Below are 57,267 nucleotides of genomic sequence, written 5' to 3'. Positions count from 1 at the left end.
GCCGGCGGCGGCGAGGAACTCGGCGGCATCCGCAGCCTCCAGCACTACATGCAGCGCACCGCCTTGCAGGGCTCGCCTCGCATGCTGAGCGGCGTCACCGGCCGCTGGTTCAAGGGCAGCCCGCTGCTCGAGGGCGACCTGCACCCGTTCCGCTATCACTACAACGATCTCGAGATCGGGCGCACGCTGGTCTCGAAGTCGCGGCAGATCACGCTCGACGACATCGAGCATTTCGCGCATTTCACCGGCGACACTTTCTACGCCCATATGGACGAGGAAGCGACCAAGGGGCATCCGTTCTTCCCGGGCCGCGTCGCGCATGGCTATTTGCTGCTGTCGTTCGCGGCCGGCCTGTTCGTCGATCCCGACTACGGACCGGTGCTGGCGAACTACGGCCTCGATAGCCTGCGCTTCGTGAAACCGGTCCAGCCGGGAGAATCAATCCAGGTGCGGCTGACCGCGAAGGAGAAGACACCGCGCAACAAGCAGTATGGCGAAGTGCGCTGGGACGTCGAGATCACGACCGGCACGGGCGAGACCGCGGCGACCTACGAGCTGCTGACGATGAACGCGATGCGAGCTTAGCGAATCTCATCAGAGCAGCGCGGCCTGCCGGCCTCGGCCGGCGGGCTTTGCCTTGCTGCGCGGCCGGGCGGCGGCAGCCTGGTGCGCGCCGGCCAACACCAGCTGCGCGACGAAGTCGGCATATTCGGCGCGGGTCATCGGCCCGCCCTCGCGAAACCACATATAATGCCAGTTCAGCATGCCGAAGACGCTCATCGTCAGCGGCTTGAGAACGCGCTTCTGTTTCGCAGCCGGCACCGCCGCGGCGAGCGCATCCGACATGATCCCGACGAGGATCCGCTCGCTCGCAAGCAACGGCTGCTGCTTGTCCTTCGGCAACAGCTTGAGGCTTGAGATCTGGACCTGATGCTCGGCGTCGGCGTGCCGGTATAGCTCGAGCAGGGCCGCAACGATCGTCCTGAAGCGCTCAACCGGATCGCCGGCCTGTGCGCTCGCCTTGCGAACCGCTGCCACCAGCTTTTCGAGATGCGACGCCAAGATATCGAAGAGGAGCGCCTCCTTGTCGGGATAGTAGTGATACAGCAACGCCTTCGAGACCCCGCACGCGTCGGCAATGGCGTTCATCGACGTGCCGACATATCCCGATGCAGCAAACAGCTCGGCCGCGCGATGCAGCATCGAGAGGCGCTTGTCGTCATAGTCCTTGGCGCGCGATCGGGCCATGTCTTTCCGTTTCCACCAGCCGGCCGAGAAAGTTCTGGAACCACCGCCCTGCCGACGGGCCGCGTCCGAACCGCCATTTATTGACCATCCGGTCGAACAATTCCATGGCTGAGTTGGAATGGCGCCTCTGTCGCCAAGTCGCGCCAGGACGAACGAAGGCCCCCAATGCCAAGCGCATTGAGGGCCGCGTCCCCCGCCTCACATGCCTTTAGCTGTTAAAGCCCGCCGGGATGAACGCCGGCAGCTTCTCCTCGATGAAGTGCTTAACCTCCGGCGAGTTGAAGACCTGGATGAAGGCCTTCAGGCGCGGATCATCCTTCTTGTCCGGCCGCGCGGTGAGGCGCAGCACGAGGCCGTCATCGACCGTGCGGTCGATCAACAACGCCGACTTCGGATCGCCGCCGGCCGGGATCAGATAGGTGATGTTGACGAGGGCAAGCGTGACGTCGTCGAGCGACCGGTAGGTCTGCGCGGGATCGAGCTCGACGATCTTCAAGTTCTTGGGATTGTCGATGACGTCGAACCGGCTGACCGCGAAGCCCTTGCCCGGCGCCAGCTTGATCAGCCCGGCGCGTTCGAGCAGGATCAATCCACGCGCGCCGTTGAGCGGTTCATTCGGGATCGCCACGCTGTCGCCGGATTTGATCTCGTCGAGCGACTTGATCTTTTTCGAGAACAGCCCGACCGGCGCGATCACGCCGACCTTGTCGACCTGGATCAGGTTGAAGCCGCGCTGCTTGTTCTGGATCGCGAGATAGGTGCCGTGCTGGAACAGATTGGCGTCGACGTCGCCGCTGTTGACCACCTCGTTCAACGCGACCCAGTCCGATAGCTCGACGATCTTGACGTCCTGGCCCTTGTCCTTGGCGAGCTTGGCGGCAAACGCCGCCAGCTGACCGACCGGTCCGGCGCTGGTCGCGATCTTGAGAGGTTCGTCCGCGACGGCGGCCGCTGTCATCGCAAGCAGCACACCGGCTGCCTGTGCCAGGCGCAATAATGTCTTCATGGTCTCGGTTCCAACTCCGTCTTTCGGTGATCGATCAGGCGGCCTTGCGGCCGCTACCTCTTGCCTCGGCCTGGGCCAATGCCTGGGTGAGGTCGGCGAGGATGTCATCGGGATGCTCGATGCCGACCGAGAGCCGCACATAGCCCGGCGTCACGCCTGCCGCGAGCTGCTCCGCGGAGCTCAGCTGCTGATGGGTGGTCGATGCCGGGTGGATGGCCAGCGACCGCGCATCGCCGATATTGGCGACGTGATAGAACAGTTTCAGCGCATCGATGAAGCGACGGCCGGCCTCGACGCCGCCCTTCAGCTCGAAACCGACCAGCGCGCCATAGCCACCGTTGAGATAGAGATCGGCACGGCGCCGGTTCTCACCGCTTTGCAATCCGGGGAAGATCACATGCGAGACGGCGGGATGCCGTGCCAGGAAATTCGCGACCTTGATCGCGTTCTCATTGTGCTGGCGCAGCCGCAGCGGCAGCGTCTCCAGCCCCTGGATGAACTGGAATGCGTTCTGCGGCGCGATCGCGGCACCGAGATCGCGCAGCAGCTTGACACGCGCGCGCAGGATGTAAGCGATCGGACCGAGCGGCTTGGCGGCCTCGGTCCAGATCGCGCCGTGATAGGCATCGTCCGGCTGCGTCAGCAGCGGGAAACGCTCGGCATGCGCGGCCCAGTCAAAATTGCCGCCGTCGATGATCGCACCGCCGATCGAGGTGCCGTGGCCGCCGATATATTTCGTGGCGGAATAGACGACGATCGCCGCACTGTGGTCGAACGGACGCGCGACGAGCGGGACGGCCGTGTTGTCGAGAATGAGCGGCACGCCGAGTGAACGCCCGATATCCGCGACCTCCCGGATCGGGAACACGTTGAGCTTGGGGTTCGGCAAGGTCTCGGCAAAGTAGGCCCGGGTCTTGGCGTCGGTCGCACGGCGGAAATTCTCCGGATCGGCCGGATCGACAAAGCGAACCTCGATGCCGAATTGCTTCAGCGTCTGCGACAGCAGTGTCCAGGTGCCGCCGTAGAGGTCGGTCGACGAGACGATGTTGTCGCCGGCTTGCGCGATGTTGAAGATCGCATAGGCCGTCGCCGATTGGCCCGACGCCACGGCCAGCGCAGCAACGCCACCCTCGAGTGCAGCCAAGCGCTCCTCGAATGCGTCAGCCGTCGGGTTCTTGATCCTGGTGTAGATCTGCCCGATCGCTTCCAGGGCGAACAGCCGCGATGCGTGATCGGTGCTCTCGAGCTGGTAGGACGTCGTCTGATAGATCGGAACCGCCACGGCACCGGTCGCCGGGTCGGACCGGTACGAACCGCCATGCAAGGCGAGCGTCTCGACATTCTTGCTTTCGATCGGCATTTCCAAATCTCCTGAAATCCGTGGACAAGCATCAAAGGCAACGAATGATGCGCAGCAGCGTCCGCGGCTGTCGAGACATCGGAGAAAATAGCGATGAGCGTGCTGGCGGTGCATCTGATGGCGTCGCTAATTTTTCAGCCCATGCACCGATCGCGTAGCATTTGTTTCGCTGCCCCAGCGCGTGGCGGATCAGCGGCACGACCAGCCTCCGGCCGATCGATTTCGCAAATCGCCGCACGATGCCGGATACAAAGGTCATTCCCAACAGTGCGAGGACGTCGAACGAACCGATCTCTGCTGCGCCGGAACAGAGTCGGAGCACGATTTTGATCTTGCCTCGCCGAATAGAAAATAAAGCCGCGCAGGCGACGTGATAAATCACCTTGCAGTCCTCCACTGCCGGAATTGCGCGATGACCAGACCGAAGGAACTTCGCTTCAATGCGTTCAACATGATGGCGCCGAGCCACAACTGGGCCGGCCTGTGGTCGCATCCGCGCGACACGTCACTGAACTACAACACGCTCGACTACTGGGTGGACTACGCCAGGACGGCCGAACGCGGTCTGCTCGACGGCATTTTCCTGGCCGACGTCTTCGGCGTCTATGACGTCTTCGGCGATAGCCCCGAGACGGCGCTGCGCCATGCAGTTCAGCTGCCGAATGCCGAACCAACTCTGCTCGTCTCCGCCATGGCACACGTGACGAAACATCTCGGCTTCGGCATCACCTCCAACCTCACCTATGAACATCCCTACCAACTCGCCCGCCGCTTCTCGACGCTTGACCATCTTGCTGGCGGCCGGATCGGTTGGAACATCGTCACCGGCTATCTCGACAGCGGCGCCCGCGGCATGGGCCTTGCGGCCAACCGCGCGCATGACGACCGCTATGAGGCGGCCGAGGAGTTTCTCACGGCGAGCTACAAGCTGTGGGAAGGCAGCTGGGAGGACGGCGCGATCCGCCGCGACCGGGCCGCGCGCATCTTCACGGATCCGGCAAAGATCCATCCGGTGCGGCATCAGGGACGCCACTACCAGGTCGACGGCATCCACCTAGCCGAGCCGTCACCACAGCGCACACCGCTGTTGTATCAGGCAGGAACCTCAAAGCGCGGACGTGCCTTCGCGGCCAGGCACGCCGAGGCAATCTTCCTCAACGGCCAGACCAAGCCGATCCTGGCCCGCGCCGTGCGCGAGATCCGGGAGGCCGCCCGGGAATTCGGACGCGATCCCTACGACATCCGTCTGTTCGCCGGCGCGACCGTGATCGTTGCGCCGACGCGCGCCGAAGCCAACGACCTGCTCGAGGAGTACGCGGCGCATGTCGATCAGGCCGGCCAGCTTGCCCTGCTGTCGGGATGGACGGGCATCGACTTCTCGAACTATCGCCCCGACCAGGCGGTGCAATATGTCGAGAGCAACGCGATCCAGTCGATGGTCGAGAATTTCACGGTACGCAGCGACCGGCCGGTCAGGGTCGGCGACCTCGCCACCCTGAGCCGGGTTGGCGCACGCTCGCCGTTCGTGGTCGGCTCGCCCCAGGATGTGGCCGATGAGCTGATCGCCTGGGTCGATGAAACCGACGTGGACGGTTTTAACCTGTTCCGCCTGGTCGCGCCGGAATCGCTGACCTCATTCGTCGACCTGGTCGTCCCGGAACTGCAATCACGCGGCGTCTACAAGACGGCCTATCGCGAAGGCACGCTGCGTGAAAAGCTGTTTCCCGGCCGCGGCCCCTATCTTGACGCCACGCATCCCGGCGCCGGCTTCCGCCGCGCCCCGTCAACAGCGCGTGCTGAGGCCGCCGAATAGTCTGACTTGCGGACCCCATCGGTGATGGACGATCAGCCCGTCACCAGGTCGCGATATAGGTACCCTTGAAGCGCTTCTCGAGGAACGCTTTCACCTCGTCGGAACGATAAGCGTCGGCCAGCTGCTTGACCCAGGGCTTGTCCTTGTCCTCTTCACGCACGGCAAGGATGTTGACCCAGGGACCATCGGCCGCCTCACGCGCGATTGCATCGGTGGCGGGATTGAGCCCGGCCTGAACCGCATAGTTGTTGTTGATCGAGACCAGGTCGACGTCCTGCAATGACCGCGGCAGCTGCGCGGCATCGAGCTCGACGAAACGCAACTTCTTTGGATTGTCGGTGATGTCGGCGATCGTCGAAGCGACGTTATTCGGGTCCCTCAATTTGATCACGCCGTGCAGTGCCAGGATCATCAGGCCGCGCGCCCCGTTGGACGGATCGTTGGCGATCGCCACCCGTGCGCCATCCGGAAGATCGGCCAGCTTCTTGTACTTCAAGGTGTAGACGCCCTGCGGCGAGGCAATCGTGCTGGCGACCTTGACGATCTTCCAGCCGGTCTTGGAGAGCTGGTTCTTCAGGTAGGGCTCGTGCTGGAACGAATTAGCCTCGAGATCCCCGAGCGCGAGCGCCTGGTTCGGGATCACATAGTCGGTGAATTCGACCACCTTGATGTCGAGCCCGCGGCCGGCGGCCACCTTCTTCACGACATCAAGGATTTCGGCATGGGGTCCAGCCGTGACGCCGACGCGGACGGTCTCGGCCCTGGCCGCTCCGGTCAAAAGCACGACGACGGCAAGCGCGGTCATCAGGATACGCATCAATCTTTCCTCGGCATTTGAATCGGTGATTACCAGCTCGGCAACACCGCGCCCTTGAACTTGGTCAGGACGAATTCCTTGATCTCGGGCGAGTGGTAACTATCGACCAGGATCTTGACCCAAGGCTTGTCCTTGTCGGCGGAGCGAACCGCGATCAGATTGACATATGGCCCCTTCGGATCCTCGCGCAGGATCGGATCCTTGACCGGATCAAGGCCGGCCTGCGTCGCATAGTTCGTGTTGATGACCGCAGCATCGACGTCGTCGAGCGCGCGGGGCGCCTGGGCGGCATCGACCTCGATGAATTTCAGCTTCTTGGGATTGTCAGTGATGTCGATAACAGTCGGCTTGAATCCGACGTCGCTCTTCAGCTTGATTGCGCCCTTGTCGCGCAGCAGGAGCAGCGCGCGGCCGCCGTTGGTGGGATCGTTCGGGATCGAGACCTTGGCTCCGTCAGGGAGGTCCGTCCAGCTCTTGTGCTTGCGTGAATAGATGCCGATCGGGAAATTGACCGTCAGTCCCACCTGCTCGATCTTGTAGCCGCGATCGGCTTTCTGGTTGTCCAGATAAGGCTGGTTCTGAAAGGAATTGGCCTGGATGTCGCCGGCGTCGAGTGCGGCGTTGGGTACGACATAATCCGAGAACTCGATCAGCTGGAGATCAAGCCCGCTCTTGGCCGCGATCGGCTTCACCGCCTCGAGGATTTGCGCATGCGGCCCGGGCGTAACCCCGATCTTGATCGTTTCAGCCGCAACTCCGGTCGACCAGATCGCACCAATGCTCGTTAGCGCGAGAAAGGATCGAAACAACATCTTGGTCTCCGTGGAATAAGAATGACTATGGGATCAGCGATTGCGCAGGCGGCGATTGACGCGGCGCGCCAGATAGTCGCCGGCGGTCTGCACGGTCTGCACCAGCGCGATCAGGACGACGACGACCGCCAGCATCATTTCCGGCATGAAGCGCTGATAGCCGTAGCGAATGCCGAGATCGCCGAGACCTCCGCCGCCGACCGCCCCGACCATCGCAGAGTAGCCGAGCAGGCTGACCACCGCGAGCGTCAAGGCGAGCACCAGGCCCGGCAATGCCTCCGGGATCAGGACCTTGAACACGATCTGCAGCGGGCTCGCACCGAACGAGGATGCCGTCTCGATCAGGCCGGCGTCGACCTCGCGGATCGCCGCCTCCACCAGGCGGGCGATGAACGGCGTCGCCGCGATAGTGAGCGGCACGATTGCCGCACCCGAGCCGATCGAGGTGCCGGCGATCAGGCGCGTGAACGGAATGATCGCGACGACCAGGATGATGAACGGCGTCGAGCGCGCAGCATTGACGATCACGCCGAGAATGCCGTTGGCCGGCGGTGCGGCGAACAACTCGCCCTTGCGGCTGGTGGCCAGGAATATCCCGAGCGGCAGGCCCAACACGGTCGCAACCAGGGCTGCGACCGTGACCATGAACAGGCTCTCGCCGGTGGCCTGAACGATCAGGTTGATGAGTTCACGCGACATAGCCGAGACGCTCCACCGGGATTTCATGCTGAGAAAGATAGACCAGGGCTTGCCCGGCTGCGGCTTCGCCGCCGGGAATGCCCAGGATCACCGAGCCGACATGCTGGCCGCCGATCTCATCGATGCGGGCCGACAGCAGCGCCACGTCATGGGACAATTCCCGGGAGAGGCGCGCCACTACCGTGTCGCCGGCCTCAGTGCCGCGCACCTGCACGCGCAGAACCGCCTTGCCGCCGGCAACCGGCTGCGGCGAAATGCGGCTCGTCAGCGAGACCGGAACGCTGTCCCCGATCGCCTCCGACAGGAACGCCTGCGTGACCGGATGCCGGGGATGCGTGAAGATGTCGGCGACATGGCCGCGTTCGACGACATGGCCGCCGTCGATCACCGCGACCTCCTTGGCGAGTTGGCGGACAACCGACATTTCGTGGGTGATCAGCACGATGGTGACACCGAGCTCGCGATTAATGTTGGCCAGCAGGTCCAGAATCGCCCGTGTCGTCTGCGGATCGAGCGCCGAGGTCGCCTCGTCGGACAACAGCACGTTCGGCCGCGTCGCCAGCGCGCGCGCGATGCCGATGCGCTGCTTCTGGCCGCCGGACAGTTCGGAGGGATAACGGTCGTGTTTGTCGGCGATGCCGACAAGCGCAAGGAGTTCTTCCACCCGGACGGCAATGTCAGCCCTGGACCAGCCGGCGATTTCGAGCGGCAGCGCGATATTGTCTGCCGCCGTTCGCGACGACAGCAGGTTGAAATGCTGGAAGATCATGCCGATCGACCGCTGCGTCAGGCGCAGCTCACGGCCGGCGAGCGCGGAAATCTCACGGCCATCGACGACAACGCGACCGCTCGACGGCTTCTCAAGCCCGTTGATGAGGCGTACCAGGCTCGATTTGCCGGCGCCGGAACGGCCGATCACGCCGGTGATCGAGCCGCGCGGGATCGCAAAATCGATCGCCTGCAAGGCATGCACGCTCGGCTTGTCACGATAGGCCGGATAGACCTTCGAGACGCCCTCGAAGCGGATCATGGCATCGCTTGCGCCGGATGGGAGCGAGATCGACGGCAGCGGTGCGAAAGTCTGCACCGTCGTCAGAGATTGATGCACATTCATTCAGTCGGTCCAATTGGGAAATGGCTTCGGTCGCCGGGCACAGCCCGAACTCAATGACCAAAGAGCAGATAGCTGCGGTCGATGCCGCGGAGATCGCGCGTCTCGTCGGTCCAGCCGACCGCGCGGCGGTAACTGCCCAATGCGGCGGTCTCGCGTAGCGCGACTACGTCGGTCGGGCAAGGGGCATCCGCATGGGGCGCGACGTAAAGTGCGTCCTCGGGACAATAGAGTTCGCAGAGAAAGCAGGTCTGGCAATCGCTCTGGCGGGCGATCACCGGAATTCCATCCGTCTTGTCGAATACATTGGTCGGGCAGACATTCACGCAGATGTCGCAGGACGTGCAGCGTTCGGCGTCGATCACCTCGATCATTCCGCAGCCTCTGCGTAGCTGGCGTCGGCGTGCGGCCGGACCGCGGTCCAGACCTCGTCCAATCCGCCGCTCGTCACGTAATGGCGTTGCCGGTCGTCCTGATCGGGATAGTCGTCGCGGCGATGCATGCCGCGGCTTTCGTTACGCGCCAGCGCGCTGCGATACATCCAGCGCGACGTCGCCAGCATGGCCGCGCTCTCGCGGGCGCGCAGCAGATTATCCTCGTCTGCCGCGTCAGCCGCCGATGCATCGGCCCACGCCGCATCGAGCCGCGCCAGCGCGCCGTCGAGGCGCGAGGCGTGCCGGAAGTAGTTCAGCTCATACGGATAGACCTCGTCCTGAACCGCCTCCGCCAGCGCAGCCGGCTCGAACGCACGGCTCGATCGGTTTCGGAACGCAACGGTGCCGGCGGACGCCAGACGCCGTTGACGCGCAGGGCCAAGCTGCCCGGCATAGACCGCAGCGCCCCATCCGGCCCAGGTCCCCGACGACATCGCCCAGGCGGCATTGTGGCTGCCGCCGCCGGTGAAGCCGCCGCAGATCAATTCGCGCGTCGCCGCATCGCCGGCCGCGTAGAGCCCCGGCACGCTGGTGGCGCAGCTGTCGTCGACAATGCGAAGGCCGCCGGTGCCGCGCACGGTGCCTTCGAGCCGCAAGGTGACGGGAAAGCGTTCGCTGAAGGGATCGATGCCGGTGCGATCGAACGGCAAAAAGAAATTCGGCTGCGATGCCCGCATGTCACGCTGCACGTTGTCATCCGCCTTGTCGAGACGGGCATACACCGGCCCCTGCAGCAATGCACGGGCGATCGCCGACCGCCCGCCCTTGGATGCCGCACCGGGAACGACACTGCCGTCCTCGTAGCTGAAGGTTGCCCAGCCGTAGAACAGCGTCTTGGTCACCGATCCAAACGCCGGCGAGATCGCGTAAGCGTTGGAGAACTCCATACTGCTGAACTCGGCACCGACCTCCGCGGCCATCAGATAGCCGTCTCCGGTCAGCACGTTCGAGCCCAGCGTCTTGCTCAGGAAGGCGCAGCCGCCGGTCGCGATGACGACAGCCTTGGCGCGCACGGTCCAACGATCGTGCTTCTGCCGGCGAACGCCGGTGGCGCCTGCAACCGCGCCGTCGTCGTCGACCAACAGCTCGAGCGCGGGGCTATGATCCAGAATGGTGACGCCGGCCTGCTTGGTGCGCTTGCGCATCAGGCGCATGTATTCCGGGCCTTGCAACGAATTGCGCTGCGATTTGCCGCTGTCGTCGACCGGGTAAGGGTAACCCCAGGCCGCCAATCGATTGCCGTCCTGATAGGTCTGATCGAGCACGCGCGCCATCCAGCGGCGATCCTGCAGATGTCCACCCAGCTTCTCGCGATTGGCCATGGCGGCTTCGCGCAACGCCGGATCGGGATCGACATACCAGACGCCGGTGCCGGCCGCCGCGGTGGCGCCTGACGTGCCGCAAAATCCCTTGTCGGCGAGCACGACCCGCGCGCCGCGCGCCGCGGCGCTCACCGCAGCCCACGTGCCCGCCGGCCCGCCGCCGATCACCAGGACGTCAGCGTCGAACTCAACCGAGCCGCCTGGTGCGGGTCGTTGTTCGGCGCGTCGACCGTTGGTTGTCATCGTCCAGATTCTCCAAACGGCTCCGATCGCTTGCGATGCGCCGCAGCAACATCGTTACGCGCGCGGGCGCCTTTGGCAATTTCAGATATTTGCGTGGACTTGGACGAAGCTTCCCCTGCCGCAGCCAAGGGAAGAATAATCATGCACCGGCGCGGAGGACGTTTCGTTCAACGCCGAAGCAGAACTCGAGCTTTGTCCGCGAACCGCGCAGTGGAGGCGGATATTTCTTTTTGCATGCACGCTCCGACCGTTCGTTTCCTTGTGGCGCGACAAGCGATATTTCGAAAACCAACTCATTTCACTGCGTGGCAGCCATGTCCCATCGTCAGCTTCATCTCAATGTCAATCTGCTGCACTCCGGCGTCTATGCGTCGGCCTGGCGGCTGCCCGAAAGCGATCCGCGCGCCTGTTTCGATGTCGGCCATTACGTGCGCGTTGCAGAGATCGCCGAGCGCGGCAAGCTCGATGCGATCTTTCTCGCCGATACCCCGGCGATCACCGACCGCATCGACTATCGATCATTCATGTCGATGGAACCGACGATCGTATTGGCTTCGGTCGCCGCTGCGACGAGCCATGTCGGGCTGATCGCGACTGCCTCGACCACCTATAACGAGCCCTACAACATCGCGCGCCGCTTCGCGACCCTGGATCTCGCGAGCGGCGGCCGCGTCGGCTGGAACGCGGTGACCACGGCGGACGCAGCCGCCAGCCGCAATTTCGGCCTCAACAACGTGCTCGAGCACAAGGCCCGCTACGAACGCGCCAAGGAGTTCGCCGAGGTTGTCCATGCGCTGTGGGACAGCTGGGAGGACGATGCCTTTGTCGGCGACAAGACGAGCGCCCGGTTTGTCGATACGTCGAAGGTTCATCCGATCACGCATCGCGGCGCTCATTACTCCGTGGCCGGTCCGCTCAATGTGCCCCGCTCGCCGCAGGGCCGACCGGTGACCGTTCAGGCCGGCGGCTCGAGCGACGGCCGCGACCTTGCCGCGGCGCAGGCCGAAGCCGTATTCACGCTGGCGCAGACGATCGAGGAAGGCGTCGCCTATGCGCGCGATCTGCGCGCTCGCGCCGCAGCTTACGGCCGCGCCGGCGACTCCATCGTTATCCTGCCGGGCCTTGCTACCGTCATCGGCAGCACCGAAGCCGAGGCGAAGCGACGGCAGGATGAGCTGTGGGAGCTGGTTCCGATCGAGTATAGCCTTGCCCGCCTCGCCGGCACATTGCAGGTCGATGCTGCAATCCTCGAACTCGACAAGCCGCTGCCAGATCCGCTGCCGCTGCCGGCCAACGCCAACCACACCATGTTTCAGGGCACCGTGAACCTTGCGCGCCGCGGCAACCTCACGGTCCGACAGTTGCTGCGAGCACTCGGCGGCGGGGTCGGACACCGCATCATCGTCGGTACGCCGGAGCAGATCGCCGACGATATCGAAGCCTGGTTTGCGGCTGGCGCCGCCGACGGCTTCAATCTGATGCCGGACGTGCTGCCGACGGGATTGGAGGTCTTCGTCGACAACGTGGTGCCGATCCTGCAGCAACGCGGCCTGTTCCGAACGGATTATGCCGGCACCACCTTGCGTGAGCATTTCGGATTACCGCGGCCGACGAGCCGCTATGCGCGGCGGATCGAGGCCGCGGCAACCGCGTGACGCAGTTACCGTGAGCCTGCCAGCAGCGCCGGAGCGTTACCCGCGACAGCCGGTGATGCGGCGCGAACGCGCGGGATGATCTCTTTCGCAAAGCGCTCCATCTCGGCCTCGAAGGGCTGGAATTGCAGCATGAACAATTCGATGCCGGCGGCATGGAATGCCCCGATCCGGGCCGCGACCTCGTCATAGCTGCCGACCAGCCCTGCAGCGGTGCCGCCGTTGCTGCCGACCCGTTCCGACTTCTGCAAGGTCTGCATCATCACGACCTTCGGATCGGTGTTCTGACGCTGGATCGCCTTCACCGGCGCATCCTTTCGCGACAACTCAAGCAACCGCTCATAGGCAGCCTGGGCCTCGTCCTGCGTCTTGCGCGCGACGACGAAGGCGGAGAGGCCAGAACGCAGCGGCACCGAGGCCCGCGGCCGCGCGGCGACATCGGCAATCAGGCCGGCCACATCCTCGAGCGGTTGCCCGTTGATGAACCAGACGTCGCCATGGTCGGCAACCAGCGCCCGCGCCGGCCCCGACTCGCCGCCGACATAGATCAACGGCCGAAGCCGATAGCGGCTCGTGGGCCGCAACAGATAGTCGCTGATGTCGAAATGCTCGCCCTTGTAGGTCAGCCGTTCGCCTTGCATCAGGCGCGAGACGATCGTGATCCACTCCCGGCCATAAGCGTAACGGGCGTCGTGCTCGGCAAGGCCGATGCCGGCCTTGTCGAGCTCGGGCCGGTTCCAGGCGTTGACCAGATTGATCGCAAAGCGTCCGCGGCTGATGTTCTCGATCCCGAGCGCAAGCTTGGCGAGAACTACCGGGTGATAGAGATACGGCTTGATGGCCGCGATGATCTCGATGCGGCTCGTTAATGCCGCAACGCCGGCCGCCGCGCTCCAGGCTTCGAGCTGATCGAAATCCTCCTGATGCGGATTGATCGTGTGCTGCGCGATCAGCGTGGAATCGTAGCCCAGCGCTTCTGCGGCAAGCACGAGATCGCGATTGCGCTCCCACGATGCGTCATACGGCTCCTCCGGATCCTGATAGGCGGCGCGCGAACCATGGACCAGCGCCCAGATGCCAAAGCGAAGCGGTCGTGCCGACATGCCGTTTCTCCGATTTCCCTGACGTTACGCCGTCATCTTTTCTGAGAAGCACGACGGCAGATCAAGCAGCCACGTATCAAAAGATTTTCCTTGCCGCCGCACGCGCGCGCATGAAGCAGAACAACTCTGGACGCAACGACAATTGGAATACCGCTCTATTTCGGTTCGGCACAAATCGTGGGACAGTTTGCGAAGCATGAACTGCGCGCTCCTTCGATCGACGATGCACCGTCGCTCGAGAGAACGAGGAACCATGTCGCGCAAGATCAATGTCACCGACCATCTTGCACGGCTCGATCAAGAACCGACCAATCAACCAACGCCATTCGGATGACATCCATGAACAAGCCTGTATCCGCCACTTCGCTGGAGTCCTCCGACCGTCTCGGCAATCACGCGCCCGATATCGACGCGCTGCTCGGCCGCATCGCCGAAGGGGCCAGCGACCGCGAACGCGAGCGCGTGCTGCCGTTCGCGGAGATCGACCTCATTCGCAAGGCCCGCCTTGGCGCTCTGCGGCTTCCGCTTGAGGTCGGCGGCGCCGGCCTGTCGATCCGCGCCCTGTTCGAGATCGTCATCCGCCTCGGCGAGGCCGACGCAAATGTCGCACATATCCTGCGCAACCATTTCAGCGTCGTCGAACGCCTGGTGCGCCGTCCGAAGGACGAGCAGCACAGACAGTGGCAGAAGGCGGTCGCCGACGGCGCGATCATCGGGCTCGCCGCCACCGAACTCGACACGCCGAAGGTCGGCAACGTCACGCCGAACACGACACTCAGCGCGGACGGCGACGACTACCTGCTCAACGGCACCAAATACTACAGCACCGGCACGCTGTATTCGGACTACGTCCTCGTCCGCACCGCTGACACAACAGCAACCAACGCCGCCGCGCTCATTCCGGTCACTCGCGAAGGCATCGAGCTGATCGACGACTGGGACGGCCTCGGGCAGCGGCTGACAGCGACCGGCACCACGCATTTCCGCAATGTGCGCGTCAAGCGCCAGGAGGTGGTGTTCGATGCACCGGATACCGGCTACGGCATTCCCTACTCCAACACGTTTGCCCAGCTGTTCCTGACCGCGATCAATGCCGGCATCGCGCGCGCCGTGCTGCGGGACGCCACCGCCGTGGTGCGGGCTCGCAAGCGGACGTTCTACTATGCGCCGAGCGAAGTTCCGGTTGACGATCCGCTGCTGCAGCAGACCGTCGGCCAGATCGCGAGCGGCGCGTTCGCCGCCGAAACGGTCGTGCTCGCGGCAGCCGAAGCGCTCGATACCGCCACCAACGCCTTCGATACTGATGACGTGAACGCCGTCGATGCCGCGCACAAGGCCGCGCTGCTGTCGGCCAAGGCGAAGATCGTTGCGGATGAATTCGCGATCCGGAGCGGCAGCCTGCTGTTCGACGTCGGCGGCGCTTCCGCCACCAAGAAGGCGACCAATTTCGATCGCCACTGGCGCAACGCGCGCACGCTGGCGTCGCACAATCCGAACACCTTCAAGACGCGCTCGATCGGACAGTACGAGATCAGCGGCACGCCGCTCCCCGCCAAGGGCTTCTTCTAGCGAGGTCCAGTCCGGCGCGGCAAGAAGGAGAACCCCGATGAACAAGCCGGATATCCACCTTGTCGATGCCGATCACGAGATCGAGCGGCAGTTTCGCCTTGTCATGCGCCGCCTCCCAGGTGGCGTTTGCATCATCACTGCAGGACAGGGCGAAGACATCACCGGCATGACGGTCACCTCGCTGACATCGCTCAGTGCGAGCCCGCCCCGGCTGCTGGTCAGCATCAACCGGCAGGCATCGGCCTTCGCACCGATCGACCGCCACCGGCAGTATGGCGTCAACATCCTCGGCTCGGACCAGCAAGCCCTGGCCGAGCGCTTCAGCAATGGCCAGCTCAGAGGCCGGGAGCGCTTCGAAGGCACCGACTGGTCGTATGGAGCCTCCGGCGTGCCGCTGCTGCGGCGGTCGCTTGCCGTCGTCGAATGCCAGGTCGAGGAGATCATCGAGCGGCATTCCCATGGCATCATCGTCGGCCGCCTCTCCAGCATGGAGGTCTCGCATCGGCTGTCCGGGCTCACCTACTGGAACGGACGGTATGTCCAGATCGATCACGAAGCCGATCTCGATTTGTTGGCCGAAGTCAGCATTCCCTTGGCGCATGTCCGCTGAGACAGGGAAGGGCACACAGCATGAAGCGCGAAACGCCACCACCCTCGCCTACGGCGTTGGCCGGCGCGGTCGGCAGACGGCCGGGCCGCTGGCAGCTGGACCGCATCGTCGCTGAGTTGCGCACGTCCCGTGAGGAGACCCACAGCATCCGGCGCGACAGTGAGCCTCGCCGTGCGCCCTCGCGCGACGCGCTCGAGGTGATCCTCGACGGCCTCACCGAGGCGCTGTTTCCGCGTCACTACGGCCAATCTGACCTCGACGGCGAGAACATCGACTATTTCGTCGGCAACACGCTGAGCACGGCGCTGGATTCGCTCAGCGCGCAGATTCACCGCGGCGCATTGTTCGTCGGCGACGAGCTGGAGCCGGGCTTTGTCCACGAGGAGGCGATCGAACTGACCCGCGGCTTCGCCACCCAGCTGCCACAGGTCCGCGGGCTCCTGATCAACGATCTGCGGGCGGCGTTCGTTGGCGACCCGGCGGCGCGGAATTTTCCGGAGATCTTGATCGGCTATCCCGGAATGACTGCCATCATCCACCATCACCTTGCTCACCTGCTCTACCAGATCGGCGCTCGGCTGGTGGCCCGCCTGATGTCAGAGATCGCCCACACCAGGACCGGCATCGATATTCATCCCGGCGCCCGGATCGGCTCCGGTTTCTTCATCGATCACGGCACCGGCGTCGTGATTGGCGAGACCGCCATCATCGGCAATAACGTCCGGGTCTATCAGGCGGTCACGCTGGGCGCGCGGCACTTCCCGACCGACGACGAGGGCCTTGTGATCAAGGGCGACGCGCGTCACCCGATCGTCGAGGACGACGTCGTGATCTATGCCGGCGCAACCATTCTTGGCCGGATCACGATCGGCCGTGGATCGACCATCGGCGGCAATGTCTGGCTGACCAAGGACGTGCCGCCGAACAGCATTGTAACGCAGGCCACCGCACGAAACAGTTCGAGCGGCGGCTGAACCACCGTCCCACAAATAGCAAGTAGCAGAACCTGCGAGCCCGACATGAGCAAGCGACAGCTTTCCCTCAACCTCTTCATCTATCCCGGCGGCCATCACGAGGCGGCATGGCGCTACAAGGGGTCCGCCGCGGATCGAATCCTCGACGTGACCTACTATCAAGAGCTGGCGCAGCGCGCCGAGGCGCAGAAGTTCGACGCGATCTTCTTCGCCGACGGACCCGCGCTCGCCGACAACGTTCGCTATGCGCAGCGTTTCCGTTTCGAGCCGATCACTTGGCTGGCCGCGATTGCCGTCGCCACCAAACGCATCGGCCTGATCGCAACCGCATCGACCACCTACACCGAACCCTACAATCTTGCCCGCCTGTTCGCCTCACTCGATCATCTCAGCGGCGGCCGCGCCGGCTGGAACATCGTGACCACGAGCAACGCGCTGGCGGCGCAGAATTTTGGGCTGCCCGAACACCCGCCCCATCACGAACGTTACGAGCGGGCGCGGGAATATCTCGATGTCATCACGCGGCTGTGGGACAGCTGGGAAGACGACGCCGTGGTGAACGACCCCACGTCCGGCATCTTCGCCGACACCGGAAAGATTCATGCGATCGATCATGTCGGAAAGCATTTCCGGGTGCGCGGCCCGCTCAACATCTCGCGGACGCCGCAAGGACGGCCGGTCTACGTCCAGGCGGGCTCGTCCGATGACGGACGCGCCTTTGCCGCGCGCTTTGCCGAGGCGATCTTCACGGCGCATCAGACGCTCGCGAGTGCCCAGGAGTTCTATGCCGACATCAAGCGGCAGGCGCGAGCCTTCGACCGCAGTCCCGATCAGGTCAAGATCCTGCCCGGTATCAGTCCCTTCATCGCCAGCACGCAGGCCGAGGCCGACCGGCTGCAGGACGAATTCAACGAGCTGATCCAACCGGAATACTCGTTGACCCAGCTTCGCCAGATGATCGGGCTCGACCTCTCCGGCTTCGACCTCGACGGCCCCTTCCCGCGCCATCTGATCGACACCGGCAGCGCCCGCGGAGTGGCGAGCCGCTTCAAGCTCGTGGTCGACATCGTCGATCGCGAGAAGCCGACCATTCGCCAGCTCGTGCAGCGGCTGGCCGGTGCGCGCGGCCACTGGGTGATCGCCGGGCCGCCGGAGAAGATCGCCGACAACATCCAGACCTGGTTCGAGAACGGTGCCGCCGACGGCTTCAACGTGATGCCGCCCTGGCTACCCGGCGGCTTCGATATCTTCGCCGAGCAGGTGGTGCCGATCCTGCGCAAGCGCGGCCTGTTCCGCGAAGAGTACACCGGCGCGACGCTGCGCGATCATTACGGCCTGAGCAGGCCGGAGAGCCTGTTCTCGGGATCGATCAAAGCGATCGCGTGATCGCCTGACGATGCGAGGTGCGGCCGGCTCATGTCGGCCGCAATCGATGCTTGCTCCAGCACTCAAGGATTTGACGATTGCAATGAAGACGATGCGTTCCCTGTTCCGTTCGGTCGTTCTGCTTTTCGGCGCCCTCACCAGCGGCGCCCTGCACGCGGAGACACCAGCCAAAGCCGATCTGAAAGTCGGCTTCGTGCCGGGTCCCTACATCGATGAGTTCAAGGTTGGCGTCGCGCCGGAGCTGGAGAAGAAGGGGTACCGTATCCGCTATCTCGAGTTCTCGACCGGGTTGGAAGCCAACAATGCCGTGTTCAAGGGCGAGATCGACGCCAATGTCATGCAGCACACCATCTTCCTGAACTCGTACAATGAGCGGCAGCAGACCGACCTCGTGGGTATTGTCCACGTGCCGACGCCACCGATGGGGCTCTATTCGAAGAGGCACGTGGCGGGCTCGCCGATCAAGCCCGGCTCGACCGTGGCCGTGCCCAACGATCCCGTCAATCTGCAGCGCGCGCTCTGGATCCTGCGCGATCTCGGGCTCGTCGAGATTCGCGACTCCAAGCCGGTCGATGTCAGCGAACTCGACGTGATCAAGAACCCGGGCGGCATCAAGATCGTGCCACTGGAGGCGGCCCAAGCACCGCGTGCGCTCGACGATGTTGACTTCGCCGCCATCCAGGGCAATTTCGCGATCTACAGCGGACTGAAACTGACCAATGCGTTCGCCCTGGAGAAAATGACGACGCCGTACATCAATGTGGTCGCAGTGAAAAAGGCCAACGCGGATACTCCGTGGGCACGGGACATCGTTGCCGGCTACAAATCGCAGACCTTCAAGTCCGCGATCCTGTCGGATCGGTTATATGACGGATTTACCCTGCCGGATTACCTGAAATGACAACCTGACGGTAGTCCCGCCTGCGAGCGTTAGACCCAGCCGCCATCGACGATGTAGTTCTGGTTGGTGCAGGCGCCGCTGTCGTCGGCGGCAAAGAACAGCACGACGCGGGCGATGTCGTCAGGCACGAGCTTGCGCTTGAGGCATTGCCGCTGCATCAGCTCGGCCACGCCTTCGGGCGTCAACCAGTTGTCCTGCTGCCGTTGGGTCATGATCCATCCGGGCAGAATGGAATTGACCCGCACGTTGCTCGGACCGAGATCGCGGGCGAGCGCGCGGGTGAGACCCTGAACCGCCGACTTCGCTGTCGTGTAGCAGGGCATGTTGCCCTGGCCGATCACCCAGCTCACCGAGCCGATATTGACGATCGAACCGCCGCCTGCCTGTTTCATATCGGGTGCAACGGCCTGGGCGCTGAAGAACTGATGTTTCAGATTGGTGGCGAACCGCTCATCCCAATATTCCGGCGTGACATCCTCGATCGCGTGCCGGTCGTCGCGGGCCGCATTGTTGACCAGAATGGTGATCGGCCCGAGCGCTTCGCGGATGCCGGCGACTGCGCGTCGCAGGGCGGCGATGTCGCGCAGATCGGCGTGCTCGAAATGTACGCGGGACTGCGCCGGCAGGCTGGCAAGCAGTTGCTTTGATGCCGCCTCGTCGATGTCGATGAATCCGACCCGCGCGCCCTGGCTGGTAAACTGGCGGACAATGGCCTCGCCGATGCCGGAGCCGCCACCGGTTACCAGGACGGTCCGGTCCTTGAGGCTTGGATAGATGGCACCCTGCATTGGCATTCTCTCGATTTGGCGCCTGAAGGGCGTCGGTTGCGTTGCTGCGGCTCAATCAAGGGCCGCAGCTCCCGAGATTCACTCGGTCGTCTCCATGTGGTTTCGATCAACGACCCGCAGCGTCCGCCGCACCATGCCGTCGACAATCGTCGCCGACTCGCTTGGACGCACGTATATCGCCGTGGACTTGAGCAGCCACGGCAACACCGCCTGCTCGAGCCGTTCCTCATAGGCACTGCGCATCATGTCGAACGCCTCCAGGCCGGGACCTGCGAGGATGACATGGTGCGGGCGCAGCACCGATATCGTCGTGGCGACCGCCTCGGCAAGCGCGTGGCCCGCCTGCCGGAATAATTGCTCGAGACGGGGATCGCCGGCACGTGCCCGCGCGCGCAACAGAGCCATCTGCGCCTCGGACGGCTGCTGCGACACCGCCGGCGGCAGGTCGAGAAAGGTGCGTGCGTCGCGATAGAGCGCATAGTCGGCGAGATGAGCCTCGATGCAGCCGCGCTGACCGCAGCGACATTGCGGACCGTTCGACCCCAACTTCACGTGGCCGATCTCGCTGCCCGCCCCAGCCCCCCAGCGCGCTTCACCGTCGACGACGATGCCCATGCCGATGCCGTGCCCGACCATGAGCGTCGCGGTGAGGCCCTGCGCCAGAGCCGGCTCGGCCGCCACGAGGGAGAGCGCGACCGCGACCGCATCGTTCGCCATCACAACCTCGACGCCGAACGCCTCGCGGATCGGCTTTGCCAGATCGACGTCGGTGATCGACAGCGCCGGGCTCCACAGGTGCCGGCCGGTGTCGGCGTCAACGATGCCCTGTAGCGCCATCCCGATTCCGAGCAGCCGATGTCGCGGCGTGGCGGTCGCGTCAAGCATGGCTTCGATCTGCGCGATCACGAGCTCGCACAACGCAGCTGCATCGAGCGCGCGCGTCGTGAGTTCAAGCCGCGATTGCGCCAGGGCAGAGCCGCTGTAATCCGCGATCAATGTCTCGATCAGATTCATGCGGAGCGAGACCGCAACGATGCGGCCGAACTCGGGGTTCAGGGTCAGCAAGACCGCCGGCCGGCCGCGGCGACGGCCGTTCAGGCCATCCGCATCCTCTTCGTCGGCATCGTCCGGCCACAACGTCGCCGCTTCTGTCTCGGCTTCGCAGAGCAGCTCTTCCGCCATCAGTTTCGACGTGATGGCCGAAATGGCCGGAAAGCTCAGCCCGGTGCTGCGTGCGAGCTCGACGCGCGGCAATGGCCCCTGACGTCGCAAGACTTCGACGAGCCGGCCGCGGTTCGATCCGCGCGCCAAGCTTGAAGCTCGTCTGAGCGGCTCGGACTGTTCATTCATATCGGCTTTTTTAATTCGCTTGCTGAAATTATTCAACTTGGACAACTCAGATATAGGTCAAAAGGCGGCTATAGTGGCAGCAAAACATCACTATCATACTATTCTCGCGTGAAGATGCGAGTGTGAACATCCTTGACTGGACATTCTGTCGCGCTAATTTATTAGTTACGTGAATAAAATAAGGCGTCAAAAGCGCCGGACGTGAAATCCCCTCACCGGGGGTATCGACAGGGAGGTGCATATGTATGTCTCAACGAAACGATTGATCGTGCCAGTATTGGCGGGCGCAGCCGTGTTCGCAATGGCAATGGGGACGGCGCAGGCCCAGCAGAAGAAGACCATCGCGCTGGTGACCAATGTCGCGGCCGACTTCTGGACCATCGCAGGCCGCGGGCTTGAGAAGGCGCAGAAAGAACACCCGGAATACAATATCGAACTGATCGTCACCAATGAGGGGACGGCGGCCGGCCAGCGCCGCGAGTTGGACGACCTGCTGGTGCGCGGCGTCGCCGGCATCTCGATTTCGGTCGACGATGCGCCGCATGCAACCGAAGAACTCAACAAGGTTGCGGCCAAGACCGTGCTGATCACGACGGATAGCGACGCACCGCAGAGCAATCGCCTCGCCTATATCGGCACCGACAACGTCGCAGCCGGGCGTCAGGCCGGCGAGGAGATCAAGAAAGCGCTGCCGAACGGCGGCAAGATCGCGCTGTTCGTCGGAACGATGGACGCCGACAACGCCCGCGAGCGCGTGCAGGGCATCAAGGAAGCAATCGCGGGCACCAAGGTCGAGCTGGTCGACGTGTTCACCGATCAGGTCGACTTCGCCAAGGCCAAGGCGAACATGGAGAACGTGCTCGTCAAATACCCCGACATCGCCCTGCTGTCCGGCCTCTGGAGCTATGAGACCCCGCTGATCTATGACGCGGTGAAGGCCGCGGGAAAAGCCGGCAAGGTGAAGATCGTCGGCTTCGACGAGGACCAGCGCACGCTGCGCGGCATTTCCGACGGAACGATCGAATCGACGGTCGTGCAGCAGCCCTACGAGTTCGGCTATCTCTCCGCCACCAACATCATCAAGACGCTGAACGGCGACAAGTCCTGGATTCCGAAGGACAGCAAGCTGATCGTACCGACCAAGGTGATCAGCAAGACCAACGTCGCCGAGTTCGCCGGACAGATGAAGGAACTGCTGAAGAAGTAACTTCAGTCGGCGTCACCGCCCGGCCGCTACAGGCGGCCGGGCGGTGTGCAGGAGGACATGCCGAATGGCGGAAACGCTGCTCGAACTCAGCGGAATCAGCAAGACCTATCCCGGCGTGCGGGCGCTCGACGACGTCAATCTGCGCGTCTGCCGTGGCGAGGTGCTTGGCCTGATCGGCGAGAACGGCGCCGGCAAATCGACGCTGATGCGCGTGCTCGCCGGCGTGATCGAACCGAGCGCGGGTGTGATCCGGATCGGTGGCAACGAGCACGCCCGGATGACGGTGACGGAGGCCACGCAATGCGGCATCGCCTTCGTACACCAGGAACTGAATTTGTTCGAGAATCTCGACGTCGCCGCGAATGTCTTCATCGGACGCGAGAAGCTGGCCGGCGGCCCGTTGAAGCTGGTGGACAATGCGGAGATGCGCGCCCGTGTGATGCCGCTGCTGGAACGGCTGGGTGCCGATTTCACGCCGACCACGCTGGTCGACAATCTGTCGATCGCGGAACGTCAGATGGTCGAGATCGCCAAGGCGCTCTCGATCGACGCCCGCGTGATCATCATGGACGAGCCGACCTCCAGCCTGACGATTTCGGAGACGGAACGGCTGCTGGAGGTGATTGCCGACCTGAAGGCGCACGGCATCTCGGTGATCTACATCTCTCACCGGCTCGGCGAGATCATGAGCTGCGCTGATCGCGTTGTGGTGTTGCGCGACGGGCGCACGGTGGGCGAGTTGGCGCGGGACGAGCTAAGCCATGCGGCCATGATCCGGCTGATGATCGGCCGCGACCTGAAGGCGCTGTATACGCCGCCGATGCGCGCGCCGGAGCCGGGCGGCTGCGATATTACCGGCGTTGTCACGTCGGCCTTTCCCGACCGGCAGATCAACCTGTCCGTACGGCGCGGCGAGATCCTTGGTCTCGCCGGGCTCGTCGGCGCCGGCCGCACCTCCCTTGCCCGCGCGGTGTTCGGCGTTGACCCGCTGCTCGGTGGCGAGATCAGGATCGACAACACGCCGGTCGGCGTCGCCTCGCCACGGGACGCGATCAGGCAAGGGATCTACCTGGTGCCGGAGGACCGCAAGAAATCCGGGCTGGTGCTGGAACTGCCGATCCGGGAGAACGTGACGCTGGCGAGCCTGCTGGATCACGCGCGGATGTGGCTGGTCAACAGCGCCGCCGAGCGCAAGATCGCGAAAGACCAGGCCAGGCGCCTGTCCATCAAGGCGCCGAGCGTCGACATCGAAGCGGTGACGCTCTCCGGCGGCAACCAGCAAAAGGTGGTGCTGGGCAAGTGGCTCTCGATGCAGCCGCGCGTGATGTTCTTCGACGAGCCGACCCGGGGCATCGACGTCGGCGCCAAGAGCGAGATCTACGCGCTGATGCGCAGCCTCGCCGACCAGGGCGTCGCGATCGTGATGATCTCCTCGGATATGGAGGAAGTGATCGGCGTCTCCGACCGGGTGGCGGTGATGCACGAAGGCAGCGTCAGCGGCGTGCTCGAGCGCGACCAGTTCAGCGAATACAATGTGTTGAGGCTGGCGGTCGGCCACGCGCTCGAAACCATGGAGACCGCCGCGCCATGATGAAGAAGGAACTCGGACTGTTCTTGCTGCTCGCAGTGATCTCCGCCATCACGGGCGCGATCAATCCTGCCTTCCTGTCGTTCGTGAACCTGCTGAACATGGCCAATCTGATCGGCTTGTTCGGGGTGTTCGCGCTGGGAGAAGGACTGGTCATCATCACCGGAGGCATCGATCTCTCGCTCGGCTCGATGTTCGCGCTACTTGGCGTCGTCTTCATCGATCTGTTGACGACGTATCAGGTCCCCTGGCCACTCGCGCTGTTGCTGGTGCTGATGGGCGGCCTTGCGCTCGGCGGCATCCAGGGCTTCCTGATCACGCGGCTGAAGATGCAGCCCTTCATCGTGACGCTGTGCGGGTTGCTGATCTATCGCGGCGCCGCGCGCTACTACACCAGCGATTCGACGCGCGGCTTCGGCTACGGTGACGAGGCCAGCACGCTGAGCAACATCGCATCCGGCAATATCGGCGGCATTCCGAACACCTTCATCTTCCTGATCATCCTTGCGCTGGTCCTCGGCGTGCTGCTGCATCGCTCGGTCTACGGGCGCTGGCTCTACGCCGTGGGCAAGAACGAGGAAGCGGCGCGCTTTTCCGGCATCAACACCAATCTCGTGATCGCAACCGCCTATGTCATCAGCGGCGGCCTTGCCGGCGTTTCGACCGTGATGTTCGTCTTCTATACCAACTCGGTCTCTCCGAGTTCTTTCGGCAACTTCTACGAACTCTACGCAATTGCGGCGGCCGTCCTCGGCGGCTGCAGCCTGCGCGGCGGCGAAGGCTCCATTCTCGGCATCGTCTTGGGGACAGCGTTGCTGCAGGTACTGCAGAATCTCGTGAACATCCTGGGCATTCCCAATTCGCTGAACTTCGCGGTGATGGGGACCGTGATCCTGATCGGCGTGCTGGCGGATCAGCAATTGCAGGCCCGGCGGCGGCGCAAGGCGGCGCTGGCCAGCCTGGCCCGCACGGCGCCAAAATCGAAGGACAGCACAATTCTGCAAAGCGCGGCGCTGCCGACGCGCGCGGGCGATCAGGCATGACAACGCGATAAGGAACGGCGCAACCGGGAATATGGTCGCGGCCAGCCGGGTAGAGGAGCAAGGGGAGAAACTCAGATGCGCAAGATGGATGAAGCATACGCTGCGCACGCGTTTTCTATCTCAAGTTGACGGATCGGTTCACTGAAAGGGGCACGTTCCAGGCTGAAGGGCTTTGGGCGGGACGTGACAGAAAATGGGACAAAGCCGGGGACGCTGGGAGTGCAGAAGATGTTGCATAGGTCTTTAAACACCGCGCGGGCATGCGGCGTGGGGATCGCTTTGTTATCGCTGTTCGGCAGCGGCGCGCATGCGGCCGATCTGCTAACAAAAGCTCCGCCTGTACCTTATACGGAGACCGATGATTTCTGGACGAGACCGTATCTGTTCGGCGATCTCGGCAGGACGCAGCTGAAGGAGCGGGGCATCTCGCTGGCCCTGACGCTGGGCGACGAAGCCGTCACCAATTTGTCGGGCGGCAACAGGAACACCGGCGCCAACGCCGGGCAGTTGTTCTTTCAAGCCAAGTTCGACATGGCGAAGCTTGCCGGCATCCAAGGCGGTACGGTTGGCCTCACGCTGGTCGACCGCTTTGGCCGCAACCTGAATGACGAGGCAGGCATCCCGGCCCTGCAGTTGACCAACGAAGTGTTCGGCCGCGGCAATATTCTGCGCCTGACCGAACTCTACTACTCACAGAAGCTGTTCGATGATCGCCTCGAACTCAAGGGCGGCCGTCTTCCAGTCGGCTCCGACTTCTTCTTCGGCCTGTGCGAGTTCATCAACCTGACCTTCTGCGGCGGCCAGCCCGGCAACATCCAGGGTGGCTACATCTATAACTGGCCGGTGAGCCAGTGGGCTGGTGTCGCACACTACAACTTCACCAAGGAATGGCAGCTGTCGGTCGGCGTCTACGACGCCAACCCGAACTATCTGACGACCTCGGACTCCGCGACTTACTTCCTGCCGGGCGTCCCGGGCTCGAGCCGCGCTTCCGGCGTACTGGTGCCGGTCGAGGTAGTCTGGGCGCCGAGCGGTCCTTTGAACGGGACCTGGAGGTTTGGCGGCTGGTATGACAGCGCGTCGACGATCGACGGCGGCCTTCCGGGTATCATCGCAATCGCCCCCGGCATCGGCGGCGTCTCGGACCAGAATCTGGGCGATCAACGCGGCCGCTATGGCGTCTATGAGTCGATCCTGCAGCGGCTGACCGTTGAGGGTGCAAAGGCACAGGGTTGGTACATGTTCCTCAATACGACCGTCGCCGATCACCGGACGTCGTATCAGGACTATCAGGTCGCCCTGGGCTTCAGGCACACCGGAACGTTCTCCTGGCGCCCCGAAGACGAAGTCGGTTTCGCGGTGGGTACGACCCACGTGAACTCGGCCGCGCTCACCCTGAATGCGGGCGGAAACGAAGTTCCGATCGAAGCCTGGTACGGATGGCAGGCGACCGGCTGGATGAACCTCAAGTTCGACGCCCAGTACGTGATCAATCCCGGCGGGCGCGGCTACAATGCCGCCGGCATCAAGACCGAGAATGCCTGGGTCCTTGGTCTGCGCACGCTGGTGCACTTCTGAGCCGGAGGGGGTTGCCAGCATGCCTGAGCGAGGCCAGCCATGGTAACCCCTCACGATGCCGGGCTGGCGGTCCTGGAGTTGAAGGGCATTGGCAAGGAGTTCGGCGCCATTCGCGCGTTGCATGGCGTCGACCTGCGCATTTCTCCCGGCGAGGTGGTCGGCCTGATGGGAGACAACGGCGCCGGCAAGTCCACGCTCGTCAAGATCATCGCCGGCAACTTCCCGCCAAGTCACGGCGAGATCCGCTTTGACGGCAAGCCGGTTCATTTCGGCCGTCCGATCGATGCCCGCGCGGTCGGCATAGAGGTGGTCTATCAGGATCTCGCGCTCGCCGACAATCTCACGGCAGCGGCCAATGTCTTCCTCGGCCGTGAACTCAAGCGCAAGCTTGGACCGTTCGCCTTGCTCGATCACAAGGCAATGGCGGCGCGCGCGCTGGAGCTGTTCGGCGAGTTGCGCTCGGAAACCCGGCCGCACGATCTCGTCAAGCAGATGTCGGGCGGCCAACGTCAGGCGGTCGCGATCGCACGGACGCGGCTCTCCAACGCCAAGCTCGTGATGATGGACGAGCCGACGGCCGCGATCTCGGTCCGCCAGGTCGAGCAGGTCCTGAGCCTGATCCATCGCCTGAAGGAACAGGGCGTCGCGGTCATGCTGATCTCGCACCGCATGCCGGACGTGTTCGCGGTCTGCGACCGCGTCGTCGTCATGCGTCGCGGCGAGAAGCGTGCCGACAAGGCGATCGGCGACACCAGCCCCGAGGAAGTCACCTCCCTCATCACGGGAGCGAAGGAGGCTGCGTGATGGCCACGCCCTTGGACTCTCCTCTCACCTTCTCCAATGTCGGCAGGGACAAATGGTGGCGGAGCGGCTTCTTTGCCTCGCAGACCGGCTACGTCCTGCTGGCGCTGGTGGCGCTGTTCGTGGTGATGAACTTCGCCAGCCCCTACTTCCTGACCGAAGGCAATATGCAGAATGTGGCGAAGAACTTTTCCTTCATCGCCATTGCCACGCTCGGCGTGACCTTCGTCATTATCACCGGCGGCATCGATCTTTCGGTCGGCTCGGTGATGTGCTTTTCCGCGATGATCACCTCGATGGTCATGACGCACATTTCGACACCTGGCATGCCTGGAGCGGACTGGTTTGTGCATTTGGCCCCTGACGACAAGACCGTGATCGCCAATATGCCCGGCTTGATCCTGCTCGTCTCGGTCCTGGCCGGGCTCGGTGTTGCGCTGGTGGTTGGCCTCGTCAACGGCTTCTGCATCGCGGTGCTTGGATTATCACCTTTCGTCACCACGCTCGGCATGCTCTCGATCGTGCGCGGCCTCGGCTACGTCGTCTCCAACGGCCGCGGCAGCTTTCCCAGCGGCCCCGAAGCCAATTATCTCTACACGCTGACATCGGGCGTTGTGTTCGGCATGCCGGCACCGTTCATCTACCTCGTGGTTCTCGCGGTCGTGATGGCGGTCGTGCTGCATCACACCGGCTTCGGCCGCCACGTCTTTGCCGTCGGCGGCAATGAGAAGGCGGCTGCCCTGACCGGCATTCCGGTCGTACGGGTGAAGATCGAGATCTATGTGATCTGCGCGCTCGCGGCAGGTCTGCAGGGCATCATCATCTCCGGCTGGTTGGGATCGGCGCCGGCAAACATGGCGACGTCCTACGAGCTCAACGTGATTGCAGCCGCCGTGATCGGCGGCGCCAATCTCGCCGGCGGCGCCGGCGGTCCGCTCGGAGCCATCGTCGGCTGCGTGCTGCTCGAGGTTATCCGCAACGGCCTCGTGCTCGCGCAGGTCAACTCCTATTGGCAGCAGACCCTGGTGGGCGTGATCATCATCGCGGCAGTGCTGGTCGATCGCCTCCGCTCGCGCATGGCCTGAAGAGTTCGCTCCGGAGGATCATGAACATCCGCCTGTCCGCCTCCGGGAGCCGCTGATTTCAACGGATGGGCACAAGAAAATGTGGAGGGAAGCAATGAGGAAGACACTTCTTGCCGCCGCGGTCTTCGCCATGATGGCGACGCCCGGCTTTGCCCAGAGCTATAAATTCGTGATCGTACCCAAGGCGATGAACAATCCGTTCTTCGACTTTGCGCGCGACGGCTGTCAGAAGCGTGCCAAGGAGCTCGGCAACATCGAATGCATCTACAAGGGCCCCGTCGAGCACGAGCCGGCGACGCAAGCCCAGATCATCCAGGATTTCATCACCCAGAAGGTGGACGGCCTCGCCATCTCGGTCGCCGATGTCGCGGCGATGACCAAGTCGATCGAGGCCGCCACGGCTGCCGGCATTCCTGTCATCACGTTCGACTCGGACGCGCCTGGTTCGAAGCGGATCGGCTATATCGGCACCGACAACAAGGAGTTCGGCGTCGCGCTCGGCAAGCAATTGCTGAAACTCCGGCCCGATGGCGGCAAATACGCGATGATCTCCGGCGGGCCGGGTGCCGAGAACCTGGCCGAGCGCGTCGATGGCGTCCGTGAAGCACTGAAGGGCTCCAAGTGGACCGAAGTCGGGGGATCGCCGACATTCTGCAACGACGACCCCGCGCTGGGCGTCCAGCAGATGACCGATCTGCGCACCGCGATCCCCGATCTTGCGGCGATCATTCCGGTCGGCGGCTGGCCGATGTTTGCCCCGGAAGGCTTCAAAGCGTTCGCCAGCAAAAGCAAGAAGGACATCGACGCCGGCAAGTTCACGCTCGTCGTCGCCGACACCCTCAAGATGCAGCTCGAGCTTCTGAAGGAGGGTTACGCCAATGCGCTGATCGGCCAGCGGCCGTTCGAAATGGGCGAGAAAGCGATGGATACGCTGCTTGCCATCAAGAAAGGTCAGAAGGTGCCGGAGATCATCCACACCGGCCTCGACGTTGTGACAAAGGACAACGTCGCGGCGATGTTGAGGTAGGTACGCGGCATGCTCGACTACGGCCGCATCTGACGACGGCGATCGGCGATGAGCTGCTTGGCTTCGTCGATCGTCATCTCCCCGGCCCCGAGCACCTGATAGGCGCTGTCAGGATTTTGGCTGCGCTGATCGCGCTCGTCGCGCTTCTGATCGCGTTCCGGAGCAGGCGTCGAAGACCCTTCTCCGCCGCCATAGCCGAGAACCTCGACGATCACGATCGAGGGCTGGCCGCTGCCTTGCTGCGGCGGCGGAGCTGCCTGCTGTGTCGCGGCCGCAGTGTTCGATGCTGCAGTCAGCGCGCCGACCGGCGGCCCTTGCACGGTCGGAATTCCGCTCGACGTGCCCTGGACCTGAATGTTCGCGGCGTTGACGACTTGCAGCGCTGCCAGGTTGACGTTGCCCGAGACGCGAATGCCGGCTTCGCCCGCATCGATAGTGCCGAGCGGCGCGATCAGATCGACATTGCCGGGCGGCACCTCCGGGATCGGATTGAGCGTTGCGATACCGGCGCCGGTCGTGGGGACGCTGGGCGACAAGGTGACCCGTCCGTAATTGTCATAGACGCGCTTCGGCGGCGTATAGACTTGCGTCGTCTTGGAGCCGCGGCCGGCGTTGATGTCGCCCTCCGCCGACCAGGCAACGATGTTGCCGCCGAAGGTGGTCATGATGCGCGAGAGTCCGAGCAACAGGCTGCCTTTCGAGTAAGTCTCGATATCGCCCGCACCCTGCGTGATCAGGCCCGACGATGCTGGCGGCACCGCGCCCTCGACACCGAGCAGGATCCGGCCGCCGGGCGCGAGCAACTGAATATCGCCACCGGCGATCGTGCGGACACCCGCACCGCCGAACATCGTGATATCGCCCTGATAGGCGATGGGCGCCCCGGATGGATCATGGCCCGGGAACAATGCGGCGATCGCCTGACGGCCGCGCAGGTAGGAGTGGGCACGCGGACCGTTGGCATCGTTATATTCGCGGCCGCTCGCGCGCAGCTCGTCATAGTAGACTTGCCGCAGGAACACGGCCTGCTGCTCGGGCGGCAGCGACGCAAACCGTTCGCGCGCTTCCGTATCGGTGCCGCTGAAGCCGTAATGCGTCGAGAGCCAGTCGGCCAACTCCTTCTCGTAGGTCTTCACCACCTTGCCGGGCTGGTCGGCGAGCGGCACGCCTGTCTTCGCAAGATTGGCCGGGTCGATGTAAGGCAGCAGCGCATTGTAATTTGCCGCGTCCGCACCGGCCATCATCAGCACCGACGCACCGTGGCGGTTGTCGCCCGGGACGACTGCGCCGAGACTCGTCACCGCACCTTGATCTGCCTGGTAGATGTTGCGGGCCGCCGTGATCAGCAGCGTGCCTGGACCTGCGATCTGCTGGTTGGCGTAGATGATGTCGCGCCCTGCGGACACCACCGAGATATCGTTGTCGCCGGTGTGCAAGATCAGGTTGCTGGTCAGCGTCCCGTTGTATGGCAGATCCGGCGTGCCGATCGGGGTGCCGAGGCTGACGATGTCGCGCCCTGCCATCACCTGCGTCGGCTTTGCCGCGATGTACCAGGTGCCCGCCGGTTGCGGCGACCCGCCTGTGCCAGTGAAGACCTCGCCGCTCTTGAAGCCGACGATGTCGCCGGTCGCGGCATAGATCAGGATCGGGTCCGGATCGGCGGCATGCAGATTGCTCGCCGTGTTCGGGCCGAACGCGAACAGCTCCACTCCACCTGGACTCAAAAAGCCGAATTGCGGGAAGACCGTCCCGGTGCCATTGACGTTGGTCGTCGTGATGTCGTTGCGCTGCCATCCCTTGAATGCGGGCTGGAACGGCGTCGTCAGCCCGCTCAGATCTGCGCCCGAGACATCGATGGCATAGCCATTGGCATAGATCGAACGGCCAGCCAGCAGCTCGAGCTGTCCAATCGGTGACGGCGCCAGCGTGAGCTGCGGCGGGATGATGGCCGGCTGCGTGTCGTAGGCGCCATAGTAGATGCTGCCGCTGGCCGCGAGCGCTGTCAGCGTCGGCGGATAGAGGAACGTTCGATCGGTGGGGCCGTCGATGGTGTTGTTGCCTGAGAGATTGTTCTGGGTGGTGGGAACGAGATTGCCGCCGGCCGAGGCCAGATTGATCGCCGTCTCGTTGCGCCACAGCGTGAACCAGGTGGTGCCGCCGCCCACATGCGGCACGCCTCCGACCGTGTAGCTCGTGGTGTTTTGCAGTGTTACCCGGCCTGCATCCGCCGCGCCGGCCAGCACCAGGTCGCCGCGCGCCGACAAATCCACCACCGCATCGCCCGGGATCACCAGCAGGCCGCCGAAGCCGAGGCCCTTGTTGGCGGTCGACGGATCCGGCCAGCGCGGATCGACGGCGAGGTTCGCACCGTAGGTCAGGTTGATCCCGCCGATCGTTCCGGCCTGCACGTCGATCAAGCCGCGCAAATTGGTCAGCACGCCGCTGGAATCGCTCTGCACCTTCGCGATGTTCAGTGTCGGTTGCAGCGGGTTGAGCTGGCCGCCGATCTTGACCTGCATGTCGCCGCCGCCGGTCAGGATCAGCTGCCCGTTCGGCGTGATGCGCCCGGTCGAGCCAACCGTGATGTTCAGCGCCGTCGAGCTGGTCACGAGGTTGCCGGCATTTTGCGTCGCCAGCACGCCGGCATCGCCGCCCGCCAGAACGGTGACGTTGCCGCCACCGAGCGTGCCGAAGCCGGTGAAGCCGACCCACGCCACAGGCGTCGCATCAGGATCGCGCGGCTGCGGCAGCGCGACGGCGCCGAAATTGATCCACCAGGCGGTCTGCTGTCCGGTGATGTTGCCGCCCTGACGCCAGAGCCAATTGCCCGGGTTGCCGTCCTGCACCCCCATCGGGTTGTTTGAGATACCCGTCAGGTTGCCCTGCGCGGACACCAGCAAATTGCCGCCGCCTTCGGGATACCAGGCGTGATAGACGCTGCTGGCACCGCCGTTGACCAGTCCCTCATACGACGCGCCGTTGTTTCCGAGGACAGGAGCGTTCATCGGTCGACCGCGCGGCAAGTCATAAGGATTAGAGCCGTCCGCCGCCAGGATGGCGGACGACGGAGTGCCAGCGGTGTAGATGCCGAACGATGTGCGGACCTTGAGGTCGGAGCTGCTCAGCAGCTCGAGATCACCGGTCCCCGTTCGCACCACGCTCGGCACCGGGAATTGCGTCTGAGCGGTGAGGCCGCCGGCATTCCACACGCAGTAATCGGGCAGGATGGAGCAGATGTCGGGATCGCCCGGCTGCCCCGGCGTTCCAAAGGGATTGGTGCCATCACCCATATCCAACCAGACCCAGCCTGGTGGCTGGTTCGAGATGACAGCCATCACCGAAGAATCGGCGAGCACGAGGCTACCCGCATGGGCGCTCCGCGGGCGTAGCGCGCGGCTGTCGGCGGCGGTCACGTCGGCGCCGGCCACGAGACGCAACGACCATGATTGCGATCCCTGCGGCAGCATGGGCGCCGCGGCCCAGATCCCGCTCGGCGTCGGATCGTCGCGCAGTTTCACGAAGCTTGCGTCGTCGGGCAGCTTGACGACCGTCGCAGCCGGAATCAAGGCGCCGATCGGCAGCGTCAGCTCGCCGTTCAGCGTCATGCTGCCCGGCAGCGGCACATTCTTCGGCCAGATCATCGGACCGACCGAGATGCTGGAGGCAAACCGGCTGCCAGCGCCGAGGATCGTGCCGGCGGGCAGCGCGGTATCCTGACGCAACAGCGTGCCGCGCGCATACATGACCGCGCCGGACGCATCGCGCACATCCGCGCGCAGCACCGTGCCGGCAGGCACTGTCAGCGGGCTTTGCAGCGGAGCGCTGGCGGGAAGCACCTTGTTCGCCGCCAACGTGAACGCCTGAACCGGCAGGTCGTAGTTCAACACGCTTGCGCTCGGGAACAAGGTGCCGTCGGCGATCACCACACCGGCGCGCGGAATCACCACGTCACTCGCGTTCGGCTGGGTACCCTTGACCAGAACCCGCGCAACCTCCGGCGTGTCCTGGCCGTCAACGGCCTGCGGCAGCGGCGCTGCGCCGAAACCGTCGCTGACATTGCCGAACACATTCAGATTGCCGCCGGCGCCGATCACCAGGCGACCCGGCTCGCCCGAGCCGTAGATTGCGGTCTTCGCAGTGTTCGGGTTCAGGCTGTCGTAGCGATAGCGGGACAGGTCGATATCTCCTGATATCGTCAGGTCGCCGTCCTGTGTCGCGCTGGTGATCTCGACACCGGGCCGCAGATGGAATGCGTCGGCATAGGTTCGCAGGCCGCCGAGACGGTTCTGCAAGTCACCATTCTGTAGCGCCGCTGTGATGAATGCGGTGCTGGAGACATCCACGCTGTCCAGCAAATCCTGGTTGATGATGCCGTCGGCCGGCCGGTAGGTGCGGAAGCCGTTGACCGCGACGCTGCGCGCACCCGCGATGGAGACCGGTCCCGCCGCATCGATCGCCACGTCGTTTGCGCCGTCGCCGCTGCCATTTGCGCCGCCGAGCCGCGGTGCGCTCAACTCGATCGTGCCGCGCGCGACATTGTCTGCGGAGCGCACGTCGATCCGCGCGCCGGGCGCCAGGCTGAGTCGCCCCTGCGTCGTGGTCAACTCCATCACGGCGCGGTTCGGCGCATCGATCGGCTGGCCATAGCTGTCGACGCGAAGCACGGTGCCGTGGGCATCGAGCACCGAGGCCGCGCCGAGCGACAGGCCGTCGCGCGCCGCAAGGCGGATGGTGCCGACACGCTCGCCGCTGGCATCGATCCGGCCGTTGACGGTCAGGCGGCCGCCATCGACGGACACGCTGATGCTGTTCGCCACCAGCTCGTCGCCGATGGTCAGGTCACCCTGCTTGAGCTGGAAGCTGCGCGAACCGGTGACGCCGGTGTCCGTGAGCCGTTGGTTCATCCCGGTGAAATCCTCGATCGTCTGCGCGCGCACGTCGATGCTGCCGGCTAGGAACGGCACCATCGTGCCGCCGGCGTCATAGTGCCCCGAGGCGCCGCCACGGAGCGAACCGGCCAGCACCACATGGCCGGCCGCAGCGTCGAGTGCGGTCACCGACAACGATCCGGCGTGGTTGTTCACCGCCGAGACGTCGATGACCGATCCGGCCGCCTGGGTGATGTTGCCGTCGGTGCTCTCGAGCGCCACGTCGCCGCCCCAGCTGTAGCGCACCGCATCGAGCAGGCCGACGGTTCGCCCCGCCATATCGATCCGTGCCGCGTCGCTCAGCACAATGTCGCCATTGGCAGAGATGGTCAGCTTGCCGCTCGGCAGCACGACGGCGGTCGAGATCGCGACGGTGCTGCCGGTCAGCCCGATCTCGGCGCCGAACGCCGCCGGGCTCGTTGCCGCCGCACCGCCAGTGCCGATCACACTGAGTGCGCCGCCGGCCGTGATGCGGTTGATGGAGCCGGAGTCGCCTGTGAACAGCGGCGTGATCAGATTGAGATTGCCGCCGCTGTAGCTGTATCCTGTCCCGGTCTGGTACGCGCCCTGGCTCTCGTACACCGATAGCATATTGCGGTTGTTCGCGGTGACCCGGCTGTGGGCCGTGACATTGATCGTCGAGAAACCGAGCGCGAGGCGGTCCAGCGTCACCTGGGTATCCGGCCTGGATTGGCTCGGATATCCAAATACGACTTCGTCGGCGATGATGTTGAGCGTTCCGTGGCCGGTGCCGGCACCACCCGCGATGACTGCGCCTGGCGGCAGGCTCTGCGGTCCATTTTTGCCGCCGCGAAGCACGCCGTCGTTAATGCCGTTCCAGACCAGTTGCCCTGTGGTCAGCGTGGCGGTGTCACCGGCCGTCCCGAGGCCATAGATCGCGGGCGTGTTGAGCACCAGCGAACGCAGGCTGGATTGGCCGGTCACGGGGTCGATGGTCGACAGATTCAGCGAACCGTAGAAATTGATCGACGACTGCGCCGTCAGGATCAGGCTCTCCAGCTTGGGGGCACCGATCACGGCGTTGCCGGCCAGCAGGCGGCCGAACACGTCCTGGTTCAGCACGAGACCGTCGGGCAGCACGCCGGCGCCGCGCGCTGCGACGATCGCTGCCGCGTCGCCGATATTCACGTTCGGCATGATGAGCGAAAGATAGCGCGCGCCGTAGCGCATGTTGTCGGCGAGCGACAGCGTTCCCTTCTGAACAGCGAAGGCAAGCGTGCCTTCGGTCGCGATGGTGGCGGCGCCGATCGTGATGCCGCCGCCGACGGTGCCGGCCGCAAATTGCGGCAGATCGACCCAGCCGTTCGAGACGACCATCATGTTTCCGGTGCCGCCGGCGTTATAGGCGAAGCCATCGCTTGACGGCATTACAGTCACGGCGCCGGCGCCGATCGTGTCGATGCGCGCCCCGTCCTCAATCCGAATGCCGCCGGTGCCGGCTGTGATGAACACCTCAGGCGCGCGCAGCACCGCGCCGCCGCGCACCACGACCGTGGTGGCAAAGCCGTAAGTTCCGACATAGCCGTTTTGAAGATCGAGGCTCTGGCCACCGCCGAGCGAGATCCTGGCGGCGCCGATCGCATCGAGATCGGCCGCGCGCACCGAGGCGAAGCCCGCCGTCGGCGTCGAACCGGCGCCGAGAATTTCGAGGCGCGAATTGTACGGCGCATCAACGCTGACTACGCCGCCATAGCCGCCGCTGCCCGGCGTGAACAGCGCCTGGCCGGCAAAGGAGAACGACGGGCTGCCGGACGATTGCGCGGCAAGAATGAGTTGCAGAACGGCGGCATCGGCAGGCAGGCTCGGGCGCGGCTGTCCGGTGCGCGCGGCGGTCGCGAGCATGAAGCTCGCATAGTCCTGCTCATTGTACTGGGAATAGCTGCGCACCGTCGCGCCAGGCGTGATCACGGCGAGATTGGGCTGGCTGGCAAAGATCGAGGTGTTTGCGACGCTGCCATAGGCAGTCGTCACGTAGGAGCCGTTCGGCAAGGCGACCGTTTGACTTGCTGATTGGACCGAGGCACCGAGTTCGACGCGGAACGCGCCCGGCAATAGTGCATACGAGGCCGGCATCAGCGTGTATGTTCCAGCCGCAAGGCCGGGCACGCCGCCTCCGACCGTGATGCGCTGGCCGATCGAAGGCGCTGCGCCCTGGCCGGCCGGCACGATAGGCGCATAATTTCCGCTTGCGCTCGGGACGATCGCGAAGACCTGGCTCTTCAGATTGCTGAAGCTGTTGCCCGGATTGGCAGCGGCCAGCGGATTGAGCAGCACATCGACCGAGCCGCCACGACCGCTGATGAAGCCGGCGCCGAGCAGCTGACCGCCGCCGGAGAGATCGAGCAGCGCACCGCTGGCGACCGTCACCGCGGGGCCGGACAGGCTGATGCCGCTCACCACCTCGCCGAACACGTTGACGCCGTTGAGGGCCTGCGTCACTGCGGCTCCGTTGTAATTGTAGACGATGCCGTCGACGGTGCCGCCATAAGGCATCGCAAGCCCGGCGGCACTCACCGACGTGATGCTGCCAGGCAGCAGGTCGAGCTGCTGGACGCCCGGCAGAGTCTTTCCCGAAACAGCTGGGCCGCCGAGAATGATCGTGCCGAGCGGCGCACGCACGATCCCGCCTTGCTCGATCGTGGTCCCGTAGACGGTGAGCTTGCCAAACACCGAGAACGGCAGCGCCGGTGCATCGGACGTGGTGCGGCCGAACCGCACGAGGTCACTCGCAGCCAGGAACACCTTAGTGTTGCTGACAGGATAGATCTGCGCGGCGTCGAGCTCGAGCGTCCGCGAGCCGTAGGTGTTGCCGGTGACGCGGATGTCGCCGCGGCTCACCACACGGACCTGATCGATGCCCGCGATGCTGGTCAGCACCGGTGTCGAACTATCCGCCTGCGTGATTGCCGTGTTGAGCGGCTCGAAGGAGCCGGCGAGATCGACGAGATCGGCATTCACCGTCAACTGCGCGGTGCCCGTCTTGGCCGGCTGCGTGCTCGGGGTCGTGCCGAAACCGGGTTGCCTGTCGCCGGTCGCGCTGCCCGGACGGGGCTCGATTGCCCCTCCGCTCGGCGAGAACGAGACGCTGCCGAATGAGACGTAAGGCGCGGCGAGTTCGATCCGTTCGCTGCCTCCCTTGGCGACAAGGTTGCCGAGAATCCTGAGGCTCTGCGGCAGCGCGAGCCGAACGTCGCCGTCGAATGCGATGGTCTCCGAGTAAAGGCGAAGGTTGACAAAGCCGCCGTTCGCAACCTGGTCGGCACCGATACGGCCGTGCCCGAACTGCAGTGCTGGATCACGCGCTCCCCACACCAAATCCGGCGCGAGGCCGCTCGCGCCCGCCTGCTCCGCGACCTCCAGAATGCGGAACTTGCGCACCTCGTTCGGGGCCAGCCGGTCGGGCGGATTGCTGTAGCTCGGCGTCACCAAGGCCAATGACAGCGTACCGCCCGCAGCGCCCTCGCCGCCGGCCCGTGCCGTCATGGTGCCGTCGAGATAGAAGCCGCTCAGCGCGCTGATGGCGATGCTGCCGCCCGCGCCAGCCAGCGAGACCGGGTGCACGGAGTTCGATCCGGCCTCGACCACATCGATCACCGCGCTGGCGCCCGAGGCCTCGAGACGCGCACCGGGCCGCACGATGACAAAACCGCTGCCGGCCGGCGCGACTGCGCCGGGAGCCTGGCTGTCGTCTCCGAGCGTGATGCTGCCTCCGGCATCTGCAAAGCCATAACGACGGCCGGAGCGGTCGATGGCCACGACACTCTGCCCCGCAACGTCGAGGACGGCGTTGTCGGCGAGCCAGATTGATCGTGGTCCGATGAAGGGATCACCGGGACTGCCATTCTGCAGGACATTGATCCGACCACCGGCAGCGGTCAGGCGACCATCGACATTGATCTGGCCCGGGCTTCGCAGCGTGATCGCGTGTCCCGGATCGACCGTCACGCGCGCTTGCGTGCCGATCGTCAGCGATCCCCTGGCCTGGTCGAGGTTCGATTGCAGCGTCAGGTCGACGCCGCCGCGGCGAGTGATGCGCCCCCCAACCGGATCCTCCAGGTAGAGCGGCGGCAGCCAGAGCGTCAGCGCCGACGATGGATCGCTGCCGCTTGGCACGTTCGACGCCGTCTCGGCGAAACGATAGACGGGCATCACCGCATCGAGAACCGCGTGGTTCGCCACCATCAGGCCGAGATGGCCGTTCACGTCGTAGCTCGCGAACCCGGTACTGAACAGCGCCGTATCGATTTCGGTCAGCGGCGCAACGGCATAGCTGCGCGGCGCGACCGTGCCGGCCGGGATCATGGTGCCGACGGTGAAATGCAGCGGCACCGGCGCGACATCGCCCGCACTGAAGATCACCCGCGTGCCGACCAGCGCGATCCCGTTGGGAAACACGCTGGGGTCGACCTTGAAGCCCAAGGGGAGCTTGGTCGACGGGTCGGTCATGACCAGAGTGCCGGGCGGGATCTGCATGCCAAGCCAATAGGTGTTGCCGGCGAGATCCGAAAAGTTGAGACCGCTGGGAACGGTCCAGCCGTTCGGCCCGATCAGGAGCGGCTTGGCCTGCGTGGCATTGATTCCGACGGATACCGGCGCCGTGTCGCCGGGTGCGAGATAGGTGATGGTCTCATCATAGTTGAACGGCACGGCCGCGCCGGCCGGAATGAACAATTCCTCGGCGAGCCGCAGATTGACCTGCACTTTCTCGCCAGCCCCCAGCACGCCATCGGTCGCCAGGGCCTTGCCCCCGATCACGATCGCCGGACCGCTGCCGATGACGAGCTTGCCGCCGCCGTTCGCCCCAAAGCCGTCGATCCGCCCGTCGAGGACAAGGCGTCCACCCACGGTCGGACCGCCGACCGAACGATCGTCGGCGATCAGGGTCACATCGCCGCCCTTGCCGCCTCTTGTCTTGCCGCTCTGCAGGACCGCCGCACCGGACGACACGTCGATGCTGCTGCCGCTCGCCAGCGTGACGCCCTGTGTCGAGTTGAAGGCGACGCTGCCTCCGTTGACGAAAGCGAGCCCGGAGAGATCGTCACGCGAAATGAGCGCGTTGGTCCACAATCCGCGCACATCGATGGTCGCGCCCGCGTGCAGGGTCAGCTGCGCAAGCCCGTCGGGCGTCGTCAGCACGATCGGCGACAGCGCGGCTGCATCCGGCCTGAGAATATTGCTAACGCCGACGCTGCCCGAACGCGCCGTGATGTCGGCCTTGATATCGACGACAGGCGCAATGAACTCCACCTGCGCACCGCGCGCAAAAGTCAACGGCGTCTCGGTGGCGATCGACTGTTTGGCAGCCACGCTCAGCCCGCCGAGTCCGAACGCGTTGATCGTCCCGGCGTCGAACCAACCGGTATTGAGCCGTTCGGACGGAAGCGCCGCGGCCGGATCGAGCCCCGCGGAGATCGAAGCCACGCTCCCGAACTTGACGTCCGTCGGCGACGCGTTGACGAGCCCGCGCGCATCATAGAGTCCGAGCAGCAACGCGCCGGCCAGCGGTGCGGTATTTTGCGTCAGCTTGTAGCCGTCGCTAACATTCGCGGGACGCGCGGCAATTTGCCGTTGCCCATTGGTCACGTCGGCAAGAATGGCTCCCTCGAACACCGAAGTCGGCGTCGACAGAACCAGGCGGCCGGCGTCGCGACCGACCGTGTAGCCATCCTCCCAGCGCATGTTGGATTTGCCGAACGGACTGAAATAGACCTCAACCACCTTCCAGTTCGTGTGATTGACTACAAAGCCATTCGCAACCGCCGCATAATTCAGATCCGACGGCGCGTCGTTGAGGTTGTAGGTGCGGCCATCACGGCCGAGCAGAGTGGTCTGCGGCAGGTATCCGCCCTGATACTGCACAGATCCGCCCGAAACATTGAAGATCGACCCTCGCTGGGCAACCACCTCCGGCGCGGACAATGTGATGTCGCCGCCAACCGCAGCCCACTCGCCGATCTTGTGGCCGGTGTTGTTGAGATAGCCGCCGACCTCGAGCAGGCCGCCCGCGGTGTAATAGCGATCGGACGCGTAGCCGCCGGTGCCGGCGGGAACCAAAGTGAGATTCCGGGCGTCGATCCAGACATCCTTGTTGATGAGCGCACCACCGTCGCGGTTCTGCGGCGAGTCGCGCAGTTCGTTACCCTGGATGTTGACCTTGATGGCGTTGGTCGACATCGGAAGCATGACGCCACGGGTGCCGGACACATCGATGACGGCGCCAGTCTCGGCAAAGATCCGCTTGCCCGCCGAGACCGCCACCTGACCGCCGGGACCTAGCGTCAGCGACCCCTTTTGAAAGTCGACGAGGCCGCCGCTCACGATTTCCACACGCGACCGGTCTTCACGATCCGCGAGTCGGGAAAGATTGTCGAACTGACCAAGGTTCTGTGTTGCGCGGATGGCATTTTGCGTCGCGGAGTCGGCGATCAGCGCATCACGCTGCGAGTTCAGCGCGGTCTCCGTGGATTCGAGCTCGGGCAGGACCGTGGTGAGGCTGCCTGCCATGAGCGTGACCGAGCCCCCGGTGTCCGAAGCAGAGTTCAACAAATGGATCGTGCCGCGCTGATTGACCGAGGTGGTCGACACCAGAACGCCGTTTTGGGTGACCGCACGTCCAGCAAGCGTGATGTCGCCCTGCTGGGCGAGAATCAGTCCGGTATTGCCGACCGCACCACTTGGACTTCCGGCGCGGATAATTGGCACCACTTCGTTGCCGCGGGTGGTGGATACCTGGTTGGCGTTTGTGCCGAGCCCGGGCCGCAGAATAAAGTCATCGCCCGCCGCCAGCAGCGCCTGTCCCTTCGGGGTCGTGATCGATCCGGCATTATCGACCCCGGTGCCAAGCAGCGCCACGAAGCCGCCGCCCGACGTCACCGAACTCGGCGCGCCGGTGGTAATCAACGCTCCGGCTTCCACCACGATCTTGCCGCCTGCTCCGCTGAAGCTCGGCACATAGGCCTGACCGCTCTGGGTCGAATAGATTCCTCGGGTGAGGAATTGCTGATCGGTGATGCCGGCGGTGGACGCGACCAGCGATCCGACATTGATCTGACCGGCGCCTCCGAAGATGATGCCGTTCTGATTGATGACGAGCACCTGTCCGGGTGCATTGACGCGCCCGAGGATCTGGCTCGGGCCGACATTGCCGACCACGCGGTTGAGCGCAGTCCAGCTGCTGGCCTGCTGGTTGAAGTTGACGGTGGTCTGGCTGCCGACGTTGAAGGTCTGCCAGTTCAGTATCGCCTGCTGCGCGGTTTGATTGACGGTGACGGTGGTCTGGCCACCGATCGTCGCCTGGCTCGGCAGGTTAGCGCCCCTCCACAGATTGGAGCCTGGCACCGCCCCAGGTGCGACCTGAAGCCCGCCCTGCGCAAGCCCGTTCGGCACCACCACCTGAGGCAGCGTGTTGGAGCGCTGTGCAGAAGCCGCGGCATTGCGGGCTGCGGCCTGCGCAGCCTGCAGGGCCTGGATCGCCTGCGTTGCCCGTGTCAGCGCGCCCTGGCTCTGCCTTGCAGCTTCCGTCGCCTGCTGGGCTGCGGCGGTTGCAGCATCACTGGCAATGGCCGGCGCCGACATCGTGCCGGCGCCGGTGCCGGTTCCGAACGGCCGCGCGAGCGCCCCCTCCTGCCCGGTCAACATCAGCGCGACCATGCTCGCGCCGGCCAGGAACAGACGACGCGTCGACATCTGCTGCGCCCCGCCTTGCGACACAGGATATTTGCCGGCCATCCCGGAGCGGCTGGTTTGTCGAGCTTTCGGCTTGGCGGACATGCGGACTTCTCTCATGGAGCACAGGCGGGACAGCGACCGCAGCCGTCTCGCTGACGTTGCGGTCCTCCCTGAGAGTCCTGAGACCCTTCACGACCGAAAAGAAATCTTATCCCCCGATCGCCGGATGCAGCCATCGTTCGGGCTCGCGGGGCCACGCCTGATCATCCGAGCAGGACGATTCCGCCAGGCAGATTGGTGACCGTCGCACCAAAAACCTGCTGAATCTGCCCAACGACGCCATCGACATTGGCGATCAGAAAGCGGGCATTGAACAGCCTGCGTCCCAGCGCCGCATTGGTCACGATGATCCGTCCCGGGCGGTAGCGGTTGATTTCGTCAACCGCCTCCGACAACGGTGTTGCATGGAACACCAGCACGCCGGCCTGCCACGCCGTCACCGCAGCCGGATCGATCGAGGTCACTGTGGCCATGCCTCCCGCGGCATAGATGATCTGTTGTTGGGCACGCAGCCGGACCGTGCTGCCCCCAGCCGCGACCTCCATTTCGCCGGCAATGCAGGTGGTGCAGACCGCAAGTCCCGCAAGGCGGATATTGAATGTGGCCCCTTCCGCCACGGCGCGCGCACCCGCGGCGAGCACTTCGACGCGATGCAGGTCGCGAGCCGTGACCGCGGCCTCGCCGGCCAGCAGTTCGATGCGCTCGGTTCCGCCTTCCGCGGTCCGCAAGGCAATGCTGGTTCGCGTGTTCAGGTCGATCGACGAGCCTCCGGGGAGCGCGATGTTACGCTGCTCGCCGATCGCCGTCCGGTAATCCGCAGCAAGCTCCGAGACCGATGGCCACAAGCCGAGCGGGGGACGGATGGCGAGAGAGGCTGCCGCCGCCGTCGAGGCAGCCAGCGCACCGCCGATGAAGGCACGCCGCGCCAGCTGCGGCCTTGGCGCGATACGGGCGTGATCGCGCCGAACTGCGAGCCCGGCTGCCGCAGGGCCGATCGTGTCCCAGACCCGGCACGCCCGCGCAAACGCATCTGCACGCGCCGGATCGTCGGCCGCCCACAGCTTGAACGCCTCGAGATCGGCCCCATTGGCCTTGCCCGCAGCGAAGCGAAGCACCCAGCCCTGTGCCTCGCGATCGACCGCGTCGAGCAGTGCCGCCGGATGGTCCGTGCTCCTCATCGTACCGTTGCTTCCCTGCGAATGGCCCGCAGTCGATCCATGGTCCCTCAATCCTCAGAGTCTTTCGGCGGCCTTGGACCGAATCTTTGGACGACATCGCGACCAAGCCGAAGTGCGCAATGCGCCAGCGCATGTTTCAGCTCGAGCTCAACGAGCCGCTGGGAAATCCCCAGGCGAGCGGCGATCTCGCGAAGCACGATGCCGTCCAGCCGGGACAACAGCAATATCTCGCGCCGGCGCGGCGTCAGTTCCGCCAGCGCTTGCCTGAGCGCCTCCATTTCGGACCGGGCGTTCGCCGTGCGTTCCGGATCGGGTGCCTCGTCGACGAGGCCGATCGCGGCCTTGGCGTCCGACAAGGTCACCAGGCGCTTCTCGCCTCTCCAGTGCGTCAACGCGGCATTGAACGCCATCTGGATCAGATAGCTTTTCGGGCTGCGCAGCTCGCCCGGCGGAGCCGCACGATCGAGGCGCAGCCAGGTTTCATGCAGTACGTCGTTGGCAAGCTCGACCGATCCCAGCCGCCGGGTCAGTCTGGCGCGCAGGTCATCGTAACCGAGGACGAAGAACTGCCGCAGCAGATCGCGATTGGATTGGCTCATGCGCGGCCGTCACCTCGGCCCGGTCACGGCACGGCCACACCTGGCCGGCTCGCCGGGCGCCTGCGCGAGAATCGCGATCGTGACCGGCTGTGGCATATCCGCCGGCGGCGCTCCGAGCGACAATCCACGCAGAGCGCCGGCAACATCGACGCTTCCGGGCGCGCTCGTCGAGATATCGAACAGCTGGGCGCGCTCGATCAGGCCGGACGTTGCAATCCAGACCTTGAGCAACAAATCGACGTCGCGTGGCCGGGTCTCGGCGTGACTGCACAAGACACGCGACACTTCCTTCTGAAGCCTCGCAAAATACGATTGACCGATCGCGCCGGCGACGCGAATCGATGCCGCCGAGACGAGCGTGAAGCTGCGCGTGCCGGTGCTGCGCGCAATCAGCCCGGTTCCTGCAAGAAGCTCCCGGAGGGCGACGTTTGGCGCCAACACGCCATGAACGGCGCGAGAGTGTTGCCCGGCCACGAGTGCGCCATCATAAAATACCTCCAGGCCGGTGGCGGCGCTGTAGGCATCGAGCGCGCTGGCCAATGGCTGGACTGCAATCTCGAAACGAACCGGATCGTCCTGCGCAGCATCGGCGCCATCGGCAAGAAACAACAGGCTCAGTCCGACAAACACAGACTGCCACAACAGCACGCCTGCAGTTCGCGGCAGATGAAGAGCCGCGAACATGGGCGGAATCCCAGCTTCATACAAACGTCACGCGCCAGTCACTCTAGCCAGCGTTCATTACAGTCCGTTGACATGTATCCACGCGGAAATGCGCAGAGCGCGCGATGCGCGGCCTGGTAGCCACGAAGATGGCGGGGCGCCACCATGGCGTGCAGCAAGCGGCGCACGTCGAGAGGATGCACCGCTCGATCGTGCCGGCGTCAGCTACGACCGCAGCCGTGGCCCGCCGAGGCGGCGGACCACGGTGCGGCCAAGAGCCGTCGCACAATGCCGCAACGCCAGCCTGAGGTCATTTTCGACGGTGCGAAGGCTGACCTGCAGGCGGGCCGCCACTTCGTGGGCCGTTACGCCCTCGATCGAGATGCCCTGGAGCACCCGGCGAGGCCGGTCCGGAAGCTCGGCCAACGCGCATTTGAAGGCCGCGATCTCAGACCGCGCTTCGACCACCTGTGCGGCGTCGGGCTGATCGTCGCAGACATCCAGCAGCGCATCGATCTCCGACACGCTGACGCGATAGCTTTGCGCCTTGTGGCGGTCCTTCGCGACGTTGATCGCGATGCGAAAGAGATAGTCGGCCGGGCTGCGAACCGGCTCCGCATCCGTGACCCGATCCAGCCTCAGAAATGTCTCGTGCAGGGCTTCGTGGGCGAAGTCGGAAGAGCCCAGACGGCGCGTCAGCCTGGCAATGAGGCCGTCATAGTTCTCCACCAGCTGGTCACGCAGCCTCGCCTGGTTGGTGTCAACCACGTTCAGCGCTCCAAACATTCCTCAGTGTGTCTCGAGGCTCGCTCTTTCCTCCGCGGTGAGTGCCTGCCTTTGCGTCTCCGACAGCGGACCATTGCCGACAAGCTGAAGGACACTGTTCTGGTTGTAGCTGTGCTGATCCTGCGCCCGCGGCTTCTGCTCGTCCTTCCGGAAATCCGGCGCGCCGCCGTCGCCGCCGCCATAGCCGAGCACCTCAACGATCACGATCGACGGTTGACCGCTGTTCTGTGGCGGTGGCGCGGCGGCCTGCTGGGTCGCGGCGGATGTGTTTGACGCAGCCGTCAGCGCGCCGACCGGCGGTCCCTGCACCGTCGGAATGCCGGTCGAGGTGCCCTGCACCTGGATGTTGGCGGCGTTGACCACTTGCAGTGCGGCGAGATTAACGTTGCCGGAGACACGGATGCCCGCCTCGCCGGCATCGATTGTGCCGAGCGGCGCGATCAGATCGATGTTGCCGGGCAGCACCTGCGGGATCGGGTTGAGGGTCGCGATGCCGGCGCCGGCCGAAGGTACGGTCGGAGACAGCGTGACATTGCCGAAATTATCGTAGACGCGCCGGGGCGGCGTGAAGATCGTCGTCGTCTTCGAGCCGCGGCCGGCGTTGATGTCGCCTGTTGCAGACCAAACGACGATGTTGCCGCCGAACGTGGTCATGATGCGGCTCTGGCCGAGCAGCACGCTGCCGAGCGAATAGATATCGATGTCGCCCGAGCCTTGCGTGATCAGACCCGCATCGGCCCCCGGCGATACCCCCTCCACGCCGATGATGGTCTTGCCGCCCGGATTGAGAAGCTGCACATCGCCACCGAAATCGGTGTGGATGCCGGCGTTGGCAAGGTAGGTGCCACCTGTTCCATTCGGCGCGATGCCGCTGAACATCGTGATGTCGCCGCCATAGGTGATCGGCTTGCCCTGCGCGTCGGTGCCGGGGAACAACGCGGCGATGGCGTTGCGGCCACGCAGGTAGCTGCCGAGCCGCGGACTTGCGAGCGCGCCTGTCTCCTCGCGTCCGCCGGCGGTGAGCTCCGCGAAATAGACCTGGCGGACGAAAATGCTCTGCTGCTCGCTCGACAGCCCCAGGAAGAACTTCAAGGCGTCAGTGCTCGAACCCGTGAAGCCAAACATCTTGTTCAGCCAGGCGATGAGCTGCTGATCGTAGGTCTGAACCACCTTGCCGCTGCCGGCGAGCGGCGTGCCGTCCACCGGAAGCTGGTTGGCCGGATCGAAATAGAGCCTGGCGAAACCTGCATAGTCCGGCCCCTTCGGGCCGACACCCGCGAGCACCCAGATGCTGGCCCCCTCCGACCTGGTCGATGCGTTCGCACCGAACAGCGGGCCGACGCTTTGCAGCATCCCGTAATAGCCCTGATACAGGTTGCGGCCCGCCTGCACATCCAGCAGCCCCGAACCGGCGACGGTGACCGACTGATAGATGATGTCGCGACCGGCCTTGATGAGGGAGACGTAGCCGGAATTGTCACCGGCGTTGGCGAAGGACAAGTCGGGGTTGTTGAAGATCGCATCCGGCGTCGGGCCGGTGCCGACGATATCGCGGCCGGCGATGATCTCGAACGGCTTGGCGGCAGTATACCAGGTCGTGGGCGACGGCAAGAAACCCAGATTGGTTTGGGGCGGCATCCCCTGGACCTGTCCGATGGTCAGGTCGACGATGTCGACGCCGGCATAGACCAGCGCGGGCTGATTGTCGCCGGCATGCAGATTGGTCAGCGGCGTGTCGGGGCCGAAGGCAATTGGAATGCCATCGGTCAGACGGTTTGGCGCTGTCGGACTGGCATTCGTGCTCGTTACCGAAGTGAACACGGGATGGAAGGGCGTGGCGAGCGTGCTCATATCCGCACCCGATATCGCCACCACCTGGCTCGAGCCGTAGATCGAGCCCGCGGCCAGCAGCGCGAGTTGCCCGAACGGCGAAGGTGCGAGCTCGAGCGGAGCGAACGACAGCGTCCCTCCGGGCTCCGCAAAGCGAATGTCGCCATTGGCGGAGACCGCGATCAGCGTGCCGGGATAGAAGGCGATACTGCTGATGCCGCCGCCGGCGAGATTTCCGTCCAGCGCCGCGACGTCGCCGCCCGCGGCGTACAGGCTGATCGCGGTCGCTGGCGTCCACAGCGTGAAGCGCGATTGCCCACCGCCCGTGATGAGCGAGGTCGTGCCGTCAGCGTTCCGCACCGTGTAAGGGGTTTGGTTCTGATCGACCGGATCAGCCATGCCAGCGTCGCCGGCGCCGCCCAACACGAGATCGCCACGCGTTGTGATGCTGACGGTGCCGTCGCCCGGCGTGAAGATCGGACCTGGGACCTTGATCGAACGCTTGAAGACGTTCGGATCGACGGCGCGCGGATCGTACGAAGTGAAGGTGGCGCCACCCAGGTTCGGCGCAAGCCCGCCGACGGCGCCGGCGTTGACGACGATGTCGCCACGCAGATTGGTGATCGAGCCGTAATAGTCGGGCACCTGTACCGCGAAATTGGGTACTATCGAATTGAGCTTGCCGCCGATCTTCACAATGAGATCGCCGCCGCCGGTCTGAACTAGCGTCCCGTCGGACAGCACCCGTCCGGTCGACGCCACCGCGAGATCGAGACCGGTCGAGCCGTTGCCGGTCACGCCGGCGTTGCCGCCCGCAACCAATGTCAGGTTTCCGCCGCCGAGCGTGCCGATACCCTGGAAGCCGATCAGCTGCCGGCTGTTATTCCACGGATATGTCTGGGCATAGGAACCGAAATTGATCCACCATGCGGTCGGATCGACGGACTGACCGCCGCCTTGCCGGCCAAGCCAGTTGCTGGTGAGATTCGAGTCCACATAGCGGGTGTTGTTGTTGAATATCTGAACGTTGCCGGTGACATCGCCCTGAGCAAGGAGCAGCACGTCACCACCGTGTTCCGGATACCAGGCATGTACACCGCCGCGGCTTGCAGTGCCGACCACATCGTACGGATTGCTCCCGTCGGCAGCAAGGAACGGCGCGGACTGCGTGCCAGCGGTGTACACGCCAAAGGGTGTGGTCTCGCTGAAGCTTCCACCCGCCAATAGATCGAGGCTGCCCGTACCCGTACGAAGCACGCTGAAGAACGTTCCGTTGAGCGACGAATTGTACGCCGGATCGCTGAGCGAGAGATTGCCATGCCCGTTGAGTGCCTGCGGCGCCTGCAACGCGCGCTGGTCGGCAGCGGCGAGATTCGCACCAGCAATCAGTCGCACCGACGCCGACAGCGAACCGGGCGCCAGCATGGAGGCTGCGGCCGACGTAGCCGAAGCGCCTGGAATTGCCGGGCTGCTCACAATTCCAACGGTGGGCATGTTGCCGGGCTCGAACGCGAATCCATAGCTGTTGCTTGCACTCAGTATGGTGCCGGCCGGAACAGTATCACCGGGATTGTAGGCGTGATTGTTGGAGTCGACCAGATTGCCCCACCAGTCGAAGGTCCACCAGTTGTAGAACGCGTCGTTTGGAATCGTCCAATCATGCACGACATAGACATCGGTATTCGGATCGAACCAGTAGGAATAGCCGCCGGATGAGCGTTGCGTGAAGTACCGACTGTTGGTGACGTCAAAGATCGTAAAGGAAGCCGGCAGCCCAGGCGACGACTTGAAACCGTCCGAGATGCTCCCCTTGATAGTCACATTGCCAGCGGCACGGATCACCAGCGCCATCGGTTCGCCGGCGCCGTAGGTCGCTGAGTTCGGATCGCGATCGGCATTCGCGCCGTAGCGATACTTCGCGAGGTCGATATCGCCCGAGGTCGACAGATCGCCGCTCGAAGTGATCTGAACGCCCGGCCGCAGATGATAGGCACTGCCGTACGCCGACAACCCCGCAACACGCGCCGACAATCCGGCATTGCCGAGCGCCGTGTTGATGAACGCCGTGCTCGCGGTGTCGTAACCGTCGAGCGCGGCCTGCGTGATGGTGCTTCCATCCGGCAGGTTGTAGGTCCAGAACGCGTTGAGCGCGATGCTGGCGGCGCTTTTGACATTGAGCGGACCTGCGGCATTGATCGCGATGTCGCCGGAGGTCTCGCCGGTGCGTTGGGCGTTCAGCACCACATCGCCGTAAGCGACGCCGTTCGGCACGGTGAGATCCATCGTTGCGCCTGATGACAGCGTGAGCGTGCCGCCGGCGGCGGTCAGTTCAATGTGACCGCGATTCCTGGCTTCGATCGGCTGGCCGTAGCTATCGGTCTGCAACACCGTGCCGTGGACATCGAGCACGGCGTTGGAGGCGAGCGTCAGACCGTTGCCGGCGGAGAGCCGAATGGTCCCAGGAGCAAGACCGGATGCATCGATGGTGCCGACAACAGTCAGGCTGCCGCCATCGACGGAGACCGTGACGTTGCGGGCCTTGACCCCGTCACCGATGACGAGATTGCCGGTCCTGATGTCGAAGCTGCGGGCATCGTAGAAGCCGCCGCTATTCAGCAGCACGTTGAGCGCGGCAAAATCGAGCGTGCCGGCAATGACGCTGAAGTCGCCGCTACCATATCCGCCTGTCGCCGTGCCATTTAGCACGCCGTTGAACGCCACAGGCCCATTGCCCGCGCTGATGCTGACCGATCCGGCATTGGCGTTGGTGGCGGAGACGTCGATGACAGAGCCGGCAGCCTGCGTCAGTCCGCCCTGAGCGCTGTTGAAGATCGCGGTGCCACCGAAGCCGTAGACCGTTGCTTTCTGGATCGTCGACGGCCGGCCGGAGAGATCGATACGGCTTGTCCCCCCGAGTACGATATCGCCGGTCGCATTGACGACGAACTTGCCGCTCGGCAGCAGGATCGTGCTGCCGATCCCGACGCTGCCCCCGGTCAGGTCGATCTCGGCGCCCGCAACCGTCGAGCTGGCATTGCTCGGCGCGACGCCAGCGGGCGCGACGACATTGAGCGCGCCGCCTGCGGCATAGGCCATGATCGACTTCTGCACGCCGGTCAAAAGCGGTGTCACCAGCGTCAGGTTGCCGCCGATCCCGCTCTGGCCGAATACGGCGCCGGCATCGGAGCTCGGCGACTGATAGACGAACAGCTTGCTGTTGCCGGCCGAGACGATCCTGGAATTGCCGGTGATGTTGACGTTGCTGAAGCCGTAGATCACACGGCTCGCGGTCGAGGTGTCGAGCGAGGCGAACCGGCCGAAGTCGATCTCGTCGGCGACGAGATTGAGCGTGCCGGCTCCGGTGCCCGGCCCGCCTGCAGCGATGGCCGGCGGCGTCGCACCGCTCATGCCATTCCACGTGATCTTGTTGGCGGCGATGGTCGAGCTGTCGCCGGCCGCGCCGTAGCCATAGATCGCCGAGGTGTTCAGCACCAGGTTGACGCCGCTGCCGGTCGCGTCGAGGCCGGCACCGCCGAACAGATTGATCGAATTCGCCGCGGCAAGCGTGATGGTCTTCAACGCGGGCGCATTGTGCAGGGGATCACCATTGACCAACGTATTGAACAGCGCCTGATCGAACAGCAAGCCGGCGGGCGCGCCGGTCGCGGCGATGGTGGCGGCGTCGCCGATGTTGATGGTGCCGACCGCGAGCGCGATGTTGCTCGATCCGAAATGGGCCGTCGGATCGATCGTGGAAGCGCCGCTGGTGGCGAATGCCAGCGTCCCCTCCGAATAGAGCGACGAGCCCGCACCGATGGTAATGGAGCCATTGCCGGTACTCGACGGCAGGAAGCTGACATCGCCGTTGGACAGCGCGAGCACTGTGAGCTGGTTGGCCGCATAGCTCATCCCTGTCGACGCAGAATCGAACGGGGCCGGGCCCTGTCCGACGGTGTTCAACGTCACATTATTGCCGACCGCAATGTTGTTGCCGATGAAGAACATTTCACCGGCCGAGAGCGAGACGCCGTCCCGGATGAAGAGATTGTATCCGCCGGACTTGTAGGGTTGATCAAGAAGCAGCGTGCCGTTCAGGATCGAGATGGCACCATTGACCAGCAGGCGCGGCGCCTTGAGCGCATCGATATCGGCTGCACGGACCGACACGCCGGTGAATCCCGCCGTCGGCCCGTCGGCATAAATCTCATCGACATTCGCCAGCATCACTTGGCCGGCAGCCCCGCCTTGCGCGCCTTGGAACAGCGCCGTGCCGTCGAACGTGAGCGCAGCGCCGCTTGCCGGAGATATCGGCGCTTCGAATAGCAGGTCCAGCGTCTTGCCGTCGCTTGGCAGCAGCGGACGCACGCCACCGAACTGCGTCACATTCGCAATCAGGAAATCACTGTAGTTCTGCTCGTTGAATTGCGAATACTTGCGAACCGACGCGCCCGAAGTGATCAGCGCCGTTAGCGGGAGGCTTCCCTTGATCGCAGTGTTGGCGACGCCGGTCGAAACCGAAGCGGCGTAGGTACCGTTGCCGATCGTGATCGGGCTGCCGATCTGCGCTGTCGTGCTGCCCCCAAGCTCCACGCGGTATGCGCCCGGCAACAGCGCGTAGTTGGACGGCAGCAGCGTATACGTCCCCGCCGGGAGCCCCGGGACACCGGAGGGAATGGAGACCTGTTGGCCGATAGCGGGATCACCGGCGCCATTTTCGGGCGTGATCGGCGCGTAGCCTGAACCATAGCCGGGCAGGATGGCATAGACCTTGTCGGTCGCCTTGCTGACAGGGGTCGCGGGGTTGGCGTTGACAAGCGGCGTGTTGATCACGTTGACGGAGCCACCGCGCCCCGAGACAAAGCCCGCACCGGCGAGCGTGCCGCCGCCTGACATGTCCAGGATCGCGCCGCTCGCGACGTTGATCGACTGTCCATCCAGAATGATGCCCGATTGGGGCCTACTGTTGGCCAGGCTGAGGGGAGTGATGGTGGCGCCGTTATAGGCATAGGTGACGCCATCCACAGTGCCGCCATAGGGAATGGTCAAGCCGGCCATGGAGACGGAGGTCAAGCTGCCGGGCAGCAGATCGACGCGCGGCGTGTAGACGGGCCATCCTGTGCCGAACGTCAGGACGCCGAACGGCGCGCGAACGATGCCGCTCTGTTCGACGACCGGTGCCTGGAAAGCGAGGCTGCCGAAGACCGACAATGGCACGTCCGGAATGGTGTCCGTGGTGCGTCCGATGGTCAGCGTGGTGGTGGGATCGGAATTGCCGCTGCCTGCGATCACGACAGCGGTGGTGTTGGTCGCGGGATAGACCTGCGCAGCAAGGAGATCGAGATTGCCGCTGGTGGACAACTGGGTCGCGATGACCCCGGGCATCGACAGGAAGCGAATGTCGCCCTGGCTGACCAGCTTCGTCGTCAGGAACCCGGGCGCATACATGTTGTTCGGTGAGCGGGCCGAAAATCCAATGAGTCCCTGGATGTCGATCTGGTTCGCGTCAGCCTCGAACGTGGCCGTGGTCGGCAAGGCCGCACCGCCGGGATTGCGGATGCTGCCGCTGATGGTCCCGTCAGGGACAACGGCCGTCGCTTCACGGAACAGGATATAGGGGGCCGACACCTTCACGCTGCCTGTCGTGGCCGGCATCGAAGGATCGATCGGCCCGAAAACCAGAGCCCCCGAGGTGAAAGCTGCTGCGGTCAGCGTCAGGCTGCGGCCCAACGCCAGCGACACATTGCCGGAGAACTGCATGTAATCGCCGGACGTCAGCGTCAGGCTGTCGAACCCGCCGGCCTTGATCATGTCGGCGCTCACGGTGGCCTGGCCGAACACCAGATGCGACGCCCCCGTGCCCGGGGCGATATCCGCCGGCAGCGAGGAATCCGGACGCGCCTGCACCACGGTCATCAGGCTTGGAACGATCACATTGCTAGGCGCTGTGCGGTCCGGGAAGGAATTCCAGTCGAAGTTCGGCGTGGTGAGCGCGATCGACAGGCTGCCGCCGGCAGCGCTGCCGCCGCCGGAGAAGGCGTGGACATTGCCGTCGAGATAGAGCCCGCTCTGCGACGCCAGCGTGATGGAGCCGCCGTTGGTTAGGATCAACTGTGGCCGGCTCGACGCAGCCGTGCCACCCGCCGCGAGATCGATCGCAACCTGGGTGCCGTCGGCATTGAGTTCGGCACCCGGACGAAGGATCACGAAGGCGCCGCCGCCGTTGACAGTGATGGAGCCGCCGTCGGTCGCCCGCCCGAACAGATGTCCTGATGTATCGGTCGCCTGATAGGCCAGGCCCGAGACATCGAGCTTGGCAGCGGCATCGACCCAGATCGAGATGCCACGGCCATTGCCGTTCAGGTCGAAGTTGAAGCCTGTTTGCACCGGCGAACCATAGGCATCATTGACCAGATTGATGCTGCCGCCATGTGCGGTGAGGCTGCCGAACACGCTGATCTGACCGAAGGCATCGAGCGTGATGCTCTGGCCCGGATCGACGCTGACCGAGGCGCCTGCGCCGATCACGATCGCGCCGCCAGTGCTGGGCTTGATGAGCGAACGCAGCGTGAGGCTCGCACCGCCGCGCTGGGTCACCGTAGCCTTGACCGGATCCTCGGTGAACAGCGGCGGCGTCCACAGCATCAACGCCGACGACGGATCGCTGCCTGTAGGTGCAGCGCAGCTGTTCGCCGTGAACCGGTAGACCGGCATCGCGGGCGCAACCACCGTGTTGTTGGCCACCACAACGCCCCGCCCGCCATTGATGTCGTAGTTCGAGAAGCCGGCAGTGAAGAACGAGGATTGCAGCGCCGGCGCAGGCTCGATCGCCACGGTTTGCGGCAACGCCGCGCCGACCGGAATAATGCTGCCGATCGGATAGGTCATCGGCGTCGACTGAATCGTTCCGGCTGCGTAAGTGACCTGGTAGGGTTTGACCGGAAGACCGTTCGGGAAGACGTTCGAGGGAATGATGCTTCCGGCGGGGATGACAGCATTTCCCGCCCAGCTCGTGATGGTCGAGCCGGCAGGCACGATCGACGACCCACAGGGCCATCCGCCGTAGCAACCGTTGTTCCCACCACTGGTTGCCCACACCGTCAGCCCGCTCGGAACCTGCCAATCTGCGCCGGTCGGGCCGCTTGGCAGAGTGTCGCTCAGCGGCACGTCTGCGAGCAGCGGCGTATCGAAGGTCATTTTCGTAAGCGTGAGCGTCAGCGCGGTCGGCAGCGGTTGCCCCGCCGGAATGGTCATTGCCTGCTTCAGCTTCACGGTCAGAGGCGCCGGCGTGCCGGCCGGCAAGATGCCCCCCGCCAGTTCAGCATTCTCGCCGATCACGATGTTGCCGGGCGTCGAGATCGTCAGCGTGCCGCCGCCGGTGACGCCCCAGGCGCGGATCGCACCGTCGAGAACCAGGTTCCCGTCACCCGGCGTTCCGGCACTCTGCTGCGTGTGCCCCGCAATGATCGTGACGTTGCCACCCTTGCCGCCCCGGGTCTTGCCACTGGAGAGAATGGCTCCGCCGGAGGACACATCGATCACGCTGCCGGCCGCGAGCGTGATGTCCTGGGTGGAATCGAAGGTAACGTTGCCACCGTCGAGGAAGCCGAGGCCCGACACGCTGGTCGGATCGGTCCGCGCGTTGACCCACAGGCCGCGCGTGTCGATGGTGACGCCGGACTCCAGCGTCAGCGATGCGCCTCCGGTCGCGTTCGTCAGCCCAACGGTGCCGGTTGCGGTATTGAGGATGTTGCTGACCGTGACGCTGCCGGAGCGCGCGGTGATGTCGGCCGCGATGTCGACGGTCGGCGCGATCAGCTTGACCTGCGCGCCCGGCGCAAATTGCAGCGGCGCATTGACGGCGATCTTGCTGGCGGTGTTGATGTTGAGGCCGCCGAGGCCAAAGCTGTTGAGCGTCGGCGCATCGAACCAGGCCGTGTTGGCGCGCTCGGATGGCAGCGTGGACGTCAAACCGAGACTGCCCGCGACCGGTGCGACGTTGCCGAATGACACATCGGTGGTGTAGGCGCCAGCGAGGCCGTAGCTGTTGTACTGCCCGAGCGTCAGCGTGCCGGCGAGCGGCACGGTGGTCTGGACCAGCTTGTAGCCGTCGGTGACGCCGGACGGACGCTTGGCGAGCTGCTGCTCGCCGTCGACCACATTGGCGAGGATTGCGCCCTCGAACACCGAGGTCGGGGTCGCAAGAATGAGACTGCCTGCGTCGCGCCCCGTGGTGTAGCCGTCTTCCCAGCGCACGCTGCCTTTGCCGAACGGGCTGAGATAGACCTCGGTGACCTTCCAATGCGCGTGATTGACGATGAAGCCGTTCGCCACCGCGACATAGGTCAAATTGGCCGGGGCATTGTCGGCATTGTAGATGCGGCCGTCGCTGCCGAGCAGCAGCGTCTGCTGCACATAGCCGCCCTGGTACTGCACCGCGCCGCCGGAGATGTTGAAGAGCGAGCCGCGCTGCGCCACCACTTCCGGCGCCGACAGCGTGATGGTGCCGCCGACCGCGGTCCATTCGCCGATCCTGTGGCCGGTGTTGTTGAGATAGCCGGAGACCTCGAGCAGCCCGCCCGCGGTGTAGTAGCGGTCGGTCGCATAGCCGCCGGTGCCGGCCGGCACCAGGGTCAGATCGCGGGCGTCGATCCACATGTTGCTGTTGAGCAGCGTGCCGCTGTCGCGGTTCTGCGGACTGTCGCGCAGCTCATTGCCCTGGACGTTGACCTTGATCGCATTGGCGGACACCGGCAGCACGGTGCCGGTGGTGCCGGAGACGTCGATCACGGAGCCATTCTCGGCGAACACGCGCTTGCCGGCGGAAGCCGTCACCTGGCCGCCCTGCGCCATCGTCAGCGAGCCGTTCCTGAAATCGATGGTGCCGCCGGTGACGATCTCGACCCGCGACTGATCGGGACGATCGGGCAAGGTCGAGAGGTTGTCGAACTGGCCGGTCGCCAGCAGGTTCGGCTTGGCCGAGGCGATCAGGGCATCGCGCTGCGAATTGAACGCGGTCGCATTCGGATCGATGCCCGAGACCAGCGCGGCCGCGGCATTGGTCTCCGGCAGGATCAGGCTGATGCCGTTACCCGTCAGCGTGACGCTGCCGGTCGTATCCGACGCCGAGTTGAGCAGATGGATGGTGCCGCGCTGATTGACCGAGGTGGTGGAGACGAGGATGCCGTCCTGGGTGACGGCATGGCCGGCCAGCGTGATATCGCCCTGCTGGGCAAGGACGAGGCCGGTGTTGGTAACCGTCCCGCTGCTGCTCCCGCTGCGCAACAGCGGCGCGATCTCGTTGCCGCGCGTGGTCGAGTTCTGGTTGACGCTGGTGCCGTAGCCGGCGCGCAGGATGAAATCGTCGCCGGCCGCGAACTGGGTCTGCCCCTTCGGCGTAGTGATGGCGCCGGCATTGTCGACTTCGGTACCCATCAGCAGCACGAAGCCGCCGCCCGCGGTGACCGATGATGGCGCACTGGTGGTGATCAGCGCGCCGTTCTCGACCACGATCTTGCCGCCGGCGCCGGTGAAGCTCGGCAGATAGGCGTTGCCGTTCTGGGTCGAATAGAGACCATTGGCGAGGAATTGGCTGTCGGTGATATTGGCGGTCGAGGCGATCAGCGAACCGACATTGATCTGGCTCGCGCCGCCGAAGATGATGCCGTTCTGGTTGATCACCAGCACCTGGCCGGGCGCGGTGATGCGGCCGAGGATCTGGCTCGGTGCGGCATTGCCGACGACGCGATTGAGCGCGGTCCAGGTGCCGGCCTGCTGGTTGAAGTTGAGCGTGGTCTGGCTACCGACGTTGAAGCTCTGCCAGTTGAGGATCGCCTGCGGCGTGGTCTGGTTGACGGTGACCGTGGTCTGACCGCCGCTCGTGGTCTGGCCCGGCAGGGCAGCGCCCTGCCAGAGGCTCGAGCCGGGCACAGCGCCCGGGGCCACCTGAAGCCCGCCCGCCCCGAGGCCGTTCGGCACCGCCAGTTGCGGCAACGTGGCCGATCGCTGCG

34 protein-coding genes are annotated in these 57,267 nt (G+C 64.6%); 15 read left to right on the top strand and 19 right to left on the bottom strand.

The genetic code is table 11. From position 1 onward, the window contains the following. The coding region (locus H8A95_RS11850) for a MaoC/PaaZ C-terminal domain-containing protein (RefSeq protein WP_274617401.1) at positions 1 to 585 on the top strand (585 nt) is incomplete at its 5' end. A gap of 9 nt (positions 586 to 594) precedes the next feature. Here H8A95_RS11850 and H8A95_RS11845 read toward each other — a convergent pair. From H8A95_RS11845 to H8A95_RS11830, 4 genes are all read right to left on the bottom strand, one after another. Next, the gene (locus tag H8A95_RS11845) at positions 595 to 1,248 is read right to left on the bottom strand and encodes a TetR/AcrR family transcriptional regulator (protein WP_229183297.1); all 654 of its coding nucleotides are present in this window, start codon (positions 1,246 to 1,248) and stop codon (positions 595 to 597) included. 208 nt (positions 1,249 to 1,456) lie between these two features. Next, positions 1,457 to 2,254 (bottom strand): MetQ/NlpA family ABC transporter substrate-binding protein, encoded by a 798-nt coding sequence (locus H8A95_RS11840; RefSeq protein WP_229183296.1) that lies wholly within the window; start codon positions 2,252 to 2,254, stop codon positions 1,457 to 1,459. A gap of 34 nt (positions 2,255 to 2,288) precedes the next feature. Next, a complete protein-coding gene (locus H8A95_RS11835; RefSeq protein WP_229183295.1) occupies positions 2,289 to 3,614 on the bottom strand; it encodes an O-acetylhomoserine aminocarboxypropyltransferase/cysteine synthase family protein in 1,326 nt (441 codons plus the stop codon). Between the two features lie 31 nt (positions 3,615 to 3,645). Beyond that, positions 3,646 to 3,996, bottom strand: a complete 351-nt coding sequence (locus H8A95_RS11830; RefSeq protein ID WP_229183294.1) for a hypothetical protein — start codon at positions 3,994 to 3,996, stop codon at positions 3,646 to 3,648. A gap of 30 nt (positions 3,997 to 4,026) precedes the next feature. Between H8A95_RS11830 and H8A95_RS11825 the strand changes: the two genes are divergently transcribed. Next, a complete protein-coding gene (locus tag H8A95_RS11825) occupies positions 4,027 to 5,427 on the top strand; it encodes an LLM class flavin-dependent oxidoreductase (RefSeq protein ID WP_229183293.1) in 1,401 nt (466 codons plus the stop codon). Between the two features lie 40 nt (positions 5,428 to 5,467). Here the strand turns inward: H8A95_RS11825 and H8A95_RS11820 are convergent, their stop codons facing one another. From H8A95_RS11820 to H8A95_RS11795, 6 genes are read right to left on the bottom strand one after another with little or no spacing between them, the layout of a single operon-like run. After that, positions 5,468 to 6,244 (bottom strand): MetQ/NlpA family ABC transporter substrate-binding protein, encoded by a 777-nt coding sequence (locus tag H8A95_RS11820; protein WP_229183292.1) that lies wholly within the window; start codon positions 6,242 to 6,244, stop codon positions 5,468 to 5,470. A gap of 29 nt (positions 6,245 to 6,273) precedes the next feature. Further along, complete coding sequence (locus H8A95_RS11815; protein ID WP_229183291.1) at positions 6,274 to 7,056, bottom strand: MetQ/NlpA family ABC transporter substrate-binding protein; 783 nt, start codon at positions 7,054 to 7,056, stop codon at positions 6,274 to 6,276. 33 nt (positions 7,057 to 7,089) lie between these two features. After that, complete coding sequence (locus H8A95_RS11810) at positions 7,090 to 7,755, bottom strand: methionine ABC transporter permease (protein ID WP_229183290.1); 666 nt, start codon at positions 7,753 to 7,755, stop codon at positions 7,090 to 7,092. Next, positions 7,745 to 8,869, bottom strand: a complete 1,125-nt coding sequence (locus H8A95_RS11805) for a methionine ABC transporter ATP-binding protein (protein ID WP_229183289.1) — start codon at positions 8,867 to 8,869, stop codon at positions 7,745 to 7,747. Before H8A95_RS11805 ends, H8A95_RS11810 begins: the two co-directional genes overlap by 11 nt. A gap of 50 nt (positions 8,870 to 8,919) precedes the next feature. Further along, entirely contained in the window at positions 8,920 to 9,240 is a 321-nt protein-coding gene (locus H8A95_RS11800; RefSeq protein ID WP_229183288.1) for a 4Fe-4S dicluster domain-containing protein, read from the bottom strand. After that, positions 9,237 to 10,865, bottom strand: a complete 1,629-nt coding sequence (locus H8A95_RS11795) for an FAD-dependent oxidoreductase (RefSeq protein ID WP_229183287.1) — start codon at positions 10,863 to 10,865, stop codon at positions 9,237 to 9,239. The genes H8A95_RS11800 and H8A95_RS11795 overlap by 4 nt, the downstream gene beginning before the upstream one ends. 314 nt (positions 10,866 to 11,179) lie before the next feature. Here H8A95_RS11795 and H8A95_RS11790 point away from each other — a divergent pair, with 314 nt between their 5' ends. Continuing rightward, a complete protein-coding gene (locus H8A95_RS11790; RefSeq protein WP_229183286.1) occupies positions 11,180 to 12,520 on the top strand; it encodes an LLM class flavin-dependent oxidoreductase in 1,341 nt (446 codons plus the stop codon). Positions 12,521 to 12,525: 5 nt separating this feature from the next. Here H8A95_RS11790 and H8A95_RS11785 read toward each other — a convergent pair whose 3' ends face one another. Then, positions 12,526 to 13,620 carry an LLM class flavin-dependent oxidoreductase gene (locus tag H8A95_RS11785; RefSeq protein ID WP_229183285.1) on the bottom strand — a complete coding sequence of 365 codons (1,095 nt, stop codon included), beginning with the start codon at positions 13,618 to 13,620 and terminating at the stop codon, positions 12,526 to 12,528. Between the two features lie 339 nt (positions 13,621 to 13,959). Between H8A95_RS11785 and H8A95_RS11780 the strand changes: the two genes are divergently transcribed. From H8A95_RS11780 to H8A95_RS11760, 5 genes are all read left to right on the top strand, one after another. Continuing rightward, a complete protein-coding gene (locus tag H8A95_RS11780; RefSeq protein WP_229183284.1) occupies positions 13,960 to 15,189 on the top strand; it encodes an acyl-CoA dehydrogenase family protein in 1,230 nt (409 codons plus the stop codon). A 37-nt stretch (positions 15,190 to 15,226) separates the two neighbouring features. Further along, positions 15,227 to 15,799 carry a flavin reductase family protein gene (locus tag H8A95_RS11775; protein ID WP_229183283.1) on the top strand — a complete coding sequence of 191 codons (573 nt, stop codon included), beginning with the start codon at positions 15,227 to 15,229 and terminating at the stop codon, positions 15,797 to 15,799. Between the two features lie 20 nt (positions 15,800 to 15,819). Further along, positions 15,820 to 16,773, top strand: coding sequence for a serine O-acetyltransferase EpsC (epsC, locus tag H8A95_RS11770; RefSeq protein ID WP_229183282.1), 954 nt, complete (start codon positions 15,820 to 15,822; stop codon positions 16,771 to 16,773). A 45-nt stretch (positions 16,774 to 16,818) separates the two neighbouring features. Next, the gene (locus H8A95_RS11765) at positions 16,819 to 18,159 is read left to right on the top strand and encodes an LLM class flavin-dependent oxidoreductase (protein ID WP_229183281.1); all 1,341 of its coding nucleotides are present in this window, start codon (positions 16,819 to 16,821) and stop codon (positions 18,157 to 18,159) included. 82 nt (positions 18,160 to 18,241) lie between these two features. Further along, on the top strand, positions 18,242 to 19,060 hold the full coding sequence (locus tag H8A95_RS11760; RefSeq protein WP_229183280.1) for a MetQ/NlpA family ABC transporter substrate-binding protein: 819 nt from the start codon (positions 18,242 to 18,244) through the stop codon (positions 19,058 to 19,060). 29 nt (positions 19,061 to 19,089) lie between these two features. Here H8A95_RS11760 and H8A95_RS11755 read toward each other — a convergent pair whose 3' ends face one another. Further along, positions 19,090 to 19,848, bottom strand: coding sequence for an SDR family NAD(P)-dependent oxidoreductase (locus H8A95_RS11755; protein ID WP_229183279.1), 759 nt, complete (start codon positions 19,846 to 19,848; stop codon positions 19,090 to 19,092). Positions 19,849 to 19,926: 78 nt separating this feature from the next. Further along, positions 19,927 to 21,198, bottom strand: coding sequence for an ROK family protein (locus H8A95_RS11750; protein ID WP_229183278.1), 1,272 nt, complete (start codon positions 21,196 to 21,198; stop codon positions 19,927 to 19,929). Between the two features lie 241 nt (positions 21,199 to 21,439). Here H8A95_RS11750 and H8A95_RS11745 point away from each other — a divergent pair, with 241 nt between their 5' ends. From H8A95_RS11745 to H8A95_RS11715, 7 genes are all read left to right on the top strand, one after another. Continuing rightward, positions 21,440 to 22,405, top strand: a complete 966-nt coding sequence (locus tag H8A95_RS11745; RefSeq protein WP_163157033.1) for a sugar-binding protein — start codon at positions 21,440 to 21,442, stop codon at positions 22,403 to 22,405. Between the two features lie 64 nt (positions 22,406 to 22,469). Then, positions 22,470 to 23,996: a sugar ABC transporter ATP-binding protein gene (locus tag H8A95_RS11740; RefSeq protein ID WP_229183277.1), complete on the top strand. Its 1,527-nt coding sequence runs from the start codon at positions 22,470 to 22,472 to the stop codon at positions 23,994 to 23,996. Next, positions 23,993 to 25,036 (top strand): ABC transporter permease, encoded by a 1,044-nt coding sequence (locus H8A95_RS11735; protein WP_229183276.1) that lies wholly within the window; start codon positions 23,993 to 23,995, stop codon positions 25,034 to 25,036. The genes H8A95_RS11740 and H8A95_RS11735 overlap by 4 nt, the downstream gene beginning before the upstream one ends. Before the next feature lie 228 nt (positions 25,037 to 25,264). Then, positions 25,265 to 26,614, top strand: a complete 1,350-nt coding sequence (locus H8A95_RS11730) for a carbohydrate porin (protein WP_229183298.1) — start codon at positions 25,265 to 25,267, stop codon at positions 26,612 to 26,614. A 39-nt stretch (positions 26,615 to 26,653) separates the two neighbouring features. Continuing rightward, the gene (locus H8A95_RS11725; RefSeq protein WP_229183275.1) at positions 26,654 to 27,418 is read left to right on the top strand and encodes an ATP-binding cassette domain-containing protein; all 765 of its coding nucleotides are present in this window, start codon (positions 26,654 to 26,656) and stop codon (positions 27,416 to 27,418) included. Beyond that, positions 27,418 to 28,500 carry an ABC transporter permease gene (locus H8A95_RS11720; protein ID WP_229183274.1) on the top strand — a complete coding sequence of 361 codons (1,083 nt, stop codon included), beginning with the start codon at positions 27,418 to 27,420 and terminating at the stop codon, positions 28,498 to 28,500. The genes H8A95_RS11725 and H8A95_RS11720 overlap by 1 nt, the downstream gene beginning before the upstream one ends. A 94-nt stretch (positions 28,501 to 28,594) precedes the next feature. Beyond that, entirely contained in the window at positions 28,595 to 29,527 is a 933-nt protein-coding gene (locus H8A95_RS11715) for a sugar-binding protein (RefSeq protein ID WP_229183273.1), read from the top strand. Between the two features lie 17 nt (positions 29,528 to 29,544). Here H8A95_RS11715 and H8A95_RS11710 read toward each other — a convergent pair whose 3' ends face one another. The 6 genes from H8A95_RS11710 to H8A95_RS11685 form a co-directional block, all read right to left on the bottom strand. Then, positions 29,545 to 42,246 (bottom strand): filamentous hemagglutinin family protein, encoded by a 12,702-nt coding sequence (locus H8A95_RS11710; protein ID WP_229183272.1) that lies wholly within the window; start codon positions 42,244 to 42,246, stop codon positions 29,545 to 29,547. A 161-nt stretch (positions 42,247 to 42,407) separates the two neighbouring features. Continuing rightward, complete coding sequence (locus H8A95_RS11705; protein ID WP_229183271.1) at positions 42,408 to 43,382, bottom strand: FecR family protein; 975 nt, start codon at positions 43,380 to 43,382, stop codon at positions 42,408 to 42,410. A 47-nt stretch (positions 43,383 to 43,429) separates the two neighbouring features. Next, complete coding sequence (locus H8A95_RS11700; protein WP_229183270.1) at positions 43,430 to 43,981, bottom strand: RNA polymerase sigma factor; 552 nt, start codon at positions 43,979 to 43,981, stop codon at positions 43,430 to 43,432. A gap of 9 nt (positions 43,982 to 43,990) precedes the next feature. Further along, positions 43,991 to 44,521 (bottom strand): STN domain-containing protein, encoded by a 531-nt coding sequence (locus H8A95_RS11695; protein ID WP_229183269.1) that lies wholly within the window; start codon positions 44,519 to 44,521, stop codon positions 43,991 to 43,993. Between the two features lie 348 nt (positions 44,522 to 44,869). Continuing rightward, positions 44,870 to 45,430, bottom strand: coding sequence for an RNA polymerase sigma factor (locus H8A95_RS11690; RefSeq protein WP_233287015.1), 561 nt, complete (start codon positions 45,428 to 45,430; stop codon positions 44,870 to 44,872). 3 nt (positions 45,431 to 45,433) lie between these two features. Beyond that, complete coding sequence (locus H8A95_RS11685) at positions 45,434 to 57,250, bottom strand: filamentous haemagglutinin family protein (RefSeq protein WP_229183267.1); 11,817 nt, start codon at positions 57,248 to 57,250, stop codon at positions 45,434 to 45,436. Between the last annotated feature and the right edge of the window lie 17 nt (positions 57,251 to 57,267).

This window comes from Bradyrhizobium oropedii (assembly GCF_020889685.1).
GTDB classification, from domain to species: Bacteria; Pseudomonadota; Alphaproteobacteria; order Rhizobiales; family Xanthobacteraceae; genus Bradyrhizobium; species Bradyrhizobium oropedii.
The sequence above is the reverse complement of the archived record's forward strand: the minus strand, read 5'-3'. Positions and strand labels throughout refer to the sequence as shown.

Coding starts and splice junctions, on each gene's coding strand:
- H8A95_RS11845 (WP_229183297.1), bottom strand. CDS start 1,248: ATGGCCCGATCGCGCGCCAAGGACTATGACGACAAGCGCCTCTCGATG.
- H8A95_RS11840 (WP_229183296.1), bottom strand. CDS start 2,254: ATGAAGACATTATTGCGCCTGGCACAGGCAGCCGGTGTGCTGCTTGCG.
- H8A95_RS11835 (WP_229183295.1), bottom strand. CDS start 3,614: ATGCCGATCGAAAGCAAGAATGTCGAGACGCTCGCCTTGCATGGCGGT.
- H8A95_RS11825 (WP_229183293.1), top strand. CDS start 4,027: ATGACCAGACCGAAGGAACTTCGCTTCAATGCGTTCAACATGATGGCG.
- H8A95_RS11820 (WP_229183292.1), bottom strand. CDS start 6,244: ATGCGTATCCTGATGACCGCGCTTGCCGTCGTCGTGCTTTTGACCGGA.
- H8A95_RS11815 (WP_229183291.1), bottom strand. CDS start 7,056: ATGTTGTTTCGATCCTTTCTCGCGCTAACGAGCATTGGTGCGATCTGG.
- H8A95_RS11810 (WP_229183290.1), bottom strand. CDS start 7,755: ATGTCGCGTGAACTCATCAACCTGATCGTTCAGGCCACCGGCGAGAGC.
- H8A95_RS11805 (WP_229183289.1), bottom strand. CDS start 8,869: ATGAATGTGCATCAATCTCTGACGACGGTGCAGACTTTCGCACCGCTG.
- H8A95_RS11800 (WP_229183288.1), bottom strand. CDS start 9,240: ATGATCGAGGTGATCGACGCCGAACGCTGCACGTCCTGCGACATCTGC.
- H8A95_RS11795 (WP_229183287.1), bottom strand. CDS start 10,865: ATGACAACCAACGGTCGACGCGCCGAACAACGACCCGCACCAGGCGGC.
- H8A95_RS11790 (WP_229183286.1), top strand. CDS start 11,180: ATGTCCCATCGTCAGCTTCATCTCAATGTCAATCTGCTGCACTCCGGC.
- H8A95_RS11785 (WP_229183285.1), bottom strand. CDS start 13,620: ATGTCGGCACGACCGCTTCGCTTTGGCATCTGGGCGCTGGTCCATGGT.
- H8A95_RS11780 (WP_229183284.1), top strand. CDS start 13,960: ATGAACAAGCCTGTATCCGCCACTTCGCTGGAGTCCTCCGACCGTCTC.
- H8A95_RS11775 (WP_229183283.1), top strand. CDS start 15,227: ATGAACAAGCCGGATATCCACCTTGTCGATGCCGATCACGAGATCGAG.
- epsC (WP_229183282.1), top strand. CDS start 15,820: ATGAAGCGCGAAACGCCACCACCCTCGCCTACGGCGTTGGCCGGCGCG.
- H8A95_RS11765 (WP_229183281.1), top strand. CDS start 16,819: ATGAGCAAGCGACAGCTTTCCCTCAACCTCTTCATCTATCCCGGCGGC.
- H8A95_RS11760 (WP_229183280.1), top strand. CDS start 18,242: ATGAAGACGATGCGTTCCCTGTTCCGTTCGGTCGTTCTGCTTTTCGGC.
- H8A95_RS11755 (WP_229183279.1), bottom strand. CDS start 19,848: ATGCAGGGTGCCATCTATCCAAGCCTCAAGGACCGGACCGTCCTGGTA.
- H8A95_RS11750 (WP_229183278.1), bottom strand. CDS start 21,198: ATGAATGAACAGTCCGAGCCGCTCAGACGAGCTTCAAGCTTGGCGCGC.
- H8A95_RS11745 (WP_163157033.1), top strand. CDS start 21,440: ATGTATGTCTCAACGAAACGATTGATCGTGCCAGTATTGGCGGGCGCA.
- H8A95_RS11740 (WP_229183277.1), top strand. CDS start 22,470: ATGGCGGAAACGCTGCTCGAACTCAGCGGAATCAGCAAGACCTATCCC.
- H8A95_RS11735 (WP_229183276.1), top strand. CDS start 23,993: ATGATGAAGAAGGAACTCGGACTGTTCTTGCTGCTCGCAGTGATCTCC.
- H8A95_RS11730 (WP_229183298.1), top strand. CDS start 25,265: ATGTTGCATAGGTCTTTAAACACCGCGCGGGCATGCGGCGTGGGGATC.
- H8A95_RS11725 (WP_229183275.1), top strand. CDS start 26,654: ATGGTAACCCCTCACGATGCCGGGCTGGCGGTCCTGGAGTTGAAGGGC.
- H8A95_RS11720 (WP_229183274.1), top strand. CDS start 27,418: ATGGCCACGCCCTTGGACTCTCCTCTCACCTTCTCCAATGTCGGCAGG.
- H8A95_RS11715 (WP_229183273.1), top strand. CDS start 28,595: ATGAGGAAGACACTTCTTGCCGCCGCGGTCTTCGCCATGATGGCGACG.
- H8A95_RS11710 (WP_229183272.1), bottom strand. CDS start 42,246: ATGTCCGCCAAGCCGAAAGCTCGACAAACCAGCCGCTCCGGGATGGCC.
- H8A95_RS11705 (WP_229183271.1), bottom strand. CDS start 43,382: ATGAGGAGCACGGACCATCCGGCGGCACTGCTCGACGCGGTCGATCGC.
- H8A95_RS11700 (WP_229183270.1), bottom strand. CDS start 43,981: ATGAGCCAATCCAATCGCGATCTGCTGCGGCAGTTCTTCGTCCTCGGT.
- H8A95_RS11690 (WP_233287015.1), bottom strand. CDS start 45,430: ATGTTTGGAGCGCTGAACGTGGTTGACACCAACCAGGCGAGGCTGCGT.